This window comes from Lactobacillus sp. B4007 (genome assembly GCF_026535895.1).
GTDB lineage: Bacteria > Bacillota > Bacilli > Lactobacillales > Lactobacillaceae > Lactobacillus > Lactobacillus panisapium.
The window spans coordinates 57,672-115,342 of record NZ_JAFNPA010000003.1 but is presented as its reverse complement, the minus strand read 5'-3'; the positions used below and the strand labels follow the sequence as shown (position 1 = coordinate 115,342).

Sequence of the window (57,671 nt, the reverse complement as noted above, 5' to 3'; positions counted from 1 at the left end):
TTGAGACCAGCAACTCGGTGCTTATCGGTATGATACTTTTGCTTTAATTTAATAGCCCCCTCCAAGTCGGTCAATGAAGGAAAAGAAGAGATCCTAGTCGTTAGCTCGTTTTCTTGCTCAAGTTCTGCGAAGATTTCAGGAATATCATGGTTAATTAAGCCAGAGGGATAAACATCGGCAACGGAAGTGATTCCTAATTTACGGAAGTGCTTTAAACACTTCAATAAAGATTGCTTTAATGTTGGAACATCTAAAACTGCATCCATCATTGCTTTAGATGCAGGTGGTTCATATAAAATACCATTTAACTCACCATTTTTATCATGCCCATATATTCCTCCCTGAGGATTTGGCGTATCCTTGGTAATCCCCACTTTTTTCAAGGCAATATCATTACACCAAACTGAATGCAAATCAAAGGAATTAAGGCAAACGGGTCTATTGAGATGCAACTTATCAAGTGAATCTTTCGTCGGCATATGAGGATGATCCCAAACTTCTGAATACCAACCGGTTCCATAAATCCACGGATTATGAGGATGTGATTTAGCAAAATCATTTACCCTCTGAACACATTCCTCTTCACTTTTGCAGTCCATCATCTGAATACAGAAATCTGGATCATTTTGAACTGCTCCTAGTGATAAATGCAAATGAGAATCATTAAATCCAGGCATAATTAAATGGTCACCACAATTGATAATAGTTGTATTTTCTCCAATATAGCCTGTCATCCGATCAACGGGAACAATCTTCATTATGCGATTATTTTTGATTAGTAGACACCCAGTAATTGGTAAGTCATTATTACCAGTAAAAATGGCCGTTCCCTTTAAAATATAGTCAGCTTTTTGCATCATGATTTAATCTCCCCTCTATTTTTTAGCTTTTTGACCAATTTCTGGTAACGCTAAAATACAAATGACTGAAAGTCCAAATACCAAGGATTCTATTCCTAAATTTTTAGCATAGTCATTGCCCGCAATTTTGGAGACAAGAATGGGAATAATATAGGAAATTAACATTGAGACTGTTCCAACAATACCTCCAGCACTACCTGCGTATTTTTCACCAATCTCTGGAAATTGGATTGGCATTGCTTGAACAATTGGTCCACTAATAGCTGTAAAAAAGCCATTAATTACTAGCATTGCCCATAAGAAAAAACCTGCTGGTGTATACCAGGTAAAGTACATAACAATTGCTCCAATCAGCGTTGTTACGGTTAAAAACATTTTGTAGCGACCAAGCTTATTGCACCAAGCTGGTCCAATTAAGGAGCCAAAGAAACTACCGACGGTTACAACCGCTGACATCACGCCAGCAGTTTTGTTAGTAATTCCTTGTCCCAATGTGAGAGCTTGCGGCAAAAAACCAGCATAAGCAGTTGTTGAAGCAATTCCTAATCCAGCACAAATCGAAACAATCCACGTGTTCTTACTCTTAATTGTCACTTTAAGATATTTAGCGGTTGGTTCAGCAGGAGGCAAAGACTCTCCTTTCGGAGTATCCCGAACAAACATCATCCAGCAAATGGTAAGTATTAACAAAGAAACTGACGAAAATAGATACGCAGCATTAACTGACGGAAACCATGAGCTTGTTATCTGTGCGAGCGTAATTCCAAGACAGGAAGCGGCGTAAAACACTCCCATAGCTGAATCAGTATCCTGCTTAAACCATGTCCCGAGAACTTTAATCAAATTTGCATTTAATAGTGAAATGAAAATTCCGCATAAAAGCAACATAATCATCATCATCCAGAAATTAGCTGCAATAAAACGACCAAAAGCGCCAATTACGGATAATACACATCCCACAGAAATTACCTTTTTCGATCCAAATTTATCTCCTAAAGATCCTGCAGGAATACTGAGGACAACAGCAACCAACATTGGAGCCATTAACAAGCTTGAAAATTCAGCCGTAGTAATATGAAGTTGCGGCATTATTTCAGTTGCTAGAGCTGAAACCTGAAATTGAATATAGTTTGCAATAAAACATAACAAACTAACGATAGTAAGAATTACCCATCGATAGCTTGGTAATTTTTCTTTTGCCATAGTTTTTCTCCTTTTCTATTAAATCCACTTACGGAAAGTGAATTATCTTTTCGGAAAGCTATTTAAACCGCAAGCAAGAAACTTAACAATCAACTTTGGTGACATTTTGGGTAAAATATAACCTTAGTTTGGGTAACTAAACTATCGTGATAGAAGTTAAAAAAAGACCTTCAAAGTAATACTTTGAAGGTCTTTTCCTGATTATTTTCCTTGATATTCCATAAAAATATGCATTAACTGACTTCGTCGATCAACCGCTAATTTTTTATAAATACTGTAAATATGTGATTTAACTGTTCCGACTGAAATAAAAAGTGCATCTGCTATTTCCTGATTTTTCTTTCCTTTTAAGACTAAACGCAAAATTTCCGATTCTCGTTTAGTCATTTTATAATATTTACAAAAATCAATAACTTGGTTCTCTTCATTAGCATTTTCCTTTTCATGAATCATTGCCTGATATTGGTTCATTTTTTGCTGAACAAGGTTTTCTAATTGATTCTTATTAGCTATTTCTTCCTCTTTTTTAGCAAACCAAATGATTAATAAGGAAATGATAATTGAAAATAAATCTTCATTAAAACCAATAATTTTCATGTAAGACAACAATTCACTAAAGGCTGGGATGTCCAATCCATGAATAATAAAAAAGACCACTCCTTCAATTACTGAAAGAATCATCAGAACAGCAGTTAATCCTACCGCTTTATCATAATTCTGTTTGTAATGGATGTCTCTGTTTAATTTTTTAGAATAAATGGCATAAATTAGGCACAAAAATAAGATTCCGGTATCTTGCACACTTCTTTGCAAAATAGACGTATCAAAATTATTGTAAAAGCCTAAAACTGCCACTATGTCTACTAACGTAACACCAATAATTGGTAGATAAAAGAAAAAACGCGGTTTTTGCAAGAGCATGCTAGACATTAACTTGACATAACAGCAACCACCAATTAAATAAATAAGAATCCTAATTAAGCAGTAGGCTCGATTATTAATCTGTAGCCATGAATTACTCATTTTTAATATATCAAATGAAAAAGCGGTCGTACTATCAATAATTAGAATGACGTATAGCAAGACTGCATAATAAAAAAAGTTGTTTCCGGTAGCTTTATATGCGTAACCAGCAACATTAATAACCCATAGATATAGAATGATAAACAAAATGTTATAAATATAGACAAATATTTCTTGCAAGTAACTCACCCCTAGATTCTGCAAATAAAATATAATAAAGATACTTGAATCATGTAAAAGTATACGAGTTCATCATAATCCTTTTTAGCAAGTTATTTTTCGTTATAATCAAACTATTTTTCCAATTGTACTTTCCTAAAAGTTTAAATTATTAAATACTGCTATAATTACAGATGACTTAACAAGAAAGGAAAACTAATAAATGATAAAGTTTTATGGTTACAAGCGTTGTTCAACTTCTAGAAGCGCACAAAAATGGCTAAAAGACCACGACGTAGACTTTGAACTACAAGACTTAGTTGAAGAACCACCAAAAAAAGATGATTTGGTTAAATGGATGAGTGAGCACCAAGACCGCGGCTTAAAGTATTTCTTTAATACCCATGGTCAAGACTACCGCAAACTTCATCTTAAGGATAAAGTTGACCAAATGACAATTGATGAAGCGGCAGAGCTAATGTCCCAAAATGGTAAACTGATCAAAAGACCATTAGTTGTGGATGGTAAAAAATTAACTTGTGGTTTTAACGAGGAGCTATACCAAAATACTTGGTTATAGTTTTTAGCCCAAACGAGTCTAACGACTCGTTTTTTACTTTAGACCAACTTTCTTATTTTAATCATAACATGTAAAATAAGTAGTTAAAAAAGGAGCTTAGCATGAAATACAATCAATATGCCTACGTTGAAACTGACTTTAATACTCAGGTTAAAGAACTAATTAATATCAAATTCTTACCTAGCAACTATCAAACTCTATCATTTACGGATCTTTTAAAAGTAATGTCTGAAAACGCCATAGCTGAAGTTGCTCCAGATGCTGAAGATGCACGTCAAGCAAAACTAACCGAATTTGCTGTTTCTTCCGAGCAAACTTTAGCGGATTTTTTAACGCAGCAGCCTGAACAAGAAACTGCCACGCAGTTTTATAATGTTGCTTTGCAGCTTTTGGGCTATCATGTTCATTATGATTATGACTTAGATGATCCCCTGAAATTGATGAAAAAGCAGGCACTACCGTTTTTAACTAAGTTTGAAAACAAGGATGATTTGATTCAGGGTTTTTACCGCCTACTTAATACTCGTGCCAAAAATGGTCAATTACTAATTGACGTCATGGCAGGCAAAGGCTACTTTTATAACCGGCGTCAGCTATTTGACAGTAATAAGTTTGTTTTCTTAAATGGTAAAAGCCTGCCAGTTTTTGCCACTAGTAAAGTAATCAGAGAAGTTGTTTACGTTGAAAGCGACTTAGATACTGATAATGATGGGCACTCAGACCTTCTCCAAGTTACTATTTTTAGACCATTTGAGAGCCAAAAAATGCCGGTACCGGCATTGTATACAGCCAGTCCGTATTTTGGCGGTATCATTGCCAATGAAAAGCGTAACCACAACGTCGACGAGAATTTAAGCGATGCTACTGAATGGACTAATCCCCAATATGTACCTTCTAATCAGGTAACTGCCAAAAAGCCAACGGGTACAAATTCACCTGCCAATCAGGCGATTGAAATGGCCGTAGGTAAATCATCTTACGGTCTTAATGAATACATGTTAGCCCGCGGGTTTGCCAGTGTTTTTGCCGGCGCAATCGGTACACGTGGAAGTGATGGCTTGCGCATCACGGGAGCACCAGAGGAAACAGAAAGTGCAAAAGAAATTATTGAGTGGCTTCATGGTGACCGAATTGCCTACACCGATCGCTCACGCAAACACGAAACAACCGCTTTTTGGTGCAACGGCAATATCGGCATGACCGGTCGTTCTTATTTAGGAACTTTGCAAATCGCAATTGCAACCACTGGTGTTGCCGGTTTAAAGACCGTGGTTTCTGAAGCAGCCATTTCGTCTTGGTACGACTATTATCGTGAACACGGCTTAGTCATTGCCCCGGAAGATTGTCAGGGAGAAGATCTTGATTTACTTGCTGAAACTTGCCAGTCAAATCTTTGGGATGCAGGTGATTATCTCAAGATTAAGCCCAAGTATGACGCGATGCAAAAAGATTTATTGACAAAAAGCGATCGAACAACGGGCCAGTATTCAGATTTCTGGGAAAAGAGAAATTACCGGCATCAGACAGATGGCATTAAGTGTTCTTGGATTAGCGTTCACGGTTTGAATGATTGGAATGTTAAACCTAAAAATGTCTATAAGATTTGGCAAAAGGTTAAGAACTTGCCAATTAAACAGCACCTCTTTTTACATCAGGGACCACATTACAACATGAACAACCTAGTTTCAATTGACTTCACTGATTTGATGAACTTATGGTTTGTCCATGAATTACTTGAAATTGACAATCATGCATACGAGCAATGGCCAACCGTAATGGTTCAGGATAACCTAGAAGCAGATAACTGGCATGAAGAAGCTGATTGGAGTAACGATCTTGGGCAAAAGACGGTTTACTATCCGACTGATGACGGCGAATTGCAAAAGGATGGCAACGGCAAACAGCACCTAAGTTTTACTGACCTTGGCGGCAAAGAATTTAAGAAAGCTAAAATTACGGAAAGTGACTGGCAGTACAAATTTATTTGCGGTGATGAAAAATGGGCTAAACCAAGTTTGCGGTTTACCACTGACGAGTTCATCCATCCCGTAACTATTGTTGGTCGACCTCAAGTCAAGGTTCGTGTATCTTCAAGTCTTAATAAAGGCCAACTTTCCGTCGCATTAGTAGAACTGGGTGACCGTAAACGCTTGACTCCTACCCCTAAATTCATCATGCCTAAAGGACAAGAGCTAGGCTTTCGGTTTGGTCAAGATACATTACAAGAATTTCAACCTGATAAGCTGACACATGCTAAGTTAATTACGAAAGCTCACATGAATTTACAAAATTATGCCGATTTAAAACGGCCTGCCGCTATTAAACCAGGAGAATTCTATGATCTGACTTTTATGCTGCAACCAACATATTACCGGATTCCGATTGGCAGCAAGCTCTGTCTGATTATCTATTCAACTGATCAAGGAATGACTAAGAGACCACTAGAAGAAACTACCTATACAATTGACTTAGCTGGAACTGAAATCAATTTTAGTCAAAAATAGGAATTAGATTTAAGAAATAAATTTTGCACTAAAAAAGAGCTAGATCTTAATCTAGTTCTTTTTTGTTTGGTAAATTAAGTTGTAGTTTTATGCTAAACAGCCTAGTTTAAACTAGTTGTTGAAAATGACCGGTTCTCTAAAGCGGTTAAGAGGGCCCGAGCGGTATCCAGACTAGTTAAAAGTGGAATATTTTGCTGAATTGCAGCTTGCCTAATGATAAAACCATCTGAATTTTTGGCAATGTCGTGCCCCATAGTATTAATGACTAAATCAATTTGTCCGGTCCGAAATTCTGCTAAAATATTATTTTCTTTCTGTTCGTGAATTTTGCTTACTTCAGTAACATATAGACCGTTTTCTTTAAGAAAAGCTGCCGTTCCGCTAGTTGCAAATATTCGGTAGCCAATTTGGGCAAATCTTTTAGCGATTGGCAAAATTTCTTGCTTATCCCTATCCTCAATCGTTAATAACACATTACCACTGTCAGGAATTTGCATATTAGCACCGGAAAAGGCCTTATACAGAGCTTTAGGGAAACTTAGGTCACTTCCCATTACTTCACCGGTTGATTTCATTTCGGGTCCCAGGTAACTATCAACATCGGAGAGCTTACTAAACGAAAAGACTGGTGCTTTAACACTAATCATTTTTGGCTCTGGAGCTAACCCGTCTTCAAAACCTTGTTCACGTAAACTCTCACCCATAATTACTTTAGTGGCAACCTGGGCCATTTCAATACCAGTAATTTTACTTAAGAAAGGAACAGTTCGACTAGCTCGTGGATTCACTTCAATGATATAAATCTCACCGTCACGCTCAATTAACTGTAAGTTCATAATGCCATGGCAATTTAGTTTCAAGGCTAATTTCTTAGTGACTATGGCTATTTTTTGTTTGATTTCAGAAGTAAAAGTTTGCGCTGGATAAACAGCCATTGAGTCACCGGAGTGCACGCCCGCATGTTCAATATGTTCCATAATTCCGGGAATTAAAACCGTTTCACCATCACAGATAGCGTCGACGTCACATTCTTTGCCATCAAGGTAATCGTCAACTAAAATCGGGTGACTAGCTGCTATATCCACGTGATTTTGTAAATAATCTTCTAGTTCGCTTTCAGTATAAACAATTTCCATTGCTTTACCACCAAGCACATAACTTGGTCTAACTAAAACAGGATATCCTAATTCTTTGGCGGCTTTAATAACGCCATCATGAGTGGTGGTAGTGATGCCTTGCGGTTGCTTAAGGTTTAGCTCTTTAACCACTTGATCAAACAGTTCCCGATCCTCTGCTCGATTCAGATCAGCTACCGTTGTTCCCAAAATCTTAATACCGTGATCTTCAAGCCCAGCCGCCAGATTGATGGAGGTTTGACCACCAAACTGGATAATTACCCCTTCGGGTTGCTCAAGATCACAAACATTTAAGACATCTTCTAGTGTTAGAGGTTCAAAATAAAGTTTGTCAGAAATTGAAAAATCGGTTGAAACTGTCTCAGGATTTGAATTAATTACAATCGCTTCATAGCCCATTTTTTGAAGAGCTTTAACACAATGAACGGTTGCATAATCAAACTCTACACCCTGACCAATTCTGATTGGACCGGATCCAACAACTAAAACAGACTTCTTGCCGGTTTTTTTACTTTCATTTTCACTATCATAGGTTGAATAAAAGTATGGCGTTGTTGACTCAAATTCAGCCGCACAAGTATCAACCATTTTGTACACCGGAATAAGATGATGCTTTTTACGCAAATTGCGGACATCATCTTCTGTTTGCTGCCATAATTTGGCAATCGTTGCATCACTAAAGCCGTATCGCTTAGCATTTTTTAACGTAGCAAAATCGCTCGGCTTAGCTGCGATTTCTTTTTCTAGCTCAACTATATGTTTAACAATATCTAAGAAATAGTAATTGATCTTGGTAAGTTCATGAACATCCGACATTGTATAGCCTCTTCTAAATGCCTCAGCAAGATAGAAAAGACGGTCATCCTGGACCTTTACCAACTTGTTTTCAAGATCTTCATCACTAGCATGATGGGCCTGAGACGAATAAAAATCTTTTTGATCAATTTCTAATGACCGAACCGCTTTTTGAAATGCTTCTTCGGCCGTGCGCCCAATTGCCATTACCTCACCGGTTGCCTTCATTTGAGTACCTAATTCACGGTCTGCCTTAGTAAATTTATCAAACGGAAAGCGTGGTATTTTGCATACTACGTAGTCAAGAGCAGGCTCAAATTCCGCAAAAGTAGTACCAGTGACAGGGTTTTTAATTTCATCCAGAGTTAAGCCAACAGCAATTTTGGCAGCCATTTTAGCAATCGGATAACCAGTGGCTTTTGAAGCTAGGGCTGACGAACGGGAAACACGGGGATTAACTTCGATAACATCATAATTAAAACTGTTGGGATCAAGAGCGAGTTGGACATTGCATCCCCCTTCAATTTTCAGCGCCCTAATCAAGCGTAGGGAGCAGTCCCGCAACATTTGATATTCTTTATCAGATAAGGTTTGCGATGGTGAAAAAACAATCGAGTCACCAGTATGCACGCCAACCGGATCAAAGTTTTCCATACAGCAAACAATCATGGCATTATCATCATGGTCACGCATTACCTCAAACTCAATTTCTTTATAACCAGCAATTGAACGCTCGATTAAGCACTCTGTCACCGGCGAAAGCTCTAAACCATTTTTGGCAACACTGGCTAATTCTTCGCGGTCGTTACAAATACCGCCACCCGTTCCGCCCATTGTAAAAGCGGGACGAACAATAATTGGGTAACCAATTTCATCACCAAACTCTAAGGCTTCCTGAACCGTCTTTACACTTTTAGATGGCGGTACTGGCTCACCCAGTTTTTGACAAAGCTCTTTAAATTTTTCCCTGTCTTCTGCTTGCTCAATTGACTCAAGTTTAGTTCCTAATAATTCAATATCGAGTTCAGTCAAAATACCGCTTTTAGCTAAGGACAAGGCCATATTTAACCCCACTTGTCCGCCTAAAGTTGGCAGAATTGCATCGGGGTATTCTTGACGAATGATGCGGGAAACTGAATCAACTGTCAAAGGCTCTAAATAAACCTTATCGGCAATTGTCGTATCAGTCATGATCGTGGCAGGATTCGAATTGACCAAAACCACTTCATACCCCTCTTCACGCAATGCTAAGCAAGCTTGCGTTCCTGAATAATCAAATTCGGCAGCCTGGCCAATAATAATCGGGCCAGACCCAATAACCATAATTTTTTTAATATCAGTTCGTTTAGGCATGATCTTCAGTTTCCTTTCTTTGATCAATCATCTGCATAAAGTAGTCAAAAATACCTTCCTCATCGTGTGGTCCAGGCGTACTGTCTGGGTGAAACTGTACTGAAAAGGCTGGATACTTTTTATGGCGCAAACCTTCAACGGTGCCGTCATTAACTTCAACATGCGTAATCATCAGGTTATCGGGATCAATTGATTCGCGCGCAACAGCATAGCCATGATTTTGGGAAGTAAAGCCAATATTACCGGTTGCGATTTCCCTTACTGGATGGTTAAAACCACGGTGACCGAATTTCATTTTATAAGTTTTAGCACCATTGGCTAAAGCAAAGACTTGGTGACCCATACAAATGCCCATCAAAGGAATTTGTTTTTCCACCTTGCGAACCATTTCAGCCGCAGCGCTCATTTCTAAGGGGTCGCCCGGTCCATTCGATAATAAAACACCGTCTGGCTTTAATGCTAGAATCTTTTCTGCCGAAACAGTATAAGGCAAAACAACGCAGTTACAATCACGTTTTCCTAATTCACGTAAAATACTATTTTTTAGTCCAAAATCGACCACCACAATGTTGCGCTTTGATCCTGGTACGGGATAAGATTTTGAAGTTGAAACGCGGTCAATCACTCCTTTAGTGACATTTAATTGCTGCAACTGTTCAGCAATCTCTTTTGCTTCATCTTTATCAGAGCAAATTTGACCACGCATGGTGCCGTACATTCGTAGCTTTTTAACCAAAGCGCGCGTATCAATTCCCTGAATTCCAGGAATATCCAAGCTTTTCAGAAATTTAGGCAAAGTTGTTTGCATCCGCCAATTATCGGGATGACGTGCTACTTGGTGACAGATGACCCCCTTAATTCCGGGCTCCAATGATTCGTAATCTGCTAAGGTAATACCATAATTACCAATTAGCGGATTAGTAAAAACCAGAATTTGATCTGCATATGATTGGTCCGTAATCGCTTCTTGGTAGCCAGTCATTCCAGTTGTAAAAACAACTTCACCTTTGGTTTCACGCGCACTGCCAAAACCTTCACCCTCATAAATACTGCCATCTTCTAAAATTAAATACCTCATTTAATTTCCTTTCTTTTGGAAGACAATTTCACCTGCCACCATTGTCAGTTCAGTTTGTCCGTATACTGAGTCACCAGTAAATGGTGTATTTTTACCCTTTGATAAATAATCCTGTTCCTTTATTTGCTCTTCATGCGCTAAGTCAAAAATTGCTAGATCAGCTGGCTGACCAAGCGCTATTTTACCCGCGTGTTGTAAGTTAAAAGCGGCTGCAGGTTTAGTAGTAAGCCAACTCAGTAATTGCGTTAAAGTAAAAATCCCAGGTTTAACAAAATGTGTATACAGTTCGCTAAAGGCAGTTTCACTTCCCGTAATGCCAAAAGCCGCTTTTGCAAATCCGCCTTGTTTATCTTTTGCTGTGTGTGGTGCATGGTCAGTAGCAATCATGTCAATTGTGCCATCAAGTAAACCCGTAATTAAGGCCTGTTGGTCAGTCTTAGATCTTAGTGGTGGATTCATCTTATATTGTCCTCGGTTAGCGATAATATCTTGGTCAGCTAATAACAAATGATGCGGTGTTACTTCACAAGTCACATGAATACCCTTTTGCTTAGCAATTCTGACCAGTTCAACACTAGTTGCGGTTGAAACATGACAAATGTGGTAGTGGACACCCGTTTTTTGCGCTAGTAATAAATCACGGGCAATTTGGGTGGTTTCAGCTAATTCAGTGACTGGTCGTAATTCAAACTCATCCGCTTTGGTTCCTTCATTGATCACACCAAAGTTAAACAAAGAATCATCTTGAGCATGTTCTGCAATAACAAGATCATTTTCTTGCGCTTTTTGCATTGCCAAATACATTGTCTGGGCTTCTTGAACACCTTTACCATCATTGCTAAGAGCAAAACAACCTGCTTGTTTCAAACTATGATAATCGGGTAGTTCAGTTCCTTGCTCATCGACTGTAATTGGGCCGTATTGCAAGATATTTACTTGGCCATTTTCCCGATTATTTTTGACCATCTTACTCATTAATTCGGCAGTGTTGGGAACCGGTACAACATTAGGCATTGCTCCCACCGTAGTAAAACCACCTCGAGCAGCCGCTAGCGACCCGGTTTGCACATTTTCCTTAGCGGTTTGTCCTGGATCACGATAATGAACGTGCATATCCACCAAGCCAGGGCTTACTAACTTGGCACTGGCATTTATTTCATGATCGGCTTGCAAATTAGTACCGATCGCACTAATTACACCATTTTCAATTAATAAATCTCCTCGCTCAATCTGATCCCCTAAAAATAGCTGACCGTTTTTAATTACCGTCGCCATTATGAAAGTCCTCCTAATTTGCGTCCACGAAGAACTGCCTCAATCATCGCCATTCGCATAAACACACCATTTTCCATTTGACGAACAAAGCGTGACTTGGAGGCCTCAACCAAGTCCCCTGCAAGTTCAACATCATGATTAATTGGACCCGGATGCATAATGATGGCGTCATCCTTCATGGCCTGATAGCGCTCTTGATTAATGCCATATTCTGCATGATACTTTTTAGCATCAAATTGCGACTCATTAGGGTCACCCGCATGGCGTTCATGTTGAACACGCAAAAGCATCATGACATCCATCTCTCTAACCAAATCATCAAGTTTCTTAAATTGACCATAACGATCATATTCTTTGTCATACCAGTATTCAGGGCCGGAAAAGTAAACTTTAGCTCCTAGCTTAGTAAGAAGTTCCATGTCACTTTTAGCAACCCGAGAATTAGTAATGTCACCGACAATTGCGACCTTTAGATCTTTAAAGTGGCCAAATTGTTCATAAATCGTCATCATATCCAGCATACATTGTGATGGGTGCTGACCGCTGCCATCACCAGCATTAATTACCCCAATAGCCAAATGGTGACCTTGACCTGGATGAATCAGCTTTTCATAATATTCATTCTCAGAATGTCTGATTACTTCAATATCAATCCCGAGAGCCTGCATGATTAACGAAGTATCATATAATGTTTCGCCTTTTTTAGTAGAACTGTGAGATGGGTCAAAGGGAATTACAGTTAGGCCCAAACGTCTTTCTGCCATTTCAAAACTGGTATGAGTTCGACTAGAATTTTCGAAAAACATGTTAGTAACATAAACTGGTTTAGTAAGGTACGGACTCGCACCACCATTTTTGAAGTATTGTGCACGGGCAATTAAGGCCTCTACTTCTTCGACACTTAAATTTTCCACACTGACAAATGAAGGTAAGGTAACTAAGTTAGTTGTTTTCATTGTTTAAAACTCTTTCTTTTGTAAAAAAATAAACCTGAAGCATTAATTTCGCTCCAGGCTTATCAAAAGGATTTTTTCGGTGCAACAATGTGCATGACGAAAGAAACTCAAACCCTTCTGACCCTCTCTGGAGCCAATTAAATGGTTGAATTAATTAAAAGTATTAATCATGATAACGGTTTTAATTCGATGCTATCTTTTTGGTCGATTTCTTCAACGTGAACAGCAACTTGCTCATGCGATGACGTTGGGATATTTTTGCCGACAAAGTCAGCACGAATCGGCAATTCACGGTGACCACGATCAACCAAAACGGCGACTGCAATTGAACTTGGCCGGCCAGCATCCATGATGGCGTCCATCGCAGCCCGAATAGTGCGGCCAGTAAAGAGCACATCGTCAACTAACACAACATGCTTGTTAGAAACATCAACGCCCAAGTCCGCGTTATTGACAACTGGATCTTGCTTAAGCGAAGCATCATGACGATCATCACGGTAAAGCGTAATATCAAGTTGGCCAATTGGGACATCTACACCTTCAAGCTTTTGAATGCGATCATGAATTCGTTGTGCTAGATAAACACCACGCGTTTTGATGCCGACTAAAACTAAATCCTCAGTTCCCTTATTATGTTCAATAATTTCATAAGTAATTCGCGTTAAGGCCCGCTTCATTGCGAGAGCATCCCAAATTTCTTTTGCCATTTTCTTCTCCTCTTACTTCTTCGCCCATGAAAAAAGCACCTAATCTGCTTGAGACTAGGTGCTTCCTAAAAAGTCAATACTTAATTGAGCTTGCCTTGCTAGCCTCACGGGACTAATTTTAAAGACATTAATCTAGTTAAATATACGAGTTGTTGGGCAAGTTGTCAACCGCTAAATTGTTTATTTGAAAAATAACTTCCTAAATCCGGTCACAATAGTTTATTTGGGCAAAATTGTTTTACACTTCTTAGGTAGCTACCGTCACAAGCTTATTTAATTTCAATTGACTTCTAACTAAAGTATTTCAAAAAAGGCAATGCCTAAAACTAAGATCGGCCAATCAATGTCAGGAATTATTTTTTTCAGAAACAAGAGGTCAAGCGCGGCAAAGATAATCATAATAAACCCAATAACTCTTTCCCATTTCTGCAAAGAAGATAGGCGTGCGCCGACTTCATGAGGATAAAATTTTTTAACCACTTTTTGGCTAAAAGACAGAGCGAAGAAAATTACTCCAAGCCCAACCCAAAAAAGCAGGTAAAATAGCCCTTGTTTTGAGTTAAAATCAGAATAATTAACTATTCCAACAAAAACTGCAAAACAAGCACTGATTCTCAATATCTGCTTACCCGTAAACTTAGAAGTCAACATCTCTTTTTACCTTAAACCGTTTTAACCCTTTTCACCGTTAACAATAATTTGTTTGAAAAAGTCGATTACTTTAAAATGCCAAGTAAAAAATCATTTCCAAAGAGCAAAGGCAGGCTCAGCAGGAAAAAGTGCAAATAGCAACCCAGTATCAAGTGTTATTAACAGAACTGTCTCATTATCTAGCATAAAACAAAATAATGATATTGCGACCAGCACTAACCCCATGCCACGCTCGAATTTTTGATTAGCGGATAATTGCGCATTTTTTTCGGGTATTTTTGCAACAATCTTGGGAATAAATGAACCCGCCAAGATTAAAAGCCCAATAATTAAAAATGTTATCAGGTATGTTGAACGGAAATTAGAACTTGCATGATAATATCCAAATAAACCTATCAAAAATTGGACAGCTGCCATTAGCCACATTCTGACTTTACTGGCTAATTTTAACTCAAACATGATTACCTTACGCCGCCTTAAATTTCAATTACTAAAAACAAAAATTAAATAGTATTTTTATTATTTAATAATATTATAATAAAGCCAGAAAGTAAAGCTGCTTATTAAATAAAAAACGCAAGCCCCCGTATCGGTTTTTGCGTTTTCCTGAACTAATTAAATTCTACTTGACCAACTAAGTCATTAATATCAGCAACACCTAATTTTTCAAGTATTGCAGGCAAATCTTGCGCAATGTGCGGACAAATAAGGGCATCCTTAAAGTGTGCACTGCCAACAGCTACTGCATTTGCTCCAGCTAGCATAAACTCAACTACATCTTGAGCACTTTCAATTCCTCCCATGCCAATAATCGGCAAGTCCGTTACTTGGCGAACCTGATTAATTTGATACAAAGCAATTGGCTTAACACCCTCACCAGAATAGCCGCCAATATTATTACCAAGACGCGGTTTGCGGGTTTCAATATTGATCCTCATTCCAGTAACGGTGTTAATCATGGATAAGCCATCTGCACCACCCGCTTCGGCAGCCTTGGCAATTTCGGTCACGCTCGTGACATTAGGCGTCAATTTAATGTAAATTGGCACATCCACGACTGCTTTAATCGCTGCTGTTAACTCCTCAATTAAAGCCGGTTGAACACCAAAGGTCATTCCGCCTTCAGCCACATTTGGACAGGAAAAATTAATTTCTAAGGCATTTACTTTGCCCGAATCTGCTAATTTACGGGCAACTTCAATATAGCCTGCCTTACTTTCGCCACCAACACTAGCCATTAATGGCAATTCGGGATATTGCTTTTTAATTGGCGGCAACTTAGCCGTAATTACTTCATCGACTCCAGGATTAGTAAGCCCCACAGAGTTTAGAACACCCTCATCGAGAACCGCTATTTGTGGCTGTGGGTTACCAATTCGTGCTTCAGGTGTTGTGGTTTTAATGACTAATGCACCTAATTCGTTTAAATCAAACTTTTTCGCCGCAGGCACATCACCGAACCCAAAAGTACCACTGGCAGGCATAAGTGGATTTTTCATCGTTAGTCCTGGTAAATTAACGCTAATTTTTGTCATCTTTTCCTCCAAAAAATGAATGCTCTCCGTCATTACAATTATTTTTGGGTCTATTTTACACGTTTTCTCATTTTTTAAAAGCAAAATTTTTGTTGTATTTTGCCTATCCCGGTGGTAAGCTCTTAATTAACGAACTTTAAACGGTACAGAGAGACCGCAAGTTAAACACGACTTAAATAAGAAAAAAGTCTATTTTGATGCACTCTCGTACCAGAATAGGCTTTTTTGCTTGTGGAGGTTTTATGAAAAAAGCAGTATTTGTAGCTTTGGACTATGACAATTTATCTGATGTTCAACAATTGTTAGAACAGTTGGGCGCGCCCAAAGAAACTTATTTAAAAGTGGGAATGGAACTCTTTTATCACTCTGGCTCTGAAATCGTTTCTGAACTAGTTCAGAAAGGTTATCATATTTTTTTAGATTTAAAGTTGCACGATATCCCTAATACCGTATATGGAGCAGCTAAACAATTGGCCCAGCTAGGGATTGATTGCACAACGATTCACGCTCTAGGTGGTAGTGCAATGATTGCAGCAGCAAAGAAAGGCTTAATTGAAGGTACAAAAGCTGGCAATGAAGTGCCCAAGCTTTTAGCAGTAACTGAATTAACCTCGATTTCAGACCAAATTTTAGCAGACGAGCAAAACTGTTCATTACCCATGACCGAGCAAGTCGTTAGCCTTGCTAAAACCGCAAAAAATTCTGGAGCAGATGGCGTTATCTGTTCACCGCTGGAAGTTAGCAATCTGCGTAGTCAAGTTGGAGAAGACTTTCTGTACGTAACTCCGGGAATCCGGTTAGCAGAAAATCAAAATGGTGATCAAAAACGCGTTGCGACACCCCAAAAAGCTAAAGAATACGGTTCAAGTGCAATTGTGGTTGGCCGTCCGATTACGCAAGCTCAAGAACCGGCGATTGTCTATGAAAAAATTAAGAAGGAGTTTAATTAAATGTTTCAAGAACAAATTATCAATAAACTAGTTGAACAAAAAATCATTACAATTTCCCCAAGCAAACCATATACCTATGCTAGCGGTATGCTTTCACCAATCTATACTGATTTACGGTTAACAGTCTCATACCCTGATTTACGGGACTGGATTGCTACAGATCTTGCCGACTTAATTAAAAAGAATTATCCAGATGTCACAATTATTGGTGGTGTAGCAACCGCTGGAATCCCTCATGCAGCCTGGGTTGCAGCTAAATTAGCTCTACCAATGATTTATGTTCGTCCTGAGCCCAAAGATCATGGTAAGAGTAGACAAATTGAGGGGCGATTTAGTGCCAACGATAAAATTGTTTTAATAGATGATTTAATCACGACTGGTGGTTCCGTCTTAAATGCTGTCAAAGCTACTAAAAATGAAGGCGGCAATGTTATCGGTGTAGCTTCTATTTTTACTTATTATTTAAAAGATACTAAGCAAAACTTTGCTAAAGCTGGTGTTAATTTCAGTCCCTTATTAACTTATCCTGAACTATTAAAAAAAGAGCAAGAAATGAATTATATCAGTGTTAAAGAATATGAAGCATTAAAAACCTGGCACGAAGACCCATGGGCATGGGGTGAAAAGTTTAATCACTAAAATAAAAATCCGATTACCAATATTAATTGGTGATCGGATTTTTATTAATGATTGTTAATGGCATTATTGAGCCGTTTACGGTAACGGAAATAGACCAAGAGCATGAGCGGCAGTAAAATCAATTGAACAGGGTAAAAGTACTTTACAGGTAAGATATCATTGACAAAGCCCATGATAATTGGGCCAAAGGACATCCCAACATCCAGTCCAAGATAAAATGTACTACTTGCCAGCCCCTGCTCACTGATCGGAGCTAATAGTAACGCGGTCGACTGTAAGATTGAGTAAATGACACCGTACCCAATAGCCATAAACGCCGCTGCCAACGCCATGATCCAGTTATTTTTCATCACAGATAGCAACATAATGTAAATAAAAGTAGAAGCTAAACTAATCCAGAACCAGACCCCAAAAGGCACAGTATCAAATAAGTTCTTTAGCACAACCCTAATTAAAAGGAGTACAAGCGCATAAATTAAAAAGAATGAGCTGACAGCAACATGTAAATGCCTCTGTTCAGCATATGTAACCAAATCAGCTTGGGTGGCAAAATAAGGAAAAGCAAACAAAGTAGTTAACAGTGCAATCGGTAATACATTTTTCTGAATAATTTTAAGATGGTGTGGTGAGCCCTGTTTTTTGACTCGCTTTTGCGGATTCGCCCGATTACCAACAAATTGAATCATGATTACCATTAAAAAAGATGAAACAGCAGAGGCAATTATGGCTGCCCGGTAGCCAGTCTTTTGGTAAATATTAATTGCTAAAGCTGGCGCAACCGCCATTGCCAACGCATTCATCAGACCATAAAAACCCATGGCCTGACCGACATGTTGCCGCGGAACTAAAAATGCCAGCCAAGTAGTCATACAAACAGTACATAAGACAAAGCCGGTTCCGTTAATAATGCGAAACAGTAACAGCCAACCGCTAGCTGGTGCAAAAACATAGCCAATGACACCAATCATAATCAAAATTCCACCAATAAAGGAAAGTTGATATTTTGAAAATTTATCGGTTAAATTACCAGCAATAGGTCGCAAAAACATTGCTGCAATACTCATAATACCAACAATAATACCGGCAAATGCGCTGCTTGCACCTAAACTTTTGGCGTAACCATTGATTAATGGGTTAACGAACATCGTACTAAACATAAAGAAGAACGATGCTGCCATCACTAATATAACATCCTTAGTATAAATCGATTTTCCTTTAGCCATTTTCTCCTCACTATCTCTTAAAAAATAGTTAATATTAATATTCTAGCACTTCTAGGCCCTATAAGTAATGGGTTCTACCTAAATAGGCAGTTCTTTTTTGCTAATACAAGTAGCTAAATGGATGAAACTGTGCTCTTCTTTTAGAAAATTGGTCTACCTCATAATACACAAAAAAACACTGAATCAATTAGATCCAGTGTTTTATTATTTTATATTTACCAGTAAGAAAGTCTTTGGTTTTCTTAATTAGTAACCCATGTATCTGTTTCTTTCCCAATCAGAAACAGTTTCAGCATATTGTGACCATTCAAGTTCTTTAGAGCTAGTAAAGCTTTGGGTCAAGTGCTCTCCAAGAGCATCTTGAATTAACTTGTCTTCCTTAAAAGCTTTAAGAGCATTGTGCAAAGTTGAAGGCAATGGCTTAATTCCCATTTCATTTCTCTGCTCTTCACTAACATCAAATAAGTTGCAATCGATTGGATCCATTGGCATCTCTTCTCTCTTGATGCCATCAAGACCAGCAGCTAGACATGCGGCCAATAATAAGTATGGGTTAGCCGTTGGGTCAGCTGAACGCATTTCCAATCTGGTATTAACCTCTTCAGCTGAAGGTACGCGAACCATTGGTGAACGATTCTTTGAAGCCCAAGAAATATATACGGGTGCTTCATAGCCAGGAATCAATCTCTTGTATGAATTGACTGTTGGGTTAGCTACAGCAGTGATTGCACGTGCATGATCTAAAATACCATTTAAAAAGTAGAGCGCTGTATTGGACAAGTGGAATTTATTATTCTTGTCGTAAAAAGCATTTTTACCATTTTTGAATAATGACATGTTCGTGTGCATTCCGTTACCAGCTTGTCCCTGTAATGGTTTAGCCATGAATGTAGCGAATAATCCATGCTTTTTAGCAATTTCACGAACAACCATCTTAAAGGTTTGAACCCGGTCGGCTGTGGTTAATGCGTCATCAAACTTAAAGTCGATTTCTTGTTGACCGTCACCAACTTCATGGTGCGCTGCTTCAACTTCAAACCCAATACTTTCCAAAGTTTCAACGATATCACGTCTGCAACTAGCACTTTCATCATTGGAAGTAAGATCAAAGTATGAAGCATGATCAGGAACCTTTGTGGTCCAGTTGCCATTTTCATCAAGCTTAAGTAAATGAAATTCAGCTTCAAATCCAATATCAAATGCGGAAAAGCCCATATCCTTCATTTGTTCAACAATCCGCTTCAAATTGTTCCGCGGATCCCCAGCAAATGGCTTACCATCTGTCATATGAACAGAACAAATTAAGCAGCCAATCTTACCGCCCTGGCTATCTGTCCAAGGTAATACTGACCAAGTCGAAAAGTCTGGATATAAAACCATATCGCTTTCTTCTAAGCGAACAAAACCATCAATTGAAGAACCATCGAACCGAACATCATTAGTGAGTACTTTTTCCAGTTGACTATTAGGTACTTCAACTGCCTTGAGTGTCCCATTAATGTCAGTAAAAGTTAGTCGAATAAAACGAACATCGTCATTAGCGACGCTTTTTCTTATATCATCTGCTGTAATTTTCTTTGTCATGCTTTTCCACCTAAAAAAATATAAACAACTTATAATTGGTATAGCCCAGGCAAGTACTCAACTACCTGCCTAAAACTTGATTAATAGATTAGCAAAACATTAAATAAAAGTCAAAGTGGTCTAACCACTTTTTGCTAATCTTTACCAAAGTTTTACTTTAATTAAAGCCCTTTTCAATGCAAAAATTAATTTTGGAAAAAGAGCTCATTAACTGCATTAGTGATAGCAATCTTGACATGAGCATATGTCAAGCCACCTTGCATATAAATCGCATATGGCGGCCGAATTGGTCCATCGCCTGAGAATTCGATGCTTGCACCTTCGACAAATGAACCATCTGCCATGATTACCTGATCCTCATAACCTGTATCATTACTTGGGACAGGATCAACGAACGAGTTAATTGGAGAATTTTCTTGCAGTGCTTTAGCAAATCTAATCATCTTATCTTTATCATGGAAGATAACTGCCTGAATTAAGTCTGTCCGATCATCATCCCACTTTGGTGATACTTGAGCACCCATTCTGGCCAATAAGGCAGAAGAATAAATTGCCCCTTTAATCGCATTACCAGTAACACTTGGTGAAATAAACAAACCTTCAAAATAATCAAGGTTGTTGTTAAGACTGGCGCCTTCTTCTCTGCCAATTCCTCCAGCCGTGAGTCTGGCGGCAGTATTTTCAATTAATTCATGTTTACCAACAACATAACCACCAACTTTGGCCAATCCACCGCCAGCATTTTTAATTAATGACCCAGCCATTAAGTCGGCCCCAAACTCAGTCGGTTCATGCTTTTCGGAAAATTCACCATAGCAATTATCAACAAAGACAATACTATTAGGACTAACTTCACGAATCATCGCAATCATCGGCTTGATTTTTTCAACCGTAAAGCTTTGACGTGTGTCATAGCCACGAGAGCGCTGAATGACAACCATCTTAGGTTGGTGCTCAGATAACAACTTGCGAGCTGCTGCAAAATCAACGTCTCCGTCTTTTAGAGGAACATGGGAAAACTTAACACCATATGACTTTAAGCTTCCTCGGCCATCGCCCGCAATACCGATTACTTGTTGCAGTGTATCATATGGCATTCCAGTAATATAAGTTAGCTCGTCTCCTGGCAGCAAATTGCCGGCCATCGCTGTTGCTAGGGTATGAGTACCTGAGACAAATTGTGAGCGAACTAAGGCATCTTCAGTATGAAAAATTTGCGCGTAAATGCGATCAAGCTTATCGCGACCACTATCATCCGATCCATAACCAGTACTTCCGATTAAGTCAGCTTCAGCAACTGCTTTATCCTTAAACGCTTGTAAGACCTTATTTTGGTTAAAAAGGATATTATCATCAATTTTGCTTAATTGCGGTGCAATCTGTTGATCAATTTCACTAACAATTTGTTGTAATTCTTGCGGCCAATTATTCATTCAACCATTCCTTCACTTTCTGTTCTATCTTTATCTGACATTCTGGGTCGTCTAACGGGTCAAACCAGACAACGGGCAATTGATTTCTAAAGTATGTTAGCTGTCTTTTGGCATAGCGCCGAGATGCAGCTTTAACTTTTGCGATACAATCCTCTAATGTGCTTTCGCCGGTAAAATACGGGAAAAATTCTTTATAGCCAATCGCTTGCAAAATCTGGTACTCTTTTTCCCGATTTTGATAAACAAATTCTGCTTCGCTTAACAGTCCCTCTTGCATCATCTGATCTACCCGAAGATTAATTCTGCGATAAATTTCCTGTCTGTTTGCATTAAGACCAATAATTAAATAATCATACCGTGGCATTATTTTTTCCTGTTGTTCAGAAAATTTTTGTCCGGTTCGGTCAATAACAGTCAACGCCCGTAGTACACGTCGGGTATTATTAAGTGGAATTTTTTCGGCTGCTGCTTGATCTCGCTGGTTTAATTCCTGCCATAATTTTTCCGCTCCATTTAAAGCTAAGAATTGTTGCCACTTTTCATCAATTGCCTGCTGCTGTTCCTTTTTCTCACCTAATTGCATCTGATTTAACAGTGCATTGACATAAAAGCCAGTTCCACCTACGAGCATTGGTAACTCTTTTTTAGTCGCAATTGTTTTGACCGCCGTTTCGGCTTGTTTAACAAAATCAACAACGGAGTATGGCTCAAAGACCGAGCGCGTGTCGACTAGGTAATGTTGGACTGATTTTTGCTCTTCAGGTGTTGCTTTGGCTGTCCCAATTGCCACTTCACGATAAACCTGCATCGAATCGCCCGACACAATAGCCGCATTAAGCTTTTGTGCCAAAGAAATCGCCAAACTGGTTTTGCCAATCGCTGTTGGTCCTACGATTGCTATGATTTTCTGCATTTTTCGCTTCCCTTTTGTACTTTTTTAATTATATATTAAAAAAACACGTTTGAAAAAAATGACAAACATGTTCCTTAATTAATATTTAGATGATTTCGTCCGTCCATTCCACTCATCAAAGCCATTTTTAAGCCATTTAATTGAAGAGAAGTGCTTTTTTTGTAAAAATCTTGCTGCACGAAGAGTTACTGATAACGAATCTGAATAAAGGTAAACTGGAAGATCTGCTCTTAATTCAGAATATTGGTACTTCAACATGGTATAAGGCAAATTCCGTGCCCCATCAATGTGCTTTCTTTTGAAGGGAGCTTTTTCCCGTAAATCAACAATCTGGGCTTTTCTCATGCCCTGATTGAACTCATCATTAGTCAAATCACCGTTACCTAAGCGCTTAGTTTGAATTTTATTCCATAGCCAAACCAGAACAAAGGCAAGGATGATAACAACCAATACCACATCTACAATAATTAAAAAAGTTGACATAAATTTTCTTCTCTCCTATCAAAGTTTATAAAAATAATATACTCCTAAATTAGGAGCGATGCTTATTTTTCTCAAGCTTTTCTTCATATTCGTGTTCCCGGCGAAGAATTAGCTTAGCAATTAAATAGTCATGCTGATCAATTAAATGCGCACGATTAATATTATCAAGTTCCAGCGCCATTAATTCAATATCCCAAATTCTTTTGCCAACATGGACCATAATGCCATATTTTTCAAGAAGTTGTTGAACATCGTATAAAGTTTTCATGATAATTTGATAACCATACCCATTCTGACAGTAGCCACACAATAGACAATCAATACGGCGGCAGCCACCACTCTTTCCTTAACAGAGTAATGGTGGGTTGTCCGATCACCGAGGATAATTGCAATTAGAAAGCCGACTGCTAAACCGCCAATATGGCCCTGAATATCGATATTAGGCGAAAACAAATCAAGCACAATATTAATCACAGCTAGCCAAAAAGCCTGCTTACCTAAATAAGAAATAACTGGATTGGCACGATTCTTTACTGCAACTGCAGTCATGGCACCAAAAAGGCCAAATAACGCAGTCGATGCACCAGCACTTAAAGAACTGTCACTACCAAGAGCCAAGCTGAGCAAATTGCCCCCAACACCAGCGGATAGATACAGAAGTAAAAAACGCCAGTGGCCCAATAATGGTTCAATATAAGTACCAATGTAATAGATCATCACCGCATTAGAAGCTAAATGCATGATCCCAATATGTAAAAACTGAGCCGTAAATAAACGCCACCATTGGTTTTGTCCCACAACAGCAAGATTATTCATTGCGCCCATTTTTACTAAAACATAGGCATTCTCTGAACCACCTTGCATCACTTCAATTAAAAAGACTACCAAAAGTGTCAGTAAAATGGCAACAGTAATATAACAGTTTTTCAAATATTGTCGTTGATTCATCTTAACCTCATTTATTTTTGCAAGATTGAATTAGGCGTAATAATAGTTTGAATCGGGATATCTGTTTGTTCAACATTCCAAGTCGCGGTTTCAAAAATCATTTGTGAGTTTGCCAAAGCAACAGTTGCTGCATTCGGATGTTTAGCTAAAAATCTGTCGTAGTATCCCCCACCAAATCCAACACGTTGATGGGAATCGCGAGCAAAGGCCAAACCAGGAACAATGATTAAGTCAAGCTGGTTATTGACTTTTGCCTTAGGATCTTCAACTTCCTCAACACCAAATTTTGTTTTACCAAGCTTCGTAGTGTAATTATATGAAAGAAAATCTTGTGAACGTTCAGGATTGTCATTAGCGCGGGCTAAATAGACATCCATACCCTGATCCCATAAATAGGCAATTAATTTAGAGGTATCGACTTCATATGATAAAGAAGAAGTTACTCCAATACTTTCCTTGCCATCTAAAATTTGTGAATTAATGAAATTCGTGAGCAAAGCTTGATCTTCAGTATCTTTTTCAGTACTATCCGCAAAACTGCTCAATCTTTCTTTTTGTTTTTGCCGTAGTTCTTTTTTATTCATGCTTATTCCATACAAAAAATAGCAGGAGCATAGGCCCTTGCTATAGTTAGTTTATTACTTAGTTTCACGATGAAGAGTCGTATGTCTTTCAACTGGGCAATACTTCTTCAAACTTAAACGTTCCGGATGCTTACGCTTGTTTTTCTTAGATAAGTAACTTCTATCTCCACATTCGGTGCATTCCAAAATGATGTTATCTGCCATTTCTTTCACCACCTAAATTCTTTATTCTGACTGTATAAGTTTAGCATTTCTCTGGACTTTTTACCAGCGATAATTACCAAATTTCTATTTTTTATGTAGTTTAAAGTAATCTTGAACCATTGCCTTAGTCATTTGCAGCGTATAAGACCCTTCTAATTCTGGGTCTAAACCTGGAAAGACAACAGCCGTAGCAATTTCCGCATTATTAGAAGGTGCATACCCGACAAAGGTGGCATTAACCAACTCCGGCGGATTTTTCTGGTTAGGGTGATCAGGATCATAGTAAAAGGTTTGCGCCGTACCAGATTTACCTGAAATCGATGGTTTGACATCCTTTAGTTTGTGGGCCGTTCCCCAAGAATTGGTACCATGAACTACTCGCCAAAAACCTTGCCGCACAACATCTAATTCACTTGGGGTCCAAGGAATTTTCAGCTGGACATTAGGCTTTTTATTATAGTCAATGTAAACCTTTTTGCCATTACTTGCTGTTCGACCAATTGACTGCACAACATATGGCTGCATCCTATAGCCACCGTTGGCAATAGTTGAAACATATTGCACCATTTGAATTGGCGTGTAGGCGTCGTAGTTACCGTATGACAGGTCAAGAACAGAACCAGAAAGAATATTTCCGTGTTCATCAAAAGACTTACCCTGAATACCTGATATTTCACCCGGCAAGTCAACGCCGGTTTTTTGACCCAACCCAAACATATTAAAGTTATGCCGCAAAGTATCAAATGCGGTCGAAGGCATATGAATGTATTGTTTAGGAATATATTTTGCATGTACCCAGTTCATCGCCAAGTGCATCATGTAAATGTTACTGGAAACTTCCAAAGCGGTCGAAGCATCAAGAGCACCAAAGGTTCCAACCGGATAAACTGATTTTTTAATCGGTGTTCCTGGAAGATAAACTGGCGTATCCGGTAAGACATTATTAGTTGGCGTGATTACGTTATTGATTAAACCGCCACTAACCATTGCTCCCTTAACAGCAGACCCCATAACAAATGCTTGGTTAATTACACCGAGAGCATTGTTAGTTGTTTTATTCTTCTTCGGATCACGACTAATACCGGCTACAGCTAATAATGCACCTGTTTTAGGATTCATTGCAACCGCATAAGCACCATTAGAATAGCGAGCCGCACCAGAAGCAATTGCTGAAGAATATATTTGTTGTAAAGAGTTCTGCACTTCTTTTTGATATTTGGCATCTAAGGTCAAAACTAAGCTTGCTCCAGCCTGACCAGAGTAAACTGACTTAGTCTGTTCAATGTTGCCTGAACTCTTAGTCCAAATTTTGCTAGTGGATTTAGTTCCCTTTAATAAAGGCTCATATTCTTGTTCTAAGTAGGAAGTACCCACGCGATCATTACGAGAATAACCGTTAGTTAAATAATATTGTAAATTATCACTTGGCAAGCCGGCCTTTTCTGTTGATACAGATCCGATAATACTCTGAATTGAAGACCCGTTAGGATATGATCTCTGCCAATCTGTTCCAATTCCAACACCGGGTAAATCGGATAAGTGTTCCCCAACTTCAGCTATTTCTTTATCAGTCAAATCGCTGTTTTTTAAATAAATTGTCGATAAAGTATAGGCACCCGAGATTTTGTTATAAATCAGAGCCGCCGTTTTTTCCCGATCGGTTAATTTAATGTGTTCAGCCCGCACTTGGTCATGAATTCGATTATTGATTAGTTCATCATCTTCTGTTGCCCTGATTGACTTGGGCACTTTAGCAGTTTCTTTTGTACTATTTTTCTTATAACCCAAGTAATAATCAATCACTTGTTGTTCAGTTGGTTTTTCGTTCTTGATGCGAATATACTGGCTAAGCTTATTTGAAATAGAATAAATATCATCAGCAGTTGTAGAAACACTTTTGGTGTAAGTAATAGCATTTTTGGCTTTATTACCAACCAAAATACGGCCCTTGCTGTCATACATCACTCCCCGAGGTACTTGGCTGGAAACGACGGCGGAATTTGATTTTTGTACTTCGGCTTTAAACCGCGACCCATAGCCAATTTGCAGATAAGCCAGCTGCCCAATTAAAGTCGCAAAAAGTACAAAAATAATCGCCAAAATGATTTTCATTCTAATTGGCGTTGAAGGTTGATTTTTTGTACTATTAGATTTAGTTTTTCGATTATTCTTAAAAAATTTCACGTAACTCAAACCTCACTAAACTAGTGGTTATTTTACCAAAAACTAGGGTGCAATTCTATTAGTTGGACATTGCTTTGACAAAATTTTACCAGATTTTAGTTAATCCGCATAATTGCGCTGTTTTAATTATCATCATTCTCTGTCAGGATAGAAGAACTTGAAAGCCTTTTGCTAAAATATCTTCTGTATTTATTTCTTTTGTAATAAAATAAATAATATAAAGACTAAGATTAAAATGGAAAGAAGAAACAAAAATGACACTTGAATACCAAATTGGTGTTGATGCTGGTGGTACTCATACTACCGCAATCGCCTATGATATGAGCGGTCAAGAAATTGAACGCAGTGAAGCTGGCCCCGGACAAGTTAATACAGATTACGACAATGCAATTAGTAATATTACCGGAGCTATTAACCAACTAATTGACCAAATTGACGGTGATTGCCAACGGATTTTATGTGGTATGGCTGGACTTTCAGTAATCGGACATGCACCTGAAGTAGCTGCAGAAATTTCTGCTAAGGTTAACAATTTGCCTACTAGAGCTGTAACAGACTCACTACTTGCCTTGTATAGCGGGCTTGAAGGTGAAGATGGTGGACTAGTAATTGCTGGTACTGGTTCAGTCTTTAATGGACTACAAAAAGGGCGAATCATTACCACTGGTGGTTATGGCTCAATTTTAGGTGATGAAGGTTCTGGTTATGCAATTGCCTTAACTGCCTTAAAAGCCGCACTTTTAAGCTGGGACAAACGCGAAGAAAATGCCTTAATTCCAATGTTTAATGACCTATTTAAGACTGATAATATTGTCGATGGGACCGCTAAATTCTACCAAATGTCCAACCCAGAAGTTGCCTCAATGGCCGTTAGCGTAGCAAAGCTTGCCGATAATGGTGATCAAGATGCTACTGCTGTAATTAAAGAGCAAGCTGAATTGCTTGCCCGCGATATTATTATCGGAATGGATCGCTATGAGGAGCCTAAGCCAATGCGGATTGCTCTGACCGGATCAGTTCTAGCTAATAATGCAATGCTGCGCAACTTTTTAGAAGAAAAGGTTAAGGAGCATTACCCTAATGCGGAATTCTCTATTTCAAACGGCGAAAATGCTCGCGGCGTTATTTACGATAAAAGTAAGGATTACCGCTACTTTACAAGTCGGTAATATTTACTTAAAAATACTAAAAAACAGATTACTGGTTACAGTAATCTGTTTTTTAATTAAAGAATTTTATTCTTCAACTTTGTTGATAACAACGTCGAACTTACCACCTGGGGTGGCAATAGTGACTGTTTCGCCTTTTTTCTTGCCTAAAATTGCTTGTGCAATTGGTGAATCGTTAGAAATCTTTCCACTTAATGGATCAGATTCATCACTTCCGACAATGGTGTATGTTTCTGGTTCGTCTTCACCAACCTCAGTATAAGTAACAGTCTTACCAACTGCTACTTCATCGGGGTCACTTGAATTAGCATCTACCACATGAGCATACTTTAACATTTCTTCAACAACGTTAATCCGATCTTCAAGATGACTTTGCTCATCCTTAGCAGCATCATATTCTGAGTTTTCAGATAAGTCACCGTAAGAACGCGCAACCTTAATTCGCTCAATTACTTCAGGACGCTTAACAACTTTTAAATTTTTTAATTCTGCCTCAAGTTTTTCTTTTCCTTCGGCAGTCATTGGATATGATTTCTCAGGCATAAAATTTCCTACTCCTTAAAGTTAAAATTCTTTTTGCACTGGTCTATAATATTGATTTCTGTGCTTAAAGTCAACCTCTAACGAATTTCCGCACCAAGTTGATTCTCTAAGCTACTTGTAATTTGAGCAGTTACTTTATTAACAACTTCATCAGTTAACGTATCTTGCTCATTTAAGAAATGAAGTCGGTACGCGAGACTCTTCTTATTATTTTCAATATGTGACCCTTGATAAACATCGATTACGCGCAAGTCGTGCAAATACTTGCCGCCATTTGCTTCAATTACATTTTCAATTTCTTGATTGGTAATATCTTGCTCAACTAAGATTGAGAGGTCGCGATCAATTGCCGGGAATTTAGGTGCTGCTTTGGAAACAGTCTTAGGATTAACAATTAACGGCACAATCAGATCAAGGTCTAATTCATAGCCATATAATTCGCTACCTCTCATTACCTTGCTTGAACGGGTAACGTCATGACTAATCATACCGATCATCCCCACGTACTGCTTTTTAATATAAATTCCAGCAGTCCGAGTCGGATGCATCTTAGCAATTACCTCTGCTTTATATTCAACATCACTAGAATTGATACCAATAGCAGTGAATAAATTAGTTAATTGCCCCTTCACATAATAAAAATCGATTTTTTCTTTATTATGTTGCCAATTTTCAAAATACACATTACCAGAATATAACGCTGCAAGATGCTCATGCTCATTGTAGGTATTGTTTTCAAAGTCATAAACACGGCCTTGCTCAAAAATTGCTAGTTGATTCTGCTTCCGCGCCATGTTGTAACTGGCAGCATCAACTAAACCAGTTAGCAAGTTTTGCCTTAATGTAGAACGACTTGAATTCAGTGGCATCTGAACTTGAACCATTTTTTGAGGTTCTCTCATAAAAGATACAGCCTTTTCAGGTGAGGTTAGCGAATAAGAAATTGCTTCAATTAATCCCTGTCCCTGAACAACATTTTTAATTCGTCTGATAGCTTCTTCTTTTTCAGAATAGCCCCCATGAGTTTCTGCTAAAACTGGCTGGGTTGATTTAATATTATCATAGCCATAAAGTCGGCCGACTTCTTCAACTAAATCAGCAGCAATAGCCACATCCCAACGTCTTGCAGGTACTTCAACAGTTAAATTATCGCCATCGATTTGTGCGGCAAAATTAAGTCTTTCAAACAAGTGTTTAATTTCAGCAGCAGAAATTGATGCGCCAAGTGTCTTATTTAAATATGAAATGGTCGTATGAATAACATCTTGCTTACGCTCGGTTTCAGTAGCGGTAATGACGCCTTCATTGATTGTTCCGTTAGCATCATTGCGTAATAATAAGGCAGCTATATCAAGCGCTCTTCTAGTTGCATCCCAATTAACGCCCTTTTCATAGCGACTGGAAGCTTCGGTTCGATTAGCGTGGCGTAATGCTGCTTTTCTGATCAAAGTTGGATCAAAAATTGCTGACTCCAGAATAACATCTGTAGTGTCGTCCTTAATTTCTGAATTAAGTCCACCCATTACACCGGCCATCATAACCACTTCGTTTCCGTTCGTGATTACAATATCTTCTGGATCAAGGTCAACATTTTTATCATTAAGGAGCGTGAGTTTTTCGCCCTTGTTAGCTTTTCTAACTACCAGCTTGTTAGTTGCAAATGCTCTGGCATCATACGTATGCATCGGTTGGCCAGTTAGCAGCATCACGTAGTTAGTAACATCAACGACATTATTAACTGGGCGAATTCCGGCATTCCACAAGCGTTTTTGCAGCCAAAGCGGACTGTCAGCAACTTTTACTCCGCTAATCTTGCGTAGGTAAAACTTCGGGGCAAGCTGAGAATCAACCTCGGTGTTAAAATTGCTTGTCCAATCAGGACCATCTGCCCTTAAAGTTACGTCTTCAATTTTAACCGGCTCGTCGACAATGGCACCTACCTCGTAGGCAGAACCTTCCATTGACAGCGTATCTGCCCGGTTAGGAGTGATATCAAAATCAAAAATATAATCATCCATTCCTAACGGTGCAAAAGCAGCTTCACCAGGCTTAACATCAGCATCTTGAGGGAAAACATAAATTCCATCGGTATATTTTTCTGGAACAAGATTATCAGCAAAACCAATTTCTTGTAAACCACAGATCATACCATCAGATTGATAACCACGTAATTTACCCTTTTTAATTTTAACGTTGTCGGCAATGCGGGCCCCAGGAAGGGCTACAACAACATCTTCGCCTGCAGCAACATTAGGAGCACCACAGACAATTTGATGAGGTTCATCTTCACCAACATCAACGTGAGTTAAATTAAGGTGGGTGCCCTCAATTGGCTCACAGTCTAAAATATGTCCGATGACGATTTTTTTCAAACCTTCTTCAGGGTGCTTTACTTCGGCGACTTCGACACCTGTCCTAGTAATTTTTTCACCTAATTCATTTGGATCCTGATCCAATTTTAGAAAATCTTGTAGCCATTGATATGAAACTAGCATTATCTTTCCTCCCTACTGAATTGTTCTAAGAAACGGACATCATTGGTATAGAAATCACGAATGTCATCAATGCCATATTTAAGAATCGCAAACCGGTCGAGTCCAACACCAAAAGCAAACCCGCCATATTTATTTGAATCAACACCAGCATTTTCAAGTACATTAGGGTGAACCATTCCTGCTCCCAAAACTTCGATCCAGCCAGTATATTTACAAATTGGACAGCCCTTGCCGTCACAGTTGAAACAGGAAACATCCATTTCGACGGATGGTTCAGTGAATGGGAAGTAACTTGGACGCAAACGGGTCTCACGATCCTGACCAAAAACATGTTTAGTCATCAATTCTAGCGTTCCCTTCAAATCACCCATTGTAATATTTTCATCAACAACGAGCCCTTCCATTTGCATGAATTGGTGTGAGTGCGTTGCATCATCATCATCACGACGATAAACCTTACCTGGGCCAACCATTTTTAAAGGACCTTTAGTAAAATCATGTTTTTCTAAAACTCGCGCCTGATCACCAGAAGTTTGCGACCGTAATAGATCTTCCTTATCAACATAGAAGGTTTCTTGCATATCGCGAGCTGGGTGATCCTTAGGCAAGTTCATCATTTCAAAACAGTAATGGTCAGTTTCAATTTCAGGACCTTGAACAACTTGATAGCCCATTCCAATAAAATAATTTTCCAAATCATCAAGAATGATATTAATTGGATGCTTTACGCCCAGATGAGTTACCCGACCTGGCAAAGTAACATCAATTTGTTCCTTTGCGAGCTGCTCTTCAACCAACTTTTCAACGATTTCATTTTTGGCATCATCTAGTTTTTGGTTAAATAAATCCCGGACTTTGTTGACATTTTGCCCAACTTCTCGTCTTTTTTCAGGCTCAACCTCTTTCATTGAATGCAAAATTTCAGTTAATTCACTTTTGCGTCCGACAAGTTTAACCCGAACATCATTCAGCTTTTCTTCAGTCTTAGCTTGAGAAATTTCGCTTAAGCCCTGCTCACGCAGCTCCTTCAGCCTTTCAAATAAATCCATAAATAACTATTTCCTTTCAAATAAAAAAGCTCCGTCCCCTAAAAGGGACGAAGCTTCGCGGTACCACCCTAGTTTGGGCATTAATAACCCACACTTAAGTTTTCGATAACGGCGAATACCGGAATTGATTAGATCCTACTAGTAAGATGAAATTCACAGATCCGTTTAAACTTTTCTTTCAGCTTAATAAAAAAGTCTCTCTGATTAAATGATCGCTGCTACTAGTCTTACTTTCTGTAATTAACTATAAGAATAATTCATTTCACTCAAACTTGCAAGTAAATATCAAATTCTCATTAAACCCATTTATCTGCCCAATTATGAATTTGATCAAAAACCGGCTTGAGATCTTCGCCTTTTTTAGTTAGACCGTATGAAATGATTTTGGTTTTACTGTCAACTGAACGCTTGACAATTTTTGCTTGCTCTAGTTCTTTCAGACGCTCAACTAAGACACGGTCAGAGCATGCCTTAACGCACTGAGCCAAATCCTTAAAACGCATATAATCACCAGCACAAAGGGAACTAATAATTAGCCCATTCCACTTTTTACCAATGATTTTAAATGCATTTATAAAATGCTGACAGTGCTCATAATCTGTCCCTAAACAGTCAGAACAACCCTTAGTTTTATCGTCTTTAGCCATAATCCATTCCTCCCACAGCAAAGCAATGATATCAACTTATTATAAAAAAAACACTTACTAAAAACAAGGACAATCCATTATGCAAAGTGGTAAATAATAATACCAGCCGCTACGGCGGCATTCAAGGATTCTGCTTGGCCTTTAATCGGGATATATAATTTTTCATCACAAATTGCCGCAATCTCGTCACTAACCCCATGTGCTTCATTGCCAATAACCAAACCAAGCTGCGCTACTTGGGCAAATTCTTGTAGCTGCTTGGCAGTTTTATCTAGCATACTGCTATAAACCGGTATGGCATTGTCATTTAACGCATTGATTACTTCAACTAAGTCAGCATTGATGATATTGATATGGAACTGGCTTCCCTGCATTGCACGCTGCGTCTTGGGATTATAAATATCAACACTATTGGGCGATAAAACTACGCCGTCAAAACCAGCTGCATCCGCAGTTCTAATTATTGTACCGGCGTTGCCAGGATCTGATACATTATCTAGCAAAACCCATTTACCAAAATTAAAAGGGTATTGCTTGGGTTGAGCTATCTTTAAGACCATAAAGATGTTTTGTGAATTTTTGGTACTAGATAAATGATGAGCAATGGCTGAATTAATCAAATAAATATTTTTACCATCTAGGTCAACCTGATAGTCTTCTGCTACTTGATTTAACGCCAGCTCGGTTCCCAGCAAATCGACAAAATTTAAATTAGCTTTAAACGCTTCTTCAATTAAGTGAAAGCCCTCAATTAAATATAAGCCAGTATCTTCACGGTATTTCTTTTGTTTTAATTTAGCTAAATCTTTAATCAGTTTATTATTAACTGAACTAAGTTGTTCCATTTAGTAAGCATCTTCTTTCAAACTTTATTATAATGTAATATCTATCAAATAAAATGGTAAAATCGACTTAGACTGAGTTTAATTTTTATTAGAAAGGAACCATCATGGCATTTTTCAATAATCGACACGAAAAACAGTCACAATCAGCGCAAGATTCATTTGAAACATGGAAACTAACCGCTTCAGGTGTAGTTCAAGGCGTTGGTTTCAGGTGGAGTGTTCTAAACCTTGCCAACAAAATGGGGCTTACGGGTAATGTTTGCAATAATAGCGATCAAACCGTAACAATCACTTTACAGACAAGTCTTGACCACGTCAACCAATTTATTAAGGAGCTGCCCCAAAATGTATCTCCTTATGCCCAAATCTCAACGATTAAAAAAGAAAAGCTGGCAAATGTAGCCAAAATGCATGGTTTTCATGTATTATATTAAGTATTGACTTTAAGAATAAACATTATGGTGAATTGAATGAAGAAATTTCGCAAATATATTGGATTGGCTGCACTTTGTTTTGCAGTCATGTTAATTGTTACCGCTTGTGCGCAAAATGGCAAAGGAGTTACTAAACCTCCTACAGACTTTTTCTATGGCACAATCTATAATTTTATTGGAAAACCATTACAAAATGTCATGCTCTATTTTTCCCACGTTATCGGTGGTGCTAACGGAGCTGGTTGGGCCATTATCTTAATGACCTTTGTTGTTAGAATGGTTCTTCTTCCTCTAATGCTTAACCAGCAGAAGAAGTCGACGACACAACAGGAAAAAATGGCTCGCGTTCAGCCGCAAATGAAGCTAATTCAAGAGACAATGAAGCGCAAGGACTTAACTCAAGACCAGCAATTGACTCTTGGCACTTGGCAACGCGAATTGTATTCGCAGAATAATCTTTCGTTAACAGGCGGAATGGGCTGTCTGCCACTGATTATTCAGTTTCCAATTATGATTGGGATTTACCAAGCGGTAATGTATTCCAAGCCACTTGCCCATTCATTTTTCTTTGGCATTTCACTTAGTGAAAGATCTATTTCGGTAACAATCATTGCGACAATTTTTGCCTTTTTACAAGGATATATTTCTTTAATTGGCATTCCGAAAGAACAGAAGAAACAAATGCAATCAATGATGCTGATGAATCCGCTCATGACACTATTTATTTCACTGTCTGTATCAGGTTCAGTTGCATTATATTGGGCAGCCGGTAATATCTTTTCAGTTATTCAACAATTAATTGTTACCTTTATCATTATGCCAAAAGTTAAAAAAGAAGTTGATGAAGAATTAAAGCACGAGCCAATTAAGGCCGTCGTTACCCAAGAAAAAATTGATGAGTTGCTCAATCAATCTTCTGCGGCACCTAAGGTTAATAAACAGACGCAAGAATTACATCAAAATCTGCGTAACCGGAATAAAGGAAAACAGCATCATAAACATTAAGTAGCTTGCAAGCAAAAGATAGCTTGCGGTAAAGCGATAAAAGCCTCGGAGTTAGAAACAACTTCGAGGTTTTTATTATGGGTAAATTATCTAAGCAAGAAAAAATTGAAGCAAAACTAAGAGGACTAACCCCGATTAAATATCGGCTATTAGTCCTCAATTAAAATTATTAAACTGTCCTAGTTTCTATTTGCCTTTTTTAGCTTTCTCAGCTTGATCACGTTCACGCAACTTTTGGGCTTGCTTCTTCGTTAGAGATGGGAATGCAATTATAAATTGGCTTCCTTGTCCTTCAACTGAATCAACGCCAATTTTGCCGTGATAACTATGAACTAATTTTTGAGCAATCGATAAGCCTAAACCGTTACCACCCTTTTCGCGCGTCCGTGCCTTGTCAACGCGGTAGAACCGGTTAAAGATCTTGCTTTGATCTTCTTTAGAAATCCCTTCACCAAAGTCCTGAACAATAATATGAACCTCGTTTTGCGCTAATCCAGCAGAAATGTTGATTTCCTTGCGATCAGTTGAATACTTGATGCCATTATCAACCAAGATAACAAGTAATTGTTCCAAGTGTCCCTGATAAATTTGAATTTGCGTATCTTGCGGCATATCATCCATATCAAGTCTGATGACAAAGTCTTTATGAACCATTGACATGTCGCCAGCAACACGTTTCAAGACATCAGCGACATTGGTAACAGCATTCGGGTATTGAACATTAATCTGTTCAGCTCTAGTTAAATCTAGCATTTCCTGAATTAAATGCTGCATTCTTTTGGCTTCCTGAAGAGAAGCTTTAATTGACTCCTCAAGAATTTCCGGATCATCTTTACCCCAGCGTTCAAGCATATTCAAGTGCCCTTCAATTACCGCCACTGGAGTTCTCAACTCATGCGAAACATCCCCAACAAATTCTTTTTGCTGGTCAATATAACGCTGCATACGATCAAGCATTTGATTAAGCGAAACCGCTAATTCCTGCAGTTCATCGTGCCGGTGAAAATCGCTAATTCGGGCAGTACTGTTTGGATCCGCATTAACTTCCAGAGCAACTCGCGACATTTCCTTAATTGGCTTCACGATCCCGCGAACAATGATAAATGCGATTAACGTGAAAAAGATAATTGCAACTGCAGATATACGAATCATCCATTTGAGAAGGTCCTTCATCAAGCCGTTATAGTAAGACATTTTATTGGCAACAACAATGTAACCAGTTACCTTACCCTTATGCGCATCACGAACCTTCTGGTAAGTTAACAATTCTTTTCGCCGGCCCTTATAGACGGTTTCTGAATGAAAATTACCCTTAAATTGTTTAAATTTAGGAATTACACCGCCGTTATCAAATACATCTTCTTTTTCAAGGTTATAAACGACCACGTTTAAATCTTTATTTGTTAGTGAAGATAACAAGTCATCATTGAAGGCGTTATTGGGATGCTCATCAGGATTAATTGGCGGATTACCTTGCAAAATTTTTCGTGCCGATGGTGTAAGCGCAGGAACAACATTAGATATCTGCAATTCGCCATGAATCTGGTTTAAACTGTCATTAAGCTTAACCACCATTTCACGCGAAGTTTCTTTTTGCTGCACCATTGATTGCTGACCAACAATCGAATAAATAATGACCGAAAAGATAATAAAAGAGACCATAATTGTCAAAGCGACAATACTGACCCAACGTACAATAATAGATGAGTGCTTGGTCCCTAATTTTTCCTGTTTCTTACTTCTTTTCATCATCTTCATCTCTTACCATATATCCGGTACCCCGAACGGTCTTGATATATGATTGTTGACCAGGGATGTCGATTTTATTTCGAAGGTATCTAACATAAACTTCAACAACATTGGTTTCAATATTAGAACCTGGTCCCCAAATCTTGGATAATAATTGGTCGCGACTTACAACATTGTTCTTGTTCTTAATTAACGTCATTAACAAATTGTATTCACGTTTAGTCAAGTCAACAGCCTTACCGTCACCGCGACGAACGATCCGGTTTGCAGTTTCAATTGTTAAGTCCTTAAACTTGATGACCTTCTTTTCGATTGTGTCATCGGAAGCTTCTTTTTCGATCTTAACTCGGCGTAAAACAGCACGAAGCCGTGCTAATAATTCTTCAATCGCAAATGGCTTAACAATGTAATCATCAGCACCATGATCAAGTCCAGAAACACGATCAATAACAGAATCACGCGCCGTCATCATTATAATTGGCGTACTCTTAACTTGACGTACACGACGAGCAATTTCCAAACCGTTTAAGTCAGGCAGCATCAGGTCAAGCAAAATTGCATCAAAGTCTTCGTTAAGTGCAAGGTCTAAAGCTTTACGTCCGTTACTCTCAACAACTGTGTCATACTTTTCGTGTTTTAACTCCAACTCAACAAAACGAGCTAAGTTTTTTTCGTCCTCAACAATTAAAATTCTTGCCATTCTTCTATCCTCTATATTCACTATTAAATGCTTAATCAAGTTAAATTTCTTTTAATAAGTTAAGCATACTTTAAAAAAGCTCTTAAAACAAGATTAATAAATCAGGATATGAATATCACTGATTTTTGCACTATTTTATACTATTATTTATCTTTATTTTCACCGTTATTATTTTCATCAAATAATGTCTTTAGCTTTGCAAAAGCTGGGTTTACGCGTTCTTTTTTGCTCTTATCAAACGCTTCTTCTGAGATAACAGACCAACCATCGCCTTCGGGATAAACATTTTCTTTTTCTTCCTCCGGAGTCAAAATGGTAATTGGAATATTAAGCAAAATATTGTCCTCAATTGCAGTCTGTAAATCGATTTTATCATCGTCCACTTTAACAATTGGAATCTCACTCTCGTCTAGCTTTTCCTTAGATACTTCATCTTCGGTGTAATTTTCCGTAAAATGAAAATCTTGCTCGAAATCAACCGGTGCTAAACTGCGGCTCGAAGGAACGACGAGCTTCGTTTTAACCTGAAAATCTCCTGTTACATATGGCGAATTATAAAATAATTGGCCAGTAACAAGCACATTTTTTACTTCGTATACCAAATCTTTACTGCGCTCTAAAAATTCAGGACGCACTTGGACTTCCTGCTTAAGTGAAGTGATTGGTTCCCTATTATTCTTAATCTGTGAAAAGTTAATCGTAAGCATCTTAAACCTCCAAAGGACGTCGACCAAAGTTCTGATCAACCTGCATTATTTGTTCATATAAGCGGTCAACCCGTAACTGTAAGTGCATTGAGCCCTGACGGCTATTTTTTTGATCAACCTTAGAAATGATATTAGCAGCTGTAGCTTTTCTAATCTGCTTTAAGTAATTTCGCCCTAATTTGCTATACCCTAACAAAAATAATGCTTCATCATTGAAACTGGCGATAATATCATCCTGTGTAACGTTTAGCAGCGTATAAAGTGCAAGACGGCGCAATCGCGAATAGGTATAGCGCTTGGACTTTATCCGTCGTAAAAATTCCGTAAAGTCACGTGCTAAATGAATTTCCTGCTTAAGCTTATATTCAAGCCCTTCACTCATTTGATAAATATCATGTAGCTGCTCAACAGACGAAGACTCAAGCCGATATTTTAGAAACGGAAACAAAATATTCCAATTCGGATATGCCTTTTGCTGGTATAAGTTTTGAACTTCTTTCTTAGGCATCCATTGCTCTAATTCAGCATTTACCTGACTATGCAAGATGATATTGCGAATTGCGCTCGCGCTTTGAACTACTCCATTACTTTGCAAGTCATCATCATGACCAGCACCAATTCGGTTAATTGGGTGCAGAGACAGTGGCGTACCCAAATTATGATTAGCTACAGCATAAGCCAAAGCCAAGATAGCATTGGGCTCGTTAACTTCATGGCCAACTTCACGGGCAACCATTTGATTATATTGCGTCGAATAGGTCTGACTATAATCGTTAAAGTCCATGTGACTTTGTGGTATTTCAGCAATCTTACTGCCTAAATAAGCAAAATTTTGCGTTGCATCTTCTACACCAAAGACTAAGTCAGTCACACCTAACTTAGCCAATTGATCAATACTACCTAAAGAAAATAGGTCAGCAGGCTGCACCGCCGTCGAAAAAGGTAGTTCAAAGACTAGGTCAGCACCACTTTCAAGTGCAGCTTTTGCTCGCGACCATTTATCCATGATCGCCATTTCGCCTCTTTGAACATAATTACCAGACATTATCACCACTATTGGATCTTTGTCTCCCGCAATATAACGAGCTTGGTTCATTAAAAACTCATGTCCACTATGAAAGGGATTATATTCAGCAATGATCCCGACTACACTCATGCTTTGCTAATCTTCCTCTAACTCTAATTTTTTACCACTAGTCCATAACTTTTCAACATTGTAAAAGTCACGCGCCTCTTCGGTAAAGACATTAACAACAACATCGCCAAGATCAAGCAAAAGCCAGTTAGACTCGCTAGATCCTTCAACACGATAATCATAAAAGTCAGCTTTATGTGCTTCATCAATAATTGCATTGGCAATCGCATGTAATTGGCGATTTGAGCCTGCACTGGTAACAACATAATAATCAGCTAAAATGCTGTAGCCTTGCATATCATAAGCTGCAGTATCCTCACCATGGCGATCGCTGATTGCTTTTAACGCAAAAGCTAAGATTTCTTTACTAGTCAATTTTTCTCCTTACTATTTTTTGATACTCCACACATTATAGGAATCTAATGTAAGTGGATAGATTTTACTTCGTTTACTAATTAAAAATTCGAGGGTATGTGCTAACTGATAGCCTACGCCTTCATCAAGATTGGCATAGGTTACATCTCTTGCTTCTTGCACTCCTGCAAAAGTTCTTCCCGGTTCAATATAATCAGCCATGTAAACTATTTTATCGAGCGTGGTCATTTCCGTATCAGCGGTTGTATGCCGCCTCACAGCAGTCAATATCTCTTCATCCGTAATTTTTAAATCACGTTTAATAAAATATGTTCCTACGATGCCATGCCAAATTGCGGGGCCCCAGTTGAGTAAATCGAGATCAAACCCTTGTGTTTTAATGGCAGTTTGAAAATCTGCGGGTGAAACCTGCTTAGCATAGTCATGAATAAAGCCAGCTAAAGCTGCTTTATCTTCGTCATAGCCATTTAAGTTAGCAAGTTTTCGTGCAGTTTGACTAACACCAATGCAATGATCAAAACGGTGCTGATCCATATTATTTTTTTCCCGGTTAACAATCTCATCGCTACTTAGCGGCGAAAACGTTTTTTTAAAAAACAACTCATTCATGGTATAAACCCTTTTTTTGAATATAATTTCTAACTGAATCAGGTACAAGATACCTAATTGAGCCACCCATTGCAATAGTTTGCCTAATTGAAGTTGAACTCACGTCCAATCCGGGTACATCAACCCAAATCATCGGTAATTCAGCTGATTGTGGGTAGCCAGCACGCTTTACACCAACTAAGGTAGCTAATTGCGCAATTTTGGTTGGTTCTTTCCATTGCTGGAAGTTATTAACTTGGTCACTTCCCATAATCAAGAAATATTGATTTTCAGGGTGTAATTCATGCAAATAACGCAACGTATCAACGGTATAAGAAACCCCCCCGCGGGTTAATTCAAACATTTTTACTTGAAAATGCGGATTATCCTGTGTGGCTAATTCAAGCATGTTTGCCCGATCTTGCGCTGAAACGACTGGAGCATCTTTTAGTGGGGGAATATTAGTTGGAATAAACCAAATTTCATCAAGATGTAGTTTACTCAAAACTTGTTCACCCACAATTAAATGTGCTGTATGTACCGGATTAAAAGTTCCGCCTAAGATACCGATCTGTTTACCTTTTTTAGGCTCAATTTTTTCTTCTTTTAGCTCAACCGCCGGAGTTTTTTCAAAACTTTTTGCAATTGCAATCATATTTTCCTCTAAATTAACGCACGTCTAATCCCTAAGCCAATTTTACCAGGAGTATAGATTTTAACTAAACAATCTGCCGGAACCGTCACAAAACCAATTCCACCAAAAAGTAAATCACTCTTATAAGAAGTATGCAATTCCTGACCCTTAAGTTCTGGTAATTCGCTGTCTTCTTCTGGCGGATTAAGCAATTCTCCTACATGCCTTTGGTAAAATTCTGTAGCGTTTTCTGTTTTTGTCCGGTGAATATATAAACCACGTGCAGCATAAACAGTAAAGCTAGCAGGGTTCCCCTTTAAAAAGTCAATTCGGCCCAAACCCGCTAAAAACAGCGTATTACCAGGTTTTAATTGGTAAGTAGCCGGTTTAAGAGGCTTTTGCGGTGATATTACTGCCAATTCTTTAGCATTTAACCGCGTAGCCAGTTGATTTTCCGTCATTATTCCCGGTGTATCAACCAAAAAATGACCATTTTCCAACGGAATTTCAATTTTGTCTAAAGTAGTACCAGGAAAACGGGAAGTTGTAATCAGATTCTTCACGTCTCCCATTTCATCAATAATCGCGTTTAATAAAGTCGACTTACCAACATTTGTCATTCCGACAAAATAGACATCTTTATCTCGTGAACCCTTATTTAGATATGAGATTAACTCAGTTAGGTTCTTTTTGTTTTTAGCACTAACTAAGAAAATCTTTTTGGGAAATAGTCCAACTCGATTAGCTTCTTGACGCATCCAATCCTTAATTTTACTTTGTTTTGAATTTAGGGGAAATAAATCAAATTTATTTCCAACCAAGATGAATTCATTATCACCCACAAATCTCTTTAATGAAGATAAAAGTGAATTAGTAAAATCAAAAAGGTCGACCACATTGACAATCAATGCTTTTTTAGAAGCTAGTGAATTGAGTAAGGCCAAAAAGTCATCGTTATCAGCATCCACTGGCATTATTTCATTATAATGCCGTAAACGAAAACAACGCTGACAATAGATGTCGTTACCCTCATCTTCACTTTCGATTGCCTTTTTTAAACGCGATGCAGGCAAGTAGCCCGCTTCTTCGGGGTTATCGGATTGTAAAACAGCTCCACAACCGATACAAATAATATTATCATCCATTTTTTAATGTCTCCTTGAATGTAACTGGATGTGAAATAGCTAAAAAGAAAAAGATAATTCTCTCAAAAAAACGATTTATTCTGGTATTCCATTTATCTGTTTGAATTAATGGCTTAACCAAAACTGATTTCACTCCAGCTAAATTTCCAGCTTGAATGTCAGTAATTAATTGATCGCCAACCATCATTACCTGCTTTTGCGAAAGATTCATATTCTCCCGCTTTTTAGTTATAGCAAAAGGTAACGGCTTTTTAGCTTTTGCGACATAAGCAATGTGATAAGGATCTAGCACTTTACCAATTCGCTCAGCATTATTATTAGAAATGACCACCAATTTAATATCAGCAGCAGCCAAGCGGCGATTAAGTTCATCCATCTTCTTGGCTGTTTCGAATTCATTCCATGCAAGAAGCGTGTTATCTAAATCTGAGAAGACAGCTTTAATTCCCATCTGTTTAAGCACGTCAGTATCTAAATGATAGATTGTGTCAATTGTATAACGTGGCCTGAATAACATTCAACTTCCCCTTCATTTAACATTTCCCTAATCTAATATATCAAAAAAATAGCACGAAGTGATAAATTTTGACATAAAAAAATGGCGCTAATGCGCCATTTTTAAATTAATTTAAAGCCTTTTTAGCAGTTTCAGCTAATTGTGCAAAGGTCTTTGAATCGTTATAAGCAATATCAGCTAACATTTTACGGTTAATGTCAACACCAGCTACTTTCAAGCCGTGCATTAACTTAGAATATGAAAGATCATTTTGTCTTGCTGCCGCATTGATTCTAGCAATCCATAATTTTCTAAAGTCGCTCTTGCGTCTTCTACGGTCACGGAATGCATATCTGTAAGAAACAAATAATTGTGTACTTGCAGCTTTAAATTGCATGTGCTTTGCGCCACGGTAACCCTTGGCAAGCTTCATAACCTTCTTACGACGTTTACGTGTAACTGTTCCACCCTTAACTCTTGGCATCTAAAATTCCTCCTAAATATCGTTTTTATTTAATGATTAACGCATTTGAGAGAGCATCTGTTTGATGCGCTTCAAGTCGCTGCGTGAAACTAATGCAGCCTTTCTCAAATGACGACGTTGTTTCTTAGTCTTGCCATGGAAACGGTGACCAGTAAAAGCGTGATGACGCTTTAATTGACCAGAAGCAGTTCTTTTGAAACGCTTAGCAGAAGCGCGGTGGGTTTTCATTTTAGGCATTTTCTAATTCCTCCAAATTAACTTTAATTATTTTTTATCACTCTTGGGAGCAAGCATTAAAAACATTGACCGACCTTCCATCTTCGGTTTGCTAATCACTGTAGCAATATCTGAAGTGGCTTCGGCCATCTTTTCTAATACTTCGCGACCTAATTCCTTATGAGTAATTGCTCGACCCCTGAACCTGATTGAAACACGAACTTTAGCTTCCTCTTTAGTAAGGAACTTCCGAGCGTGTTTTAATTTAGTGTTGAAATCATTGCCTTCAATTGTTGGACTTAAACGGATTTCCTTTACACTGACGGTTTTGGACTTCTTACGAGATTCCTTAACCTTCTTTTGTTGTTCAAACCGGTACTTACCGTAATCCATAATGCGGGCAACTGGTGGCTTGGCATTAGGCGAAATTAGAACTAAATCTAAACTTGCAACATTAGCTTGGCGCAAAGCTTCAGCCTTTGTTACAACACCAACTTGTTCACCATCTTCATTAATTAAACGAACCTCGCGAGCGCGTATTTGGTCGTTTAATATCAAATTCTTTGGTATAATTCTTCACCTCCATGTTAATTTGAGGACAAGAAAAAGGCGGGTAAGAAGTTACCCGCCTTTAATCAACAGAAAATATCGATTAGCCCAGAGGTCAACTTAACTTAGGCGAGAAGCGGGAAAGCTTCTTCTTGTTCTCAACTAAAGTGATTATACGCTTTACTACTTATTAAGTCAATATAAAAAGCGCAAATCGGTTATTAGACTTAAATCAAATCTTATCTCTAATTATTATACCAGAATTATTTATTTCATTTACATAATCACATTTTTGCCAAACATTTTGATCATGCGTAGCAATTATGATTGTTGCCGCAGGATCAAATCCGGTTAACAATGTTTTTAAAACAACTTGGCCGTTTTCTGCGTCGAGGGAGCCTGTTGGCTCATCAGCAAAGATTACTTTAGGTGATTTTAAAATTATTCGAGCCAAGGCTACTCGTTGTTGTTCTCCGCCACTAAGTGTATAAACTTTTTGCTTCAACTGTAGCTTATTTAACCCAACATGAGAAAGAGCATTCTTCATTTTAGTCTCTTTTGCAGATTTAGATAGCTTTTGATTAGCAAAACTTAAGTCCAGATTTTGTCTAACCGTTTCGGTATCAATTAAACCAAAATTCTGAAAAATAAAGCCGAAATAATCACGGTACATTTTTTTGCGACTTTTAGAATTAACCTTGATATCAGCGACCTTCACCTCTCCCGCAGTGGGCCTTTCTAAACCACTCAAAAGATTTAACAACGTTGTCTTACCGGCTCCACTTTTACCAACAATGGCATAACTTTTACCAGACTTAAGATTGCAATTTATATCGTTAAAAATAATTTTATCGTTAAATTTCTTAGTAAGATGTTCTACTTTAATCATTTAGACTCCTAGTTTCCACGGTTAAGCGAAGTTAATAGGTCACGTTGCGCTTGGTAATATGTCAGCCAAATAATAATTGCTTCAAGCAAAAGATAGCCTAGACCATATGACAGTAGATTTAAGCGATTTAAGCCAGCTAAAGTAACCGTAATAATCAATATATCAAGTATTAAATTACCCGTTAAAAATGTTCCAACAAGTTTGGCATTTGATTTGCCAAATACTTGGTATACTGCAATTTTACGACGATTATTCTGCAAGAATGTTGAACTAACAAACAAGATGATAAAAATAAGTTGCAGAAGCGTCAAAACAGTTGTAATGGTCAACATGAGTATTTGTTTATTAGCTCTAATATTATAGTCCCATAATAGTGTCTGTCGACTAGTTATACTGACAACATATGGATTCAATCCTAGCTGCTTAACTAATTTTTTCAGTTCCTTAAGGTGAAGAAACTGAATTGTTCCTTGGCTAATAGTCGCCAGATAAAAATCATCGGAAAGCTGCTTATCATTTGTAACGGCAATCAAGGGATCTGTTGAGATTGACGATAAAATATCGTATACAACCGTATAATTAAAAATTTTCTGGCCGCTCGCAATTGGTATTACCTGAATCTGTGGATGGAGAACTTTTGAATAGTAATTGGGAAGAGTGTTTTGAGTGTTAATAAAAGAGCGCAGTTGTTTTTTTGCCGTTCTTACTTGATCTAAGCGATTCTTTGGTACCAGAAGCATAATTTGATGCTTATCTATCTTGGACAGTTTAGGTTTAAGTTCACTATTTTTAATAAAATTATGATTGGCAATAATCACATTTCCACTATCTTGGGGGTTAGTTGTACGTATTCCTGGTTGAAACTGTTGTGAATTTTGCGCGACAATCACGTCTGATGCCTGTACAACCAACTGATGGGCTTTTTTAGCTACTTTTTGATCCTCATTATGATCATTAACATTCCAGCCCAACCCTAGTAAATAACTATTTTTTTGTCTGTGCCATTTCTTAACAATACTTTGATCTCTGTCATAGAGTTCATGATGATTGAGCAAAGTTGCCACGTTAACTATCATTAAGGCTAAAATAGCTATTTTTAATACATACCCAATTAGGAGAAATGAGTGAGCACTCTCTTCTCCTTTAATTGCCAAATACGGATTCATTAAAGCCAAAACCACGTAAGAAATGCTATTTAACAGGAAAAAGCTAGCAAATAATATTAATAAAAGAACTGATAGATATGGCAAAAAGAACCGCCAGCCACTTGCTGTAAAAGTCTTAAGACTCCAAATAATCGTCATCAGGATGATTATGCCAAAGGAAGCTTCCAACAGTGCAGATTCATTTTTCAGATCATGCTTAAACATTTGCCAATTGCTTAGACCATTAATTTTCATCACGGCGTATGCTTTAAAACGGTAAAGCTTTTCTAGTACCATGACAATAAATAGTACTCCAATTATTCCCATTCCAACGATCAAATCAAATTGCGTAACATTTTCTAAAAATATCATCAACAAGGTTTTTGGAGTCAATGAGGTATCTTCAACTTGTATCAAAAATTGGTTTTTCCTGAGCCATGATACCAAGTGCTTTAATGATTTCCCTTTAGCATTAGTCGAGTATAAACCATACATATCTTCTAGCATAAGTTCTTTATCAGTTAGCTTTTTAATGGATTCATTTTGATAAAGTGAAAAGTCATTACTATTACCGTCAAAATCATAAACTATTTTTGTGCGATGGCCGTTAAAATTATTAATTCGCATTTTAACCAAAGAAACATTTTCATTACGAGTAAATTTCTTCAAGATAGCAAAAAAAGCTTTTTTATTGTGCTTCTTATTCCATTTTTTAGTGTCTTTAATTCTTTTATTAATCGGCTTTGAAGCATAAATGTTTATAATAGTAGAATTATTTGGAATGGAATTATTATCGTATTCACGCATGAATCCAGCAAAGAAAATAGCTGTAACGATTGTTATTATCGTATAAAGCAAGATTTTTATTTTTCGAAGCATTTTCAACCCCTAATTACTATTGCAAACCCACTGGCCTTATTTAACAATTTAACTTATGCAAATCGTAAAGATATGCTTGACCATCTTTATAAGTTTAACTTTATCATACTAGTTTAAATTAGACCATTTACCTTCCAAAAGCTGCTAAAAATTAAATAAACAAAAAAGCCGCTTTTTAGAAAAACGACTTTTTCATACTAACTTGTTTTTATTAAAATATTTAAATGTTATTTGACTACCTAAACTAATTTAGTTTGCCATGTGGCGGTGCAAATAGCTACCTGCCATCGACAACGTAAAACAGATTATGAAATATAGCAGTGTTAATGCTGCAAACATTGGCACAATGTAATTAGCATTTTGGCCATAAATCACTTGTGCATGCTGCATTAACTCTGGAACCACGATAATCGTGGCTAATGATGTATCTTTAATTAAAGAAACGAACTGGCCAATGATAGTTGGAATCATGTGCCGGTACGCTTGCGGCAAAACCACGTGCCACAGAGCCTGAACGAATGACATCCCGGTTGAACGAGCACCTTCTATTTGACCAACCGCGACTGATTGAATCCCGGAGCGGACAATTTCCGCTAGCATGCTTGATTCAAAGATTGTCATTGCAATTACTGCTGAAAGAATTGCACCCGGTCTTAAACCGATATTGGGAAGACCAAAGTAAGTAAAGAAAATAATCAACAATAAGGGTAAGTTACGAACTAAATCAACCACAAAACCAATAATTGCTGAAATAAACTTTATTTTAGAGTAACGGATAATACCTAAAATTGAGCCTAAAACAAAGCTTAGCACAATCGCAATTACTGAAATAAATAATGTCACGGCTAAACCTTTTAGTAGAAAGCCAAAGTTTAGCCAAGATAAAGCTTCAATCCATGTTTGCATCTTTTTAGTCGCCTCCCTTAAGCTAACTTCTTTTCTAAATATTGCATGTAGTAGCTCAGTGGCATGGTGATGAGCAAGTATAAGACACCAATTACCAAGTAACTGTTGATTGTATCAAAAGTAACAGACGCAATTGCATTTGCCTGATACATTAAGTCAAATCCTGCCACAAATGCCAGTATTGAAGAGTCTTTGATCAGATTGACAAATTGATTGCCTAAAGGTGGAATCACAATTTTTATCGCTTGTGGCAAAACAATATACTGCATTGCCTGCTTATACGTCATTCCAGTTGAACGAGCTCCCTCCATCTGTCCACTTGACACAGATTGAATACCTGAGCGAATGATTTCAGCAATAAAAGCCGCTGTATAAAGGAATAAGCCAATAGTTCCAGCAGTAAAGCCGTCCATTTGCACAAAGTACTTGGGAACAATCAAGTAAAAGAACATTACGATAATTAGTAAGGGAATATTTCGAAAAATTTCGACATACGTCTTACCTATTTTATTAGCAAACTTATTCGGAATAACTTCTAATAATGCTATTAACACGCCAAAGATTAAGCTAAAAATCAGTGTTAATAAACTGGCCAATAGCGTCCAGCCAAAACCATCAAAAAGCTGATTACCAAAGTGACTGAAAATATTAATCATTTGTAATACATCTCCTTATAGTTAAAACCTGGTACTTGACCAAACCACTTCTTGATTAATCGGTTATATTCACCACTACTGTAAATATGGTCAATCGCACGATTAATTGCTTTATGAAATGGTTCCTGATTTTTATTAACTGCAATACCATACGGCTCCTTGGTAAAAGTACCGCCGCGAACTTCTAAACTGTCTGGGCTTTGAGCGGCTAAACCATATAAAACACCGTTATCACTTGTTAAGGCATCACCTTGATGTGATTTCAAAGCGGAAACTGCTTGACCATAGTCCTGCATGGCCACCACTTTGGCCTTAGGCGCCACTTTTTTGATTACCTCAACAGAATTGTCGCCCACGATTCCGATAACCGTTTTACCATTCAAATCGCTTGCTTTTCTAATTTTAGAACCTTTAGGGACTAGTAAAGACTTACCTGCCTGAAAATAAGATTTAGAAAAACTAATCACTTTAGCCCGTTCTGGGGTGATTGTTAGTGTCGCAATCACCGCATCAACATTGCCGTTTTTGAGCAAAGGAATCCTTGATTGTGAAGTTGCCAAAGTAAATTTTGCTTGACCCTTAGGGCCTAAAATTTCTTTGGTTATTGCCTTTGCCATATCAATATCAAAGCCTTTTTCTTGGTCATCTCTAATATCAATTAAACTAAATAATCTTTTATCACCTTCAACAGCCCAAGTTATTGTATTGGTGGAACGAACGTTTTTTAAAGCTGACTGATCAGTCACTTTCTTACCACAACCAGTCAGCACGAACGCACTGAAAATTATGACTAGGGGCCACAGTAGTTTTTTCATGCTGGCCACCTCCTAGTGCGAAATAATTTTGCTCAGAAATTGCCGAGCTCGTTCTGTCTTAGGCTGTTTGAAGAAAGCCTGACTTTCATCATCTTCTACGATATGACCCTGGTCCATAAAGATAACCCGGTTAGCAACTTCCTTGGCAAAACCCATTTCGTGGGTCACAATCAGCGATGTCATATCACTTGCTGAAGTTACCTTTTTAATTACCTGTAAAACATCGTCAATCATTTCTGGATCAAGAGCTGAAGTAGGTTCATCAAATAAGAGTAATTTAGGTCGCATGGCTAAAGAGCGTGCAATCGCAACTCTTTGCTTTTGACCACCAGATATTTGAGCAGGCATATTTTGCGCCTTATCTTCTAGGCCAACCATTTTAAGTAAATCCATCGCCTGCTTTTTATTTTCTTCTTCCGGCATATGGCTAACTATGCGTGGTGCAAGCATAATATTTTCTAACACATTTTTATTTTTATAAAGGTTAAAGTGTTGAAATACCATTCCTACATCTTGACGCAATCGATTCGAATCGGTCTTAGGATTTGATAAATCTTGATTATTAACTATTAACTTGCCGCCCTGAATTGATTCCAAACGATTGACCGTACGAATTAGTGTACTTTTACCCGAGCCAGAAGGACCGATTAAAACTACTGTTTCACCCTTATCTATCTCCAAATTAATATCGTGTAAAGCGTGAAATTTTCCGTAATATTTTTGCACGTCGTGAAATTCTATCATTGACATTTTTAGTGCTCCTTTGTGTTATGCCGATCATTAACCAACTAAAACACATCATGCTTTTCTTAACAATTGATTGAAAAATCAAAAGTGCATCCCGTCAACACTACATTTTGTTACCCGACCTGCAAAGTTCCAGCAGATTTTATCATTAATGTTCAAGTTGCTATTCTACAATTGTTGGCCTCTTAAATAAGTAATTAAAATTTAAATTTGCTATTTTAGTCATTTCTTGAATATGACTTAACATCTTGTTTAATTTCGGATAAGAATTCGTCAAAGCTCTTAGCTACTTCTTCTTCGGTACCATAGCGACGAACGTTGACATTATTTGCTTCCATTTCCTTGTCACCCAAAACTAAGGTATATGGTACTTTTTGGGTTTGCGATTCACGAATCTTATAGCCCAATTTCTCATTGCGCAGATCAGCTTCAGCCCTGAAACCTTGCTTGTTGAGTTCATCACGAACCTTCTTAGCATACTCTGAATGAGCATCGAGATTGACTGGAATTACTTCCACTTGAACTGGTGCAAGCCAAGTTGGGAAAGCACCCTTATAAATTTCAATCAGATAAGCAATGAAACGTTCCATCGTACCAACGATTCCGCGGTGAATCATGACTGGACGGTGTTCTTCACCATCTTGACCCACATAAGATAAGTTGAAGCGTTCTGGCAACATAAAGTCTAATTGAATAGTTGACATCGTTTCGTCTGCACCCAAGGCAGTCTTAGTCTGAATATCAAGCTTAGGACCGTAAAAGGCAGCTTCACCTTCTGCTTCAACGTAGTCAAGACCCATATCATCCATTGCCTTTTTCAGCATTGATTGACTTCTTTCCCACATTTCATCATTAGCAAAGTACTTCTCGGTGTTCTTTGGATCACGATATGAAAGTCTAAAGTAGTAATCAGTGATATCAAAGTCCTTGTATACTTCCATGATCAATTTCAAGATCTTCGAAAATTCTTCTTGAACTTGATCAAGAGTTACAAATGTATGACCATCATTTAAAGTCATTTCCCGAACACGTTGCAAACCAGATAAAGCACCGGATTTTTCGTAACGATGCATCATTCCCAATTCAGCAATTCTAATAGGTAATTCACGGTATGAACGAATATGATGCTTGTAAATTTGAATATGTGATGGGCAGTTCATTGGCCGAAGTTCAAGCATTTCACCGTCACCCATGTCCATTGGTGGAAACATATCATCACGGTAATGTGCCCAGTGACCTGAAGTCTTATACGCATCAACGTTCATTAAGACTGGCGTATAAACATGTTGGTAACCATCAGCGACTTCCTTATCGATAATATAGCGTTCAACAACGCGACGAATTGTTGCTCCCTTTGGCATCCAGTAAGGAAGACCAGCTCCAACCTTAGGATCAACAAAGAATAAGTCTAAATCACGGCCAATTGTTCGGTGATCACGCTCTTTGATCTCTTCACGGCGCTTAATGTCAGCGTCAAGATCTGCTTTTTTAAAGAAGGCAGTTCCGGAGATTCGTTGAAGCATTGGGTTAGAAGATTGACCTTGCCAGTATGCGCCGGCAACAGATAGTAACTTAAATTGCTTAATTTTACCTGTATTTGGCAAAAGTGCTTCAAAACCAAAATCAACAAAGTCGCCTAGCTTGTATGCGTGGACTTCTTCATTTTCTTCTTTTAATAATTCTAATTTAAACGGATCATCCTGATATCTGTCAGCTAATTCTGCTTTTGGTAAAATTACTGATTCAATTTTTTCACCAGCTTTAACCACCTTTTTGACAGCATTTTCTAGTTGTGGCAGTTCACTGATTTTAATTTGGTTTTCCTTGTCAGTATCAACGAAAAAGCCATCATCATCAGCTGCATGTTCTCCAAAATGAAGTTCAGGATATGCCTTTTTAGCAACAGCTTCAAATACAAATGCCACCGTTGCACGCAAAACAGCTAAACCTTCTTCATCTTTATCAGTAATAATTGCCACTTGGGCATCTTGGTTAAGTTCAAAGTCAACCGGCTGCAGCTTGCCATCAACTTTTCCGGCTAATGCCGCCTTACCAAGTGAAGTTGAAATGCCGTGTGCTAATTCACCGATTGTAATTGCCTGGTCAAATTCACGCTTTGATCCGTCTGGCAAAGTAATTGAAAAACCCATATATACCTCCAAAACTAAAAACAAAAAAGTCCCAGTGCACTTAATTGCACTGGGACGCATTTAACGTGGTTCCACCCAAAATTCAGTTAGTCAGACTAACCCTCTTAATATGAATTGATAGTGGAATTCACCCATTTTAATTACTTTTTAAGTTTGAATGATTGGGGTAAAACTCATTTGTGCAACTTCCAGAATACTGTTCCACTCTCTGAATTGAGTCCTATCATGTTCATTCATTGCATATTATTATACATGCTTAATTAGTAATTGCAAGAAATTTTTAAAATTAAGTGAGTAAAATGTGTGATCTAGAATTTATCAGAACTCTAATCACTCTTGTAACTCGCGCACTAGGTCCCTTTTTCAACAAAAATCAAAAAAATCTTAACGCCGCCTGTTTGGTCCAGAAACAATGACTTCTTTAGCCAAAGTACGTACTCGTTCCATCAATCTGGCAGCCTTAATTGGATCAATGGCATTTTTGGTTTCTTTGAAGTGCTCTTCCAAATCATCCATTGAAAAGTTGGAAGAGAAAAATGTCGGTAGTTGATTATCCATTCTTGATTGCAAAATAACAGCTAAAACTTCATCGCGTGACCACTGGCTCAAATTTTCAGCGCCAATATCATCCATAATTAATACATCACAGTTTGCAATCCGGTTAATTTCAGTCATTAGACTATTATCATTAAAGTGACTGGATAAGCTAGCAATAAAATTAGGAACATGCATAAAGATGACATACTTATTCATCATCGCTAAAGAATTAGCTAAACCGGCCAAGATAAATGTTTTACCGACACCAAAGTTACCGGATAAATACAGGCCTTTTTGATGCGCATTCTGTGAGTAAGCTGTCAAAAATTGCCCAATCTCAGCCATTGCTTGCTGGCGCTGCGGTGTTATTTCCACCTGACTTAAACGAACATCATGCAAGCTGCTAGGCAAATTAATTAAGCGCAAGTGCTTTTTAGCTGCAAGTTCACGATCATGTTCCAACTTGCTATTTTCAGGAGCATAAATGATATCAATTGCATTCGTATTCAAGATTAATTTAGGCCGATAACCCTTGGTCACTGGATCTTTTTTATTCTGCTGATCTAGGTAAAATTCGAATAAAGCAGACATGCTTTTATCAATCATTTCAGAGGTGATTTTATCTTGATTTTCACTAATAAACTGTTTAATTTTTGGCTCGGATAGAATCTCGGCCCGAATCTTAGCTACATCAAGATGGTCGGCTTTTTTCTTGTCTAAAAAATTATTGATTGACTTCATTTTTTCACCTACTTCATGCCATTTTGATCTTCAAATTTTTTGAAAAAGTCTTTTAAGTCAGCTGAAGAAACATCAGACTTAACACTAGATTTTTTCTTACTCCAATCAGTACCTTTTTCAACGCGTTTATTTTGCACATAACGGGGGTACTTAACCTTATTTTGCTCCCTTTTTTGCATATATTCAATTGCTTGGGCCCCATCTTTAACACCATGTTGAAGCCAATCATGTAAAATCCGATTAGCCAAGCGGTATGAAATATTCGGTGCACTTTTTAAGCAGGCATAAGTTAAGATATTAAGCAAATCAGCTGGGATTCCCTTTTCATTATATAAACTATCAAGTACTTTATATTCACTGGCATCAACATAATCATGCCGATCAGTCTTCAACCGGTACAAAAATTGAGCTGGTGATTTACTTTTAGCTAGTTGCAATACTTGCTGCTCATTTTTACTCAATTTAGCATTTATCGGTTGATCATCATTATATTTCTTAGTCTCTTGCTTAATTCGAGCCCTAGTATGAGAGCCGTGAATTCCACTAGCAATCGCTTGTTTAATTTGCACCATATCCAAGTGATAATCACCGTGAATACTTGTCAGGGCCTCATCGACAAATTCTTGTTCTGTTAACCCGTAAGTACGCATTACAGAGCGGATTGCTTCCCGATTACGGTCAATCTCCGTTCCTGGAATCTGGTAAATTTCAAATTGCTGTTTCATGAAATTCCAGTCAACCGTATCATGCTCATTAATAGTAGCTTTGATATTATTGTCTGTTTTATTTTCTTTTGCGGCATATTTGACATCAACTGAAGGCTCAATTGCTTCTTGCTCAGGCAAACGAAAAACTTCCATAAACGAAGCAGAGATATCATCAGCATTCTGCATACCATTAACTTGGTTCTGCTTAGACTTACTTTCACGAGCAAAATCTTTACTTAATTTTTGAAAGGCAGAAATACCAACTTTTTCTTTAAGTAAGCTTGCTAAAAGAGGCGTTGAAAAAAATTCACTGCTGCTAGGGATGCAGGTTAAGCGAAAAACAAGCACTTGTCCCATGATTTCATTATTAAGTAAACGCGTCTGAACTAGGCCAACGCCCTCGAGCTTATGTAAAGCAGAAAATAAGTGCTTAACATCACAGTCAAGCTGTTCTTGTAGAGCATAAATACCCGTTGAGTCCGATAGCATTGCATGCGCATTAAAGTCCTCATTTAAACTAAAATATAAGGAAAATGCTAGTGAACCAATCAACGGCTGATAAAGTTTAACCAGAACCCGCACATCTTCTGGGAAAATATCAACTCGGTTAGCAATAAAAAATGGTTGTTTGGGATTAGGGGTCTCAAACATTTCTAGTTCCCCTTCTCTCGCTTAGCAATCATATCCTCCATTGTTTTCATGAAACTAGACATATCTTTAAATTCACGGTAAATGGAAGCAAAGCGAATGTAAGCAACATCATCTAGTTCAGCCAATTCATCCATCACTAGTTGACCGATTTTCTTCGAAGAAATCTCACTTACTCCCTGCTGTCTAACCTTATTTTCAACGTGATCAACCAATTGCTCGAACTGCGAGCTTGTAATTGGACGCTTTTGACCAGCTGCCATGACACCATGCAAAATCTTTTTTCGGTTAAAAGGTTCCCGGGTATTGTCATTTTTGATTACCAATAATGGTGTTGTTTCAATTCGCTCAAAAGTAGTAAACCGATAACCACAGTTTTCGCATTCACGCCGTCTTCTAATAGCACGATTTTCATCACTCGGTCGAGAATCAATCACGCGCGAGGCATTTTGCCGACAATTAGGACATTCCATACTGGTCCTCCTTTATTAATTTAAGTAGCAACTCGTTTAATTTGTCTTCTAGTTCTTTTATTGTACCAGTATTTGTAACAACATAATCAGCTAATTTTTGCTTTTGCGCTAAAGGCATCTGACTATTAATTCGCTTTAATGCTTCAGCTTCAGTTATGTGATTGCGCGCCATCAAGCGTTTTACTTGCATTTTTTCAGGTACAGCAATCAGCAAACTGCGGTCACAATAGCTTAAACCACCTGACTCAAATAATAACGGTGCATCTACTATGATAAGTGGCTCATTTTCCTGTTTATGTTGGCTAATTTTAGTCTCGATTTCTTGAAAAATCAACGGGTGGGTAATTTCATTTAATTTAGCTAAGTCTTTAGGTGAATTAAAAACTAATTTACCTAACTTTGCGCGATCAATTGTTTTGTTTGCTGCTAAATACTGATCGCCAAAATAATTAATTACTAAATTGTAGCCCTTTTCACCTATATCTAAAATATGGTGAGCAATTAAATCACTATCAATTACTGGAATATGCTTTTTTATAAAAAAGCTATCAGCTGTACTTTTACCGCTAGCTATTCCCCCAGTAAGACCTAAGACAATGGTCATTGATAATTCACCTGACATTTAGGACAATATGTTGTTCCACGACCATTTACCTTAATTTTTTCAAGAGGGGTTCCACATCTTGCACATGGTTCACCTTTATGTCCGTATACCCGCAACATTTTCTGAAAGCCGCCAGTTTCACCATTAGCATCCAGATAAGTGTGCACGGTTGTCCCACGCTCAGCAATAGCTAATTTGATCAAAGAATTAATATTGTCATGCAATTGTTTCACTCTGGAAGGTGGAATCTTATTGGCCATACTTAACGGATGAATTCTAGTTAGCCATAAAACTTCATCGACATAAATATTGCCCAAACCGGCAACTACAGATTGATCAAGAAGCGTATTTTTAATATTTTTCTTTTTATGCTTAAGACAATTTGCAAAATAAGCAACCGTGAATTTATGAGAATTAGGTTCAAAGCCCAGTTTACTAATTCCTGTTGTTCTTTTTTCTGTTCCAGTTTTAACTAATTGCATTCGGCCAAATTTGCGGACATCATTATAACGCAAGGCTGTATTATCGGTAAAAGCAAACTGCACGTGATCATGTTTATCTTTCGGTGCAGCCACGTCAACTAGACGATACTTTCCTTCCATGCGTAAATGGGAAACTACAGTTAAATCATTCGTCAGCCGAATCAATAAATACTTTGCATACCGGTCAATTGCCACTACTTCTTGACCCGTAAGCTTTTGAACGAATTCTGTTGGATCACTAGCAATAATTTTGGGATACCACAGCGTGATTTCTTTAATCGTTTTTCCTTTAATTAAGGGGAGAAGAGTACGGCGAACCGTTTCTACTTCCGGCATTTCTGGCATTTATTATTACTCCTTATTTTGCATCAAACCAATTATGACCGTACCCTGAATCAGCGACAAGCGGAATATCAAGAGTAACGGCAGACTGCATTACCTCTGGGACAATCTTTTTAATTGTTTCTATCTCATCTTTTGGCACATCAAAAATCAACTCATCATGAACCTGAACCACCATTTTAGTCTTAAGGTGTAAATCATTCAATTTCTTCTGCATATTGATCATCGCAATTTTAATAATATCAGCAGCGGAACCCTGAATTGGTGAGTTAATTGCAGTCCTTTCCGCAAAAGACCGCACATTATAATTCTTTGCATGAATGTCAGGCAAGTACCGTCTTCTATGCATAATTGTTTCTGCGTAACCTTTTTCGCGAGCAAATTTAACGGCCTTATCCATATATTCTCTAATTTGCGGGTATTGCTCAAAATAATTATCGATAAATTCTTTGGCTTGTTTTCTACTAATATTCAGATTTTTCGATAAGCCATAATCCGAAATACCATAGACAATACCAAAATTGACTGCCTTTGCTCTGCGCCGCATTAATGGCGTAACATCATCGGTTGACTTCAAGTGGAATATTTTCATTGCGGTATGAGCGTGAATATCGTAGCCGGTCCTGAATGCTTCTTGCATTTGTTCATCACCAGAAACTTGAGCCAAAACACGCAATTCAATTTGAGAATAATCACAAGAAAAGATATAACCATCAGGGTCACTTGGAACAAAAGCCTTTCGAATTTGCTTACCTTCCTCTGTTCTCGTCGGAATGTTTTGTAAATTAGGATCAACCGAAGATAGGCGTCCAGTTGCCGTTAGAGTTTGCAGATACCGTGTATGAACTCGACCATCTTTTTGAATAACATCTAGCAGGCCATTAACATAAGTTGACTGAATCTTAGCAATTTGCCGGTAAGAAAGGATTTGCCCGATAATTGGATTTTCATCTTTTAACTGGTTCAAGACATCAACTGATGTTGAATAACCGGTTTTAGTCTTTTTAATTGGCTTAAGGCCCATT

The 57,671-nt window shown here is 38.0% G+C and carries 58 protein-coding genes and 2 other annotated features (2 of these 60 cut by a window edge); of the genes, 7 read left to right on the top strand and 51 right to left on the bottom strand.

The features are described from left to right. The 3 genes from J3U54_RS05805 to J3U54_RS05795 all read right to left on the bottom strand — a co-directional run. On the bottom strand, nt 1-860 hold the 5' portion of the coding sequence (locus J3U54_RS05805; RefSeq protein ID WP_267385427.1) for an amidohydrolase. It extends 763 nt beyond the left edge of the window; 860 of the gene's 1,623 nt are visible here — the first part of the coding sequence; its start codon is at nt 858-860; its stop codon lies off the left edge, out of view. 15 nt (nt 861-875) lie between these two features. After that, on the bottom strand, nt 876-2,063 hold the full coding sequence (locus tag J3U54_RS05800; RefSeq protein WP_267385426.1) for an MFS transporter: 1,188 nt from the start codon (nt 2,061-2,063) through the stop codon (nt 876-878). 201 nt (nt 2,064-2,264) lie between these two features. Continuing rightward, nucleotides 2,265-3,266 (bottom strand): response regulator transcription factor, encoded by a 1,002-nt coding sequence (locus J3U54_RS05795; protein ID WP_267385425.1) that lies wholly within the window; start codon nt 3,264-3,266, stop codon nt 2,265-2,267. A gap of 202 nt (nt 3,267-3,468) precedes the next feature. Here J3U54_RS05795 and J3U54_RS05790 point away from each other — a divergent pair, with 202 nt between their 5' ends. After that, complete coding sequence (locus J3U54_RS05790; protein ID WP_267385424.1) at nt 3,469-3,825, top strand: arsenate reductase family protein; 357 nt, start codon at nt 3,469-3,471, stop codon at nt 3,823-3,825. A gap of 101 nt (nt 3,826-3,926) precedes the next feature. Further along, the gene (locus J3U54_RS05785; RefSeq protein ID WP_267385423.1) at nt 3,927-6,329 is read left to right on the top strand and encodes a Xaa-Pro dipeptidyl-peptidase; all 2,403 of its coding nucleotides are present in this window, start codon (nt 3,927-3,929) and stop codon (nt 6,327-6,329) included. Between the two features lie 101 nt (nt 6,330-6,430). On the opposite strand, the gene carB is transcribed toward J3U54_RS05785, so the two are convergent. The 8 genes from carB to J3U54_RS05745 form a co-directional block, all read right to left on the bottom strand. Further along, on the bottom strand, nt 6,431-9,613 hold the full coding sequence (carB, locus tag J3U54_RS05780; protein WP_267385422.1) for a carbamoyl-phosphate synthase large subunit: 3,183 nt from the start codon (nt 9,611-9,613) through the stop codon (nt 6,431-6,433). Then, on the bottom strand, nt 9,606-10,691 hold the full coding sequence (locus J3U54_RS05775) for a carbamoyl phosphate synthase small subunit (protein ID WP_103751836.1): 1,086 nt from the start codon (nt 10,689-10,691) through the stop codon (nt 9,606-9,608). Before J3U54_RS05775 ends, carB begins: the two co-directional genes overlap by 8 nt. Then, the gene (locus tag J3U54_RS05770) at nt 10,692-11,966 is read right to left on the bottom strand and encodes a dihydroorotase (RefSeq protein WP_267385421.1); all 1,275 of its coding nucleotides are present in this window, start codon (nt 11,964-11,966) and stop codon (nt 10,692-10,694) included. After that, complete coding sequence (locus J3U54_RS05765) at nt 11,966-12,922, bottom strand: aspartate carbamoyltransferase catalytic subunit (RefSeq protein WP_267385420.1); 957 nt, start codon at nt 12,920-12,922, stop codon at nt 11,966-11,968. Before J3U54_RS05765 ends, J3U54_RS05770 begins: the two co-directional genes overlap by 1 nt. Nucleotides 12,923-13,089: 167 nt before the next feature. Further along, complete coding sequence (gene pyrR / locus J3U54_RS05760) at nt 13,090-13,629, bottom strand: bifunctional pyr operon transcriptional regulator/uracil phosphoribosyltransferase PyrR (RefSeq protein ID WP_267385419.1); 540 nt, start codon at nt 13,627-13,629, stop codon at nt 13,090-13,092. 294 nt (nt 13,630-13,923) lie between these two features. After that, nucleotides 13,924-14,280: a hypothetical protein gene (locus J3U54_RS05755; RefSeq protein WP_267385418.1), complete on the bottom strand. Its 357-nt coding sequence runs from the start codon at nt 14,278-14,280 to the stop codon at nt 13,924-13,926. Nucleotides 14,281-14,370: 90 nt separating this feature from the next. After that, nucleotides 14,371-14,739 (bottom strand): hypothetical protein, encoded by a 369-nt coding sequence (locus J3U54_RS05750; protein ID WP_267385416.1) that lies wholly within the window; start codon nt 14,737-14,739, stop codon nt 14,371-14,373. A gap of 152 nt (nt 14,740-14,891) precedes the next feature. After that, nucleotides 14,892-15,815 (bottom strand): dihydroorotate dehydrogenase, encoded by a 924-nt coding sequence (locus tag J3U54_RS05745; RefSeq protein WP_267385415.1) that lies wholly within the window; start codon nt 15,813-15,815, stop codon nt 14,892-14,894. 242 nt (nt 15,816-16,057) lie between these two features. Between J3U54_RS05745 and pyrF the strand changes: the two genes are divergently transcribed. After that, nucleotides 16,058-16,765: an orotidine-5'-phosphate decarboxylase gene (pyrF, locus tag J3U54_RS05740; RefSeq protein ID WP_267385414.1), complete on the top strand. Its 708-nt coding sequence runs from the start codon at nt 16,058-16,060 to the stop codon at nt 16,763-16,765. Further along, nucleotides 16,766-17,404, top strand: a complete 639-nt coding sequence (gene pyrE / locus J3U54_RS05735; RefSeq protein ID WP_267385413.1) for an orotate phosphoribosyltransferase — start codon at nt 16,766-16,768, stop codon at nt 17,402-17,404. It begins immediately after the preceding gene. A gap of 44 nt (nt 17,405-17,448) precedes the next feature. Here the strand turns inward: pyrE and J3U54_RS05730 are convergent, their stop codons facing one another. The 10 genes from J3U54_RS05730 to J3U54_RS05685 all read right to left on the bottom strand — a co-directional run bounded on the left by J3U54_RS05730 (nt 17,449) and on the right by J3U54_RS05685 (nt 26,888). Then, on the bottom strand, nt 17,449-18,627 hold the full coding sequence (locus tag J3U54_RS05730) for an MFS transporter (protein WP_267385412.1): 1,179 nt from the start codon (nt 18,625-18,627) through the stop codon (nt 17,449-17,451). Nucleotides 18,628-18,873: 246 nt separating this feature from the next. Further along, nucleotides 18,874-20,211, bottom strand: coding sequence for a type I glutamate--ammonia ligase (gene glnA / locus J3U54_RS05725; RefSeq protein ID WP_103751846.1), 1,338 nt, complete (start codon nt 20,209-20,211; stop codon nt 18,874-18,876). A gap of 185 nt (nt 20,212-20,396) precedes the next feature. After that, entirely contained in the window at nt 20,397-21,644 is a 1,248-nt protein-coding gene (locus tag J3U54_RS05720) for an aminotransferase class I/II-fold pyridoxal phosphate-dependent enzyme (protein ID WP_267385411.1), read from the bottom strand. Further along, entirely contained in the window at nt 21,637-22,557 is a 921-nt protein-coding gene (gene miaA / locus J3U54_RS05715; protein WP_267385410.1) for a tRNA (adenosine(37)-N6)-dimethylallyltransferase MiaA, read from the bottom strand. Before miaA ends, J3U54_RS05720 begins: the two co-directional genes overlap by 8 nt. Nucleotides 22,558-22,635: 78 nt before the next feature. Then, entirely contained in the window at nt 22,636-23,040 is a 405-nt protein-coding gene (locus J3U54_RS05710) for a rhodanese-like domain-containing protein (RefSeq protein WP_267385409.1), read from the bottom strand. Nucleotides 23,041-23,089: 49 nt separating this feature from the next. Then, complete coding sequence (locus J3U54_RS05705) at nt 23,090-23,308, bottom strand: YqgQ family protein (RefSeq protein ID WP_103751850.1); 219 nt, start codon at nt 23,306-23,308, stop codon at nt 23,090-23,092. Then, nucleotides 23,305-23,988, bottom strand: coding sequence for a rhomboid family intramembrane serine protease (locus J3U54_RS05700; RefSeq protein ID WP_103751851.1), 684 nt, complete (start codon nt 23,986-23,988; stop codon nt 23,305-23,307). The genes J3U54_RS05705 and J3U54_RS05700 overlap by 4 nt, the downstream gene beginning before the upstream one ends. Before the next feature lie 11 nt (nt 23,989-23,999). Then, entirely contained in the window at nt 24,000-24,572 is a 573-nt protein-coding gene (locus J3U54_RS05695; protein ID WP_267385408.1) for a 5-formyltetrahydrofolate cyclo-ligase, read from the bottom strand. 54 nt (nt 24,573-24,626) lie between these two features. Next, a complete protein-coding gene (rpmG, locus tag J3U54_RS05690; protein WP_081945351.1) occupies nt 24,627-24,776 on the bottom strand; it encodes a 50S ribosomal protein L33 in 150 nt (49 codons plus the stop codon). An 84-nt stretch (nt 24,777-24,860) separates the two neighbouring features. Continuing rightward, entirely contained in the window at nt 24,861-26,888 is a 2,028-nt protein-coding gene (locus J3U54_RS05685; protein ID WP_267385558.1) for a peptidoglycan D,D-transpeptidase FtsI family protein, read from the bottom strand. A gap of 326 nt (nt 26,889-27,214) precedes the next feature. On the opposite strand from J3U54_RS05685, the gene J3U54_RS05680 reads away from it, so the two are divergent. Continuing rightward, a complete protein-coding gene (locus tag J3U54_RS05680; RefSeq protein ID WP_103751853.1) occupies nt 27,215-28,129 on the top strand; it encodes an N-acetylglucosamine kinase in 915 nt (304 codons plus the stop codon). Between the two features lie 66 nt (nt 28,130-28,195). Here J3U54_RS05680 and greA read toward each other — a convergent pair whose 3' ends face one another. The 5 genes from greA to J3U54_RS05655 form a co-directional block, all read right to left on the bottom strand. Beyond that, on the bottom strand, nt 28,196-28,672 hold the full coding sequence (gene greA / locus J3U54_RS05675) for a transcription elongation factor GreA (protein ID WP_103751854.1): 477 nt from the start codon (nt 28,670-28,672) through the stop codon (nt 28,196-28,198). Between the two features lie 77 nt (nt 28,673-28,749). After that, nucleotides 28,750-31,167, bottom strand: coding sequence for a phenylalanine--tRNA ligase subunit beta (gene pheT / locus J3U54_RS05670; protein WP_267385406.1), 2,418 nt, complete (start codon nt 31,165-31,167; stop codon nt 28,750-28,752). Then, on the bottom strand, nt 31,167-32,216 hold the full coding sequence (gene pheS, locus J3U54_RS05665; RefSeq protein ID WP_103751856.1) for a phenylalanine--tRNA ligase subunit alpha: 1,050 nt from the start codon (nt 32,214-32,216) through the stop codon (nt 31,167-31,169). Before pheS ends, pheT begins: the two co-directional genes overlap by 1 nt. Before the next feature lie 40 nt (nt 32,217-32,256). Further along, nucleotides 32,257-32,460 (bottom strand) — a binding site (T-box leader). Between the two features lie 52 nt (nt 32,461-32,512). Then, nucleotides 32,513-32,863: a winged helix-turn-helix transcriptional regulator gene (locus tag J3U54_RS05660; protein ID WP_103751857.1), complete on the bottom strand. Its 351-nt coding sequence runs from the start codon at nt 32,861-32,863 to the stop codon at nt 32,513-32,515. A 77-nt stretch (nt 32,864-32,940) separates the two neighbouring features. Then, nucleotides 32,941-33,708 carry a TrmH family RNA methyltransferase gene (locus J3U54_RS05655; protein WP_267385405.1) on the bottom strand — a complete coding sequence of 256 codons (768 nt, stop codon included), beginning with the start codon at nt 33,706-33,708 and terminating at the stop codon, nt 32,941-32,943. 104 nt (nt 33,709-33,812) lie between these two features. On the opposite strand from J3U54_RS05655, the gene J3U54_RS05650 reads away from it, so the two are divergent. After that, nucleotides 33,813-34,142 (top strand): acylphosphatase, encoded by a 330-nt coding sequence (locus J3U54_RS05650; protein ID WP_220219918.1) that lies wholly within the window; start codon nt 33,813-33,815, stop codon nt 34,140-34,142. A gap of 36 nt (nt 34,143-34,178) precedes the next feature. Then, on the top strand, nt 34,179-35,147 hold the full coding sequence (gene yidC / locus J3U54_RS05645) for a membrane protein insertase YidC (protein ID WP_103751860.1): 969 nt from the start codon (nt 34,179-34,181) through the stop codon (nt 35,145-35,147). A gap of 186 nt (nt 35,148-35,333) precedes the next feature. Here the strand turns inward: yidC and J3U54_RS05640 are convergent, their stop codons facing one another. From J3U54_RS05640 to polA, 25 genes are all read right to left on the bottom strand, one after another. Continuing rightward, a complete protein-coding gene (locus tag J3U54_RS05640) occupies nt 35,334-36,905 on the bottom strand; it encodes a HAMP domain-containing sensor histidine kinase (RefSeq protein WP_220219919.1) in 1,572 nt (523 codons plus the stop codon). Then, entirely contained in the window at nt 36,883-37,596 is a 714-nt protein-coding gene (locus J3U54_RS05635; protein WP_103751862.1) for a response regulator transcription factor, read from the bottom strand. Before J3U54_RS05635 ends, J3U54_RS05640 begins: the two co-directional genes overlap by 23 nt. A 143-nt stretch (nt 37,597-37,739) precedes the next feature. Continuing rightward, nucleotides 37,740-38,303 (bottom strand): DUF177 domain-containing protein, encoded by a 564-nt coding sequence (locus J3U54_RS05630; RefSeq protein WP_267385400.1) that lies wholly within the window; start codon nt 38,301-38,303, stop codon nt 37,740-37,742. A gap of 1 nt (nt 38,304) precedes the next feature. Continuing rightward, nucleotides 38,305-39,459 (bottom strand): nucleotidyltransferase, encoded by a 1,155-nt coding sequence (locus J3U54_RS05625; protein WP_267385399.1) that lies wholly within the window; start codon nt 39,457-39,459, stop codon nt 38,305-38,307. A 6-nt stretch (nt 39,460-39,465) separates the two neighbouring features. Beyond that, nucleotides 39,466-39,813, bottom strand: coding sequence for a ribosome silencing factor (rsfS, locus tag J3U54_RS05620; protein ID WP_220219922.1), 348 nt, complete (start codon nt 39,811-39,813; stop codon nt 39,466-39,468). Nucleotides 39,814-39,825: 12 nt separating this feature from the next. Continuing rightward, nucleotides 39,826-40,422, bottom strand: a complete 597-nt coding sequence (yqeK, locus tag J3U54_RS05615) for a bis(5'-nucleosyl)-tetraphosphatase (symmetrical) YqeK (RefSeq protein ID WP_267385397.1) — start codon at nt 40,420-40,422, stop codon at nt 39,826-39,828. After that, nucleotides 40,415-41,056 carry a nicotinate-nucleotide adenylyltransferase gene (locus J3U54_RS05610; RefSeq protein ID WP_103751867.1) on the bottom strand — a complete coding sequence of 214 codons (642 nt, stop codon included), beginning with the start codon at nt 41,054-41,056 and terminating at the stop codon, nt 40,415-40,417. The genes yqeK and J3U54_RS05610 overlap by 8 nt, the downstream gene beginning before the upstream one ends. 8 nt (nt 41,057-41,064) lie before the next feature. Beyond that, nucleotides 41,065-42,180: a ribosome biogenesis GTPase YqeH gene (yqeH, locus tag J3U54_RS05605; RefSeq protein WP_267385396.1), complete on the bottom strand. Its 1,116-nt coding sequence runs from the start codon at nt 42,178-42,180 to the stop codon at nt 41,065-41,067. Continuing rightward, on the bottom strand, nt 42,173-42,697 hold the full coding sequence (locus tag J3U54_RS05600) for a YqeG family HAD IIIA-type phosphatase (protein WP_267385395.1): 525 nt from the start codon (nt 42,695-42,697) through the stop codon (nt 42,173-42,175). Before J3U54_RS05600 ends, yqeH begins: the two co-directional genes overlap by 8 nt. A gap of 106 nt (nt 42,698-42,803) precedes the next feature. Continuing rightward, a complete protein-coding gene (rplT, locus tag J3U54_RS05595; protein ID WP_103751870.1) occupies nt 42,804-43,160 on the bottom strand; it encodes a 50S ribosomal protein L20 in 357 nt (118 codons plus the stop codon). 36 nt (nt 43,161-43,196) lie between these two features. After that, nucleotides 43,197-43,397 carry a 50S ribosomal protein L35 gene (gene rpmI / locus J3U54_RS05590; protein WP_103751871.1) on the bottom strand — a complete coding sequence of 67 codons (201 nt, stop codon included), beginning with the start codon at nt 43,395-43,397 and terminating at the stop codon, nt 43,197-43,199. Between the two features lie 27 nt (nt 43,398-43,424). Next, entirely contained in the window at nt 43,425-43,934 is a 510-nt protein-coding gene (gene infC, locus J3U54_RS05585) for a translation initiation factor IF-3 (RefSeq protein WP_103751872.1), read from the bottom strand. Between the two features lie 37 nt (nt 43,935-43,971). After that, nucleotides 43,972-44,085, bottom strand: a sequence feature (ribosomal protein L20 leader region). 72 nt (nt 44,086-44,157) lie between these two features. Further along, nucleotides 44,158-44,814 carry an ATP-binding cassette domain-containing protein gene (locus J3U54_RS05580; protein WP_267385394.1) on the bottom strand — a complete coding sequence of 219 codons (657 nt, stop codon included), beginning with the start codon at nt 44,812-44,814 and terminating at the stop codon, nt 44,158-44,160. Nucleotides 44,815-44,822: 8 nt separating this feature from the next. After that, entirely contained in the window at nt 44,823-46,838 is a 2,016-nt protein-coding gene (locus J3U54_RS05575) for a DUF1430 domain-containing protein (protein ID WP_267385393.1), read from the bottom strand. Nucleotides 46,839-47,087: 249 nt separating this feature from the next. After that, on the bottom strand, nt 47,088-47,744 hold the full coding sequence (locus J3U54_RS05570) for an amino acid ABC transporter permease (protein WP_103751875.1): 657 nt from the start codon (nt 47,742-47,744) through the stop codon (nt 47,088-47,090). Between the two features lie 17 nt (nt 47,745-47,761). Beyond that, nucleotides 47,762-48,400: an amino acid ABC transporter permease gene (locus J3U54_RS05565; protein ID WP_103751876.1), complete on the bottom strand. Its 639-nt coding sequence runs from the start codon at nt 48,398-48,400 to the stop codon at nt 47,762-47,764. Next, nucleotides 48,397-49,224, bottom strand: coding sequence for a transporter substrate-binding domain-containing protein (locus J3U54_RS05560; RefSeq protein WP_267385392.1), 828 nt, complete (start codon nt 49,222-49,224; stop codon nt 48,397-48,399). Before J3U54_RS05560 ends, J3U54_RS05565 begins: the two co-directional genes overlap by 4 nt. Before the next feature lie 3 nt (nt 49,225-49,227). Continuing rightward, a complete protein-coding gene (locus J3U54_RS05555; RefSeq protein WP_270262716.1) occupies nt 49,228-49,965 on the bottom strand; it encodes an amino acid ABC transporter ATP-binding protein in 738 nt (245 codons plus the stop codon). A gap of 215 nt (nt 49,966-50,180) precedes the next feature. Continuing rightward, entirely contained in the window at nt 50,181-52,112 is a 1,932-nt protein-coding gene (gene thrS / locus J3U54_RS05550) for a threonine--tRNA ligase (RefSeq protein WP_267385391.1), read from the bottom strand. Between the two features lie 384 nt (nt 52,113-52,496). Further along, the gene (dnaI, locus tag J3U54_RS05545; RefSeq protein WP_103751880.1) at nt 52,497-53,390 is read right to left on the bottom strand and encodes a primosomal protein DnaI; all 894 of its coding nucleotides are present in this window, start codon (nt 53,388-53,390) and stop codon (nt 52,497-52,499) included. An 8-nt stretch (nt 53,391-53,398) separates the two neighbouring features. Then, nucleotides 53,399-54,748 carry a DnaD domain protein gene (locus tag J3U54_RS05540; protein WP_267385390.1) on the bottom strand — a complete coding sequence of 450 codons (1,350 nt, stop codon included), beginning with the start codon at nt 54,746-54,748 and terminating at the stop codon, nt 53,399-53,401. 2 nt (nt 54,749-54,750) lie between these two features. Then, nucleotides 54,751-55,218, bottom strand: a complete 468-nt coding sequence (gene nrdR / locus J3U54_RS05535; RefSeq protein WP_267385389.1) for a transcriptional regulator NrdR — start codon at nt 55,216-55,218, stop codon at nt 54,751-54,753. Continuing rightward, nucleotides 55,205-55,822, bottom strand: a complete 618-nt coding sequence (coaE, locus tag J3U54_RS05530; RefSeq protein WP_267385387.1) for a dephospho-CoA kinase — start codon at nt 55,820-55,822, stop codon at nt 55,205-55,207. The genes nrdR and coaE overlap by 14 nt, the downstream gene beginning before the upstream one ends. Next, nucleotides 55,819-56,649 carry a bifunctional DNA-formamidopyrimidine glycosylase/DNA-(apurinic or apyrimidinic site) lyase gene (mutM, locus tag J3U54_RS05525; protein WP_103751884.1) on the bottom strand — a complete coding sequence of 277 codons (831 nt, stop codon included), beginning with the start codon at nt 56,647-56,649 and terminating at the stop codon, nt 55,819-55,821. The genes coaE and mutM overlap by 4 nt, the downstream gene beginning before the upstream one ends. 13 nt (nt 56,650-56,662) lie before the next feature. After that, nucleotides 56,663-57,671 carry the 3' portion of a DNA polymerase I gene (gene polA / locus J3U54_RS05520; RefSeq protein WP_267385386.1) on the bottom strand. It continues 1,667 nt past the right edge of the window, so 1,009 of the gene's 2,676 nt are visible here — the last part of the coding sequence; its start codon lies beyond the right edge, outside the window; the stop codon is at nt 56,663-56,665.

Bases quoted from the DNA above. Each gene is read 5' to 3' on its own strand.
- J3U54_RS05800 (WP_267385426.1), bottom strand. From the start codon at position 2,063: ATGGCAAAAGAAAAATTACCAAGCTATCGATGGGTAATTCTTACTATC.
- J3U54_RS05790 (WP_267385424.1), top strand. From the start codon at position 3,469: ATGATAAAGTTTTATGGTTACAAGCGTTGTTCAACTTCTAGAAGCGCA.
- J3U54_RS05785 (WP_267385423.1), top strand. From the start codon at position 3,927: ATGAAATACAATCAATATGCCTACGTTGAAACTGACTTTAATACTCAG.
- carB (WP_267385422.1), bottom strand. From the start codon at position 9,613: ATGCCTAAACGAACTGATATTAAAAAAATTATGGTTATTGGGTCTGGC.
- J3U54_RS05775 (WP_103751836.1), bottom strand. From the start codon at position 10,691: ATGAGGTATTTAATTTTAGAAGATGGCAGTATTTATGAGGGTGAAGGT.
- J3U54_RS05770 (WP_267385421.1), bottom strand. From the start codon at position 11,966: ATGGCGACGGTAATTAAAAACGGTCAGCTATTTTTAGGGGATCAGATT.
- J3U54_RS05765 (WP_267385420.1), bottom strand. From the start codon at position 12,922: ATGAAAACAACTAACTTAGTTACCTTACCTTCATTTGTCAGTGTGGAA.
- pyrR (WP_267385419.1), bottom strand. From the start codon at position 13,629: ATGGCAAAAGAAATTTGGGATGCTCTCGCAATGAAGCGGGCCTTAACG.
- J3U54_RS05755 (WP_267385418.1), bottom strand. From the start codon at position 14,280: ATGTTGACTTCTAAGTTTACGGGTAAGCAGATATTGAGAATCAGTGCT.
- J3U54_RS05750 (WP_267385416.1), bottom strand. From the start codon at position 14,739: ATGTTTGAGTTAAAATTAGCCAGTAAAGTCAGAATGTGGCTAATGGCA.
- J3U54_RS05745 (WP_267385415.1), bottom strand. From the start codon at position 15,815: ATGACAAAAATTAGCGTTAATTTACCAGGACTAACGATGAAAAATCCA.
- pyrF (WP_267385414.1), top strand. From the start codon at position 16,058: ATGAAAAAAGCAGTATTTGTAGCTTTGGACTATGACAATTTATCTGAT.
- pyrE (WP_267385413.1), top strand. From the start codon at position 16,766: ATGTTTCAAGAACAAATTATCAATAAACTAGTTGAACAAAAAATCATT.
- J3U54_RS05730 (WP_267385412.1), bottom strand. From the start codon at position 18,627: ATGGCTAAAGGAAAATCGATTTATACTAAGGATGTTATATTAGTGATG.
- glnA (WP_103751846.1), bottom strand. From the start codon at position 20,211: ATGACAAAGAAAATTACAGCAGATGATATAAGAAAAAGCGTCGCTAAT.
- J3U54_RS05720 (WP_267385411.1), bottom strand. From the start codon at position 21,644: ATGAATAATTGGCCGCAAGAATTACAACAAATTGTTAGTGAAATTGAT.
- miaA (WP_267385410.1), bottom strand. From the start codon at position 22,557: ATGCAGAAAATCATAGCAATCGTAGGACCAACAGCGATTGGCAAAACC.
- J3U54_RS05710 (WP_267385409.1), bottom strand. From the start codon at position 23,040: ATGTCAACTTTTTTAATTATTGTAGATGTGGTATTGGTTGTTATCATC.
- J3U54_RS05705 (WP_103751850.1), bottom strand. From the start codon at position 23,308: ATGAAAACTTTATACGATGTTCAACAACTTCTTGAAAAATATGGCATT.
- J3U54_RS05700 (WP_103751851.1), bottom strand. From the start codon at position 23,988: ATGAATCAACGACAATATTTGAAAAACTGTTATATTACTGTTGCCATT.
- J3U54_RS05695 (WP_267385408.1), bottom strand. From the start codon at position 24,572: ATGAATAAAAAAGAACTACGGCAAAAACAAAAAGAAAGATTGAGCAGT.
- rpmG (WP_081945351.1), bottom strand. From the start codon at position 24,776: ATGGCAGATAACATCATTTTGGAATGCACCGAATGTGGAGATAGAAGT.
- J3U54_RS05685 (WP_267385558.1), bottom strand. From the start codon at position 26,888: ATGAAAATCATTTTGGCGATTATTTTTGTACTTTTTGCGACTTTAATT.
- J3U54_RS05680 (WP_103751853.1), top strand. From the start codon at position 27,215: ATGACACTTGAATACCAAATTGGTGTTGATGCTGGTGGTACTCATACT.
- greA (WP_103751854.1), bottom strand. From the start codon at position 28,672: ATGCCTGAGAAATCATATCCAATGACTGCCGAAGGAAAAGAAAAACTT.
- pheT (WP_267385406.1), bottom strand. From the start codon at position 31,167: ATGCTAGTTTCATATCAATGGCTACAAGATTTTCTAAAATTGGATCAG.
- pheS (WP_103751856.1), bottom strand. From the start codon at position 32,216: ATGGATTTATTTGAAAGGCTGAAGGAGCTGCGTGAGCAGGGCTTAAGC.
- J3U54_RS05660 (WP_103751857.1), bottom strand. From the start codon at position 32,863: ATGGCTAAAGACGATAAAACTAAGGGTTGTTCTGACTGTTTAGGGACA.
- J3U54_RS05655 (WP_267385405.1), bottom strand. From the start codon at position 33,708: ATGGAACAACTTAGTTCAGTTAATAATAAACTGATTAAAGATTTAGCT.
- J3U54_RS05650 (WP_220219918.1), top strand. From the start codon at position 33,813: ATGGCATTTTTCAATAATCGACACGAAAAACAGTCACAATCAGCGCAA.
- yidC (WP_103751860.1), top strand. From the start codon at position 34,179: ATGAAGAAATTTCGCAAATATATTGGATTGGCTGCACTTTGTTTTGCA.
- J3U54_RS05640 (WP_220219919.1), bottom strand. From the start codon at position 36,905: ATGAAGATGATGAAAAGAAGTAAGAAACAGGAAAAATTAGGGACCAAG.
- J3U54_RS05635 (WP_103751862.1), bottom strand. From the start codon at position 37,596: ATGGCAAGAATTTTAATTGTTGAGGACGAAAAAAACTTAGCTCGTTTT.
- J3U54_RS05630 (WP_267385400.1), bottom strand. From the start codon at position 38,303: ATGCTTACGATTAACTTTTCACAGATTAAGAATAATAGGGAACCAATC.
- J3U54_RS05625 (WP_267385399.1), bottom strand. From the start codon at position 39,459: ATGAGTGTAGTCGGGATCATTGCTGAATATAATCCCTTTCATAGTGGA.
- yqeK (WP_267385397.1), bottom strand. From the start codon at position 40,422: ATGAATGAGTTGTTTTTTAAAAAAACGTTTTCGCCGCTAAGTAGCGAT.
- J3U54_RS05610 (WP_103751867.1), bottom strand. From the start codon at position 41,056: ATGATTGCAATTGCAAAAAGTTTTGAAAAAACTCCGGCGGTTGAGCTA.
- yqeH (WP_267385396.1), bottom strand. From the start codon at position 42,180: ATGGATGATAATATTATTTGTATCGGTTGTGGAGCTGTTTTACAATCC.
- J3U54_RS05600 (WP_267385395.1), bottom strand. From the start codon at position 42,697: ATGTTATTCAGGCCACGTTATACAATTGACACAATCTATCATTTAGAT.
- rplT (WP_103751870.1), bottom strand. From the start codon at position 43,160: ATGCCAAGAGTTAAGGGTGGAACAGTTACACGTAAACGTCGTAAGAAG.
- rpmI (WP_103751871.1), bottom strand. From the start codon at position 43,397: ATGCCTAAAATGAAAACCCACCGCGCTTCTGCTAAGCGTTTCAAAAGA.
- J3U54_RS05580 (WP_267385394.1), bottom strand. From the start codon at position 44,814: ATGATTAAAGTAGAACATCTTACTAAGAAATTTAACGATAAAATTATT.
- J3U54_RS05575 (WP_267385393.1), bottom strand. From the start codon at position 46,838: ATGCTTCGAAAAATAAAAATCTTGCTTTATACGATAATAACAATCGTT.
- J3U54_RS05570 (WP_103751875.1), bottom strand. From the start codon at position 47,744: ATGCAAACATGGATTGAAGCTTTATCTTGGCTAAACTTTGGCTTTCTA.
- J3U54_RS05565 (WP_103751876.1), bottom strand. From the start codon at position 48,400: ATGATTAATATTTTCAGTCACTTTGGTAATCAGCTTTTTGATGGTTTT.
- J3U54_RS05555 (WP_270262716.1), bottom strand. From the start codon at position 49,965: ATGTCAATGATAGAATTTCACGACGTGCAAAAATATTACGGAAAATTT.
- thrS (WP_267385391.1), bottom strand. From the start codon at position 52,112: ATGGGTTTTTCAATTACTTTGCCAGACGGATCAAAGCGTGAATTTGAC.
- dnaI (WP_103751880.1), bottom strand. From the start codon at position 53,390: ATGAAGTCAATCAATAATTTTTTAGACAAGAAAAAAGCCGACCATCTT.
- J3U54_RS05540 (WP_267385390.1), bottom strand. From the start codon at position 54,748: ATGTTTGAGACCCCTAATCCCAAACAACCATTTTTTATTGCTAACCGA.
- nrdR (WP_267385389.1), bottom strand. From the start codon at position 55,218: ATGGAATGTCCTAATTGTCGGCAAAATGCCTCGCGCGTGATTGATTCT.
- coaE (WP_267385387.1), bottom strand. From the start codon at position 55,822: ATGACCATTGTCTTAGGTCTTACTGGGGGAATAGCTAGCGGTAAAAGT.
- mutM (WP_103751884.1), bottom strand. From the start codon at position 56,649: ATGCCAGAAATGCCGGAAGTAGAAACGGTTCGCCGTACTCTTCTCCCC.